At 32.9% G+C, this 57671-nt stretch carries 51 protein-coding genes (2 of these 51 cut by a window edge); 25 read left to right on the top strand and 26 right to left on the bottom strand.

Going from position 1 to position 57671, the window contains the following annotated elements:
- On the top strand, positions 1-555 hold the 3' portion of the coding sequence (locus ABD011_RS10130; RefSeq protein ID WP_343797979.1) for a hypothetical protein. It extends 195 nt beyond the left edge of the window; 555 of the gene's 750 nt are visible here — the last part of the coding sequence; its start codon lies off the left edge, out of view; it ends in the stop codon at positions 553-555.
- Positions 556-564: 9 nt separating this feature from the next.
- Here ABD011_RS10130 and ABD011_RS10125 read toward each other — a convergent pair whose 3' ends face one another.
- From ABD011_RS10125 to ABD011_RS10110, 4 genes are read right to left on the bottom strand one after another with little or no spacing between them, the layout of a single operon-like run.
- Positions 565-1956, bottom strand: a complete 1392-nt coding sequence (locus ABD011_RS10125) for a TolC family protein (RefSeq protein ID WP_343797977.1) — start codon at positions 1954-1956, stop codon at positions 565-567.
- 17 nt (positions 1957-1973) lie between these two features.
- Positions 1974-3314 (bottom strand): HlyD family secretion protein, encoded by a 1341-nt coding sequence (locus tag ABD011_RS10120; RefSeq protein WP_134198954.1) that lies wholly within the window; start codon positions 3312-3314, stop codon positions 1974-1976.
- Between the two features lie 3 nt (positions 3315-3317).
- Positions 3318-4985: a peptidase domain-containing ABC transporter gene (locus ABD011_RS10115; protein WP_343797974.1), complete on the bottom strand. Its 1668-nt coding sequence runs from the start codon at positions 4983-4985 to the stop codon at positions 3318-3320.
- Positions 4975-5655, bottom strand: a complete 681-nt coding sequence (locus ABD011_RS10110) for a TetR/AcrR family transcriptional regulator (RefSeq protein ID WP_343797972.1) — start codon at positions 5653-5655, stop codon at positions 4975-4977. The genes ABD011_RS10115 and ABD011_RS10110 overlap by 11 nt, the downstream gene beginning before the upstream one ends.
- A 289-nt stretch (positions 5656-5944) precedes the next feature.
- On the opposite strand from ABD011_RS10110, the gene ABD011_RS10105 reads away from it, so the two are divergent.
- The 8 genes from ABD011_RS10105 to ABD011_RS10070 all read left to right on the top strand — a co-directional run bounded on the left by ABD011_RS10105 (position 5945) and on the right by ABD011_RS10070 (position 16600).
- A complete protein-coding gene (locus tag ABD011_RS10105) occupies positions 5945-7030 on the top strand; it encodes a sensor histidine kinase (protein WP_343797970.1) in 1086 nt (361 codons plus the stop codon).
- Positions 7017-7739 (top strand): LytR/AlgR family response regulator transcription factor, encoded by a 723-nt coding sequence (locus tag ABD011_RS10100; RefSeq protein WP_343797968.1) that lies wholly within the window; start codon positions 7017-7019, stop codon positions 7737-7739. The genes ABD011_RS10105 and ABD011_RS10100 overlap by 14 nt, the downstream gene beginning before the upstream one ends.
- A gap of 118 nt (positions 7740-7857) precedes the next feature.
- Positions 7858-8469, top strand: a complete 612-nt coding sequence (locus tag ABD011_RS10095) for a hypothetical protein (protein WP_343797966.1) — start codon at positions 7858-7860, stop codon at positions 8467-8469.
- A gap of 15 nt (positions 8470-8484) precedes the next feature.
- Positions 8485-10299: a CocE/NonD family hydrolase gene (locus tag ABD011_RS10090; RefSeq protein WP_343797964.1), complete on the top strand. Its 1815-nt coding sequence runs from the start codon at positions 8485-8487 to the stop codon at positions 10297-10299.
- Positions 10300-10696: 397 nt separating this feature from the next.
- Positions 10697-11239 (top strand): DUF488 domain-containing protein, encoded by a 543-nt coding sequence (locus ABD011_RS10085; protein ID WP_343797962.1) that lies wholly within the window; start codon positions 10697-10699, stop codon positions 11237-11239.
- A gap of 8 nt (positions 11240-11247) precedes the next feature.
- Positions 11248-11727, top strand: a complete 480-nt coding sequence (locus ABD011_RS10080; protein WP_343797960.1) for a DUF488 family protein, N3 subclade — start codon at positions 11248-11250, stop codon at positions 11725-11727.
- Between the two features lie 2 nt (positions 11728-11729).
- On the top strand, positions 11730-12326 hold the full coding sequence (locus ABD011_RS10075) for a dual OB domain-containing protein (protein WP_343797958.1): 597 nt from the start codon (positions 11730-11732) through the stop codon (positions 12324-12326).
- A 434-nt stretch (positions 12327-12760) separates the two neighbouring features.
- Positions 12761-16600: a T9SS type A sorting domain-containing protein gene (locus ABD011_RS10070; protein WP_343797956.1), complete on the top strand. Its 3840-nt coding sequence runs from the start codon at positions 12761-12763 to the stop codon at positions 16598-16600.
- Positions 16601-16693: 93 nt separating this feature from the next.
- On the opposite strand, the gene ABD011_RS10065 is transcribed toward ABD011_RS10070, so the two are convergent.
- From ABD011_RS10065 to ABD011_RS10015, 11 genes are all read right to left on the bottom strand, one after another.
- The gene (locus tag ABD011_RS10065; RefSeq protein ID WP_131506671.1) at positions 16694-17266 is read right to left on the bottom strand and encodes a DUF6515 family protein; all 573 of its coding nucleotides are present in this window, start codon (positions 17264-17266) and stop codon (positions 16694-16696) included.
- Positions 17267-17427: 161 nt separating this feature from the next.
- Complete coding sequence (locus tag ABD011_RS10060; RefSeq protein ID WP_343797953.1) at positions 17428-18168, bottom strand: LytR/AlgR family response regulator transcription factor; 741 nt, start codon at positions 18166-18168, stop codon at positions 17428-17430.
- Between the two features lie 3 nt (positions 18169-18171).
- Positions 18172-19203, bottom strand: coding sequence for a sensor histidine kinase (locus ABD011_RS10055; RefSeq protein WP_343797951.1), 1032 nt, complete (start codon positions 19201-19203; stop codon positions 18172-18174).
- A gap of 15 nt (positions 19204-19218) precedes the next feature.
- Positions 19219-19617 (bottom strand): DoxX family protein, encoded by a 399-nt coding sequence (locus tag ABD011_RS10050; protein WP_343797949.1) that lies wholly within the window; start codon positions 19615-19617, stop codon positions 19219-19221.
- A gap of 125 nt (positions 19618-19742) precedes the next feature.
- Entirely contained in the window at positions 19743-20996 is a 1254-nt protein-coding gene (locus ABD011_RS10045; protein WP_131507211.1) for an arylsulfotransferase family protein, read from the bottom strand.
- Between the two features lie 310 nt (positions 20997-21306).
- Entirely contained in the window at positions 21307-22527 is a 1221-nt protein-coding gene (locus ABD011_RS10040; protein WP_343797947.1) for an ABC transporter permease, read from the bottom strand.
- Positions 22524-23273, bottom strand: coding sequence for an ABC transporter ATP-binding protein (locus ABD011_RS10035; RefSeq protein ID WP_343797945.1), 750 nt, complete (start codon positions 23271-23273; stop codon positions 22524-22526). The genes ABD011_RS10040 and ABD011_RS10035 overlap by 4 nt, the downstream gene beginning before the upstream one ends.
- A gap of 7 nt (positions 23274-23280) precedes the next feature.
- Positions 23281-24516 carry an efflux RND transporter periplasmic adaptor subunit gene (locus ABD011_RS10030; RefSeq protein WP_343797943.1) on the bottom strand — a complete coding sequence of 412 codons (1236 nt, stop codon included), beginning with the start codon at positions 24514-24516 and terminating at the stop codon, positions 23281-23283.
- A gap of 11 nt (positions 24517-24527) precedes the next feature.
- Positions 24528-25856, bottom strand: a complete 1329-nt coding sequence (locus ABD011_RS10025; RefSeq protein WP_343797941.1) for a TolC family protein — start codon at positions 25854-25856, stop codon at positions 24528-24530.
- A gap of 171 nt (positions 25857-26027) precedes the next feature.
- Positions 26028-27083 (bottom strand): NAD(P)-dependent alcohol dehydrogenase, encoded by a 1056-nt coding sequence (locus ABD011_RS10020; RefSeq protein ID WP_343797939.1) that lies wholly within the window; start codon positions 27081-27083, stop codon positions 26028-26030.
- Between the two features lie 98 nt (positions 27084-27181).
- Positions 27182-27823: a hypothetical protein gene (locus ABD011_RS10015; protein ID WP_343797937.1), complete on the bottom strand. Its 642-nt coding sequence runs from the start codon at positions 27821-27823 to the stop codon at positions 27182-27184.
- A 263-nt stretch (positions 27824-28086) separates the two neighbouring features.
- On the opposite strand from ABD011_RS10015, the gene ABD011_RS10010 reads away from it, so the two are divergent.
- From ABD011_RS10010 to ABD011_RS10000, 3 genes are read left to right on the top strand one after another with little or no spacing between them, the layout of a single operon-like run.
- Positions 28087-28671: a YceI family protein gene (locus ABD011_RS10010; protein ID WP_343797936.1), complete on the top strand. Its 585-nt coding sequence runs from the start codon at positions 28087-28089 to the stop codon at positions 28669-28671.
- Between the two features lie 6 nt (positions 28672-28677).
- Positions 28678-30429: a S41 family peptidase gene (locus tag ABD011_RS10005; RefSeq protein ID WP_343797934.1), complete on the top strand. Its 1752-nt coding sequence runs from the start codon at positions 28678-28680 to the stop codon at positions 30427-30429.
- Positions 30426-31001, top strand: coding sequence for a hypothetical protein (locus ABD011_RS10000; protein ID WP_343797932.1), 576 nt, complete (start codon positions 30426-30428; stop codon positions 30999-31001). Before ABD011_RS10005 ends, ABD011_RS10000 begins: the two co-directional genes overlap by 4 nt.
- Here the strand turns inward: ABD011_RS10000 and ABD011_RS09995 are convergent, their stop codons facing one another.
- Genes ABD011_RS09995 through ABD011_RS09985 form a run of 3 tightly spaced genes read right to left on the bottom strand, consistent with a single transcriptional unit; the run spans position 31002 to position 35667 of the window.
- Positions 31002-31928, bottom strand: a complete 927-nt coding sequence (locus tag ABD011_RS09995) for an EamA family transporter (protein ID WP_343797930.1) — start codon at positions 31926-31928, stop codon at positions 31002-31004.
- A gap of 18 nt (positions 31929-31946) precedes the next feature.
- Positions 31947-32372, bottom strand: a complete 426-nt coding sequence (locus ABD011_RS09990) for an SRPBCC family protein (RefSeq protein ID WP_129760054.1) — start codon at positions 32370-32372, stop codon at positions 31947-31949.
- Positions 32373-32385: 13 nt separating this feature from the next.
- Positions 32386-35667, bottom strand: coding sequence for a VPS10 domain-containing protein (locus ABD011_RS09985; protein ID WP_343797927.1), 3282 nt, complete (start codon positions 35665-35667; stop codon positions 32386-32388).
- Positions 35668-35784: 117 nt separating this feature from the next.
- On the opposite strand from ABD011_RS09985, the gene ABD011_RS09980 reads away from it, so the two are divergent.
- Positions 35785-36372, top strand: coding sequence for a pseudouridine synthase (locus ABD011_RS09980; protein WP_343797925.1), 588 nt, complete (start codon positions 35785-35787; stop codon positions 36370-36372).
- Between the two features lie 2 nt (positions 36373-36374).
- Here ABD011_RS09980 and ABD011_RS09975 read toward each other — a convergent pair whose 3' ends face one another.
- Positions 36375-37064 (bottom strand): hypothetical protein, encoded by a 690-nt coding sequence (locus tag ABD011_RS09975; protein ID WP_129760051.1) that lies wholly within the window; start codon positions 37062-37064, stop codon positions 36375-36377.
- Between the two features lie 87 nt (positions 37065-37151).
- Complete coding sequence (locus tag ABD011_RS09970) at positions 37152-38666, bottom strand: DEAD/DEAH box helicase (RefSeq protein WP_129760050.1); 1515 nt, start codon at positions 38664-38666, stop codon at positions 37152-37154.
- 591 nt (positions 38667-39257) lie between these two features.
- Between ABD011_RS09970 and ABD011_RS09965 the strand changes: the two genes are divergently transcribed.
- Complete coding sequence (locus ABD011_RS09965) at positions 39258-39818, top strand: ExbD/TolR family protein (RefSeq protein WP_343797922.1); 561 nt, start codon at positions 39258-39260, stop codon at positions 39816-39818.
- On the opposite strand, the gene ABD011_RS09960 is transcribed toward ABD011_RS09965, so the two are convergent.
- Positions 39790-40230, bottom strand: coding sequence for a 3D domain-containing protein (locus ABD011_RS09960; RefSeq protein WP_425545558.1), 441 nt, complete (start codon positions 40228-40230; stop codon positions 39790-39792). The two genes, ABD011_RS09965 and ABD011_RS09960, sit on opposite strands and share 29 nt — an antisense overlap.
- Before the next feature lie 30 nt (positions 40231-40260).
- Positions 40261-42261: an alpha-ketoacid dehydrogenase subunit alpha/beta gene (locus ABD011_RS09955; protein ID WP_425545557.1), complete on the bottom strand. Its 2001-nt coding sequence runs from the start codon at positions 42259-42261 to the stop codon at positions 40261-40263.
- A gap of 148 nt (positions 42262-42409) precedes the next feature.
- Between ABD011_RS09955 and ABD011_RS09950 the strand changes: the two genes are divergently transcribed.
- From ABD011_RS09950 to ABD011_RS09930, 5 genes are read left to right on the top strand one after another with little or no spacing between them, the layout of a single operon-like run.
- Entirely contained in the window at positions 42410-43360 is a 951-nt protein-coding gene (locus ABD011_RS09950; RefSeq protein WP_131506652.1) for an isopenicillin N synthase family dioxygenase, read from the top strand.
- Positions 43361-43388: 28 nt separating this feature from the next.
- On the top strand, positions 43389-43718 hold the full coding sequence (locus tag ABD011_RS09945) for a translation initiation factor (RefSeq protein ID WP_262732851.1): 330 nt from the start codon (positions 43389-43391) through the stop codon (positions 43716-43718).
- A gap of 2 nt (positions 43719-43720) precedes the next feature.
- A complete protein-coding gene (locus ABD011_RS09940; protein ID WP_238155784.1) occupies positions 43721-44656 on the top strand; it encodes a DUF1835 domain-containing protein in 936 nt (311 codons plus the stop codon).
- Complete coding sequence (locus tag ABD011_RS09935; protein ID WP_343797915.1) at positions 44646-45515, top strand: nucleoside phosphorylase; 870 nt, start codon at positions 44646-44648, stop codon at positions 45513-45515. The genes ABD011_RS09940 and ABD011_RS09935 overlap by 11 nt, the downstream gene beginning before the upstream one ends.
- 2 nt (positions 45516-45517) lie before the next feature.
- Positions 45518-46372 (top strand): substrate-binding domain-containing protein, encoded by an 855-nt coding sequence (locus tag ABD011_RS09930; protein ID WP_129760042.1) that lies wholly within the window; start codon positions 45518-45520, stop codon positions 46370-46372.
- Between the two features lie 303 nt (positions 46373-46675).
- Here the strand turns inward: ABD011_RS09930 and ABD011_RS09925 are convergent, their stop codons facing one another.
- Positions 46676-47341 carry a uracil-DNA glycosylase gene (locus ABD011_RS09925; RefSeq protein WP_343797913.1) on the bottom strand — a complete coding sequence of 222 codons (666 nt, stop codon included), beginning with the start codon at positions 47339-47341 and terminating at the stop codon, positions 46676-46678.
- A gap of 174 nt (positions 47342-47515) precedes the next feature.
- Here ABD011_RS09925 and ABD011_RS09920 point away from each other — a divergent pair, with 174 nt between their 5' ends.
- The 6 genes from ABD011_RS09920 to ABD011_RS09895 all read left to right on the top strand — a co-directional run bounded on the left by ABD011_RS09920 (position 47516) and on the right by ABD011_RS09895 (position 55280).
- A complete protein-coding gene (locus ABD011_RS09920; RefSeq protein WP_343797911.1) occupies positions 47516-47956 on the top strand; it encodes a hypothetical protein in 441 nt (146 codons plus the stop codon).
- A 91-nt stretch (positions 47957-48047) separates the two neighbouring features.
- The gene (locus ABD011_RS09915; RefSeq protein WP_343797909.1) at positions 48048-49094 is read left to right on the top strand and encodes a hypothetical protein; all 1047 of its coding nucleotides are present in this window, start codon (positions 48048-48050) and stop codon (positions 49092-49094) included.
- Between the two features lie 189 nt (positions 49095-49283).
- On the top strand, positions 49284-49916 hold the full coding sequence (locus ABD011_RS09910) for a porin family protein (protein WP_343797907.1): 633 nt from the start codon (positions 49284-49286) through the stop codon (positions 49914-49916).
- A 248-nt stretch (positions 49917-50164) separates the two neighbouring features.
- Positions 50165-52330: an endonuclease MutS2 gene (locus ABD011_RS09905; RefSeq protein WP_343797905.1), complete on the top strand. Its 2166-nt coding sequence runs from the start codon at positions 50165-50167 to the stop codon at positions 52328-52330.
- Positions 52331-52460: 130 nt separating this feature from the next.
- Positions 52461-52880 carry a thiol-disulfide oxidoreductase DCC family protein gene (locus tag ABD011_RS09900; RefSeq protein WP_343797903.1) on the top strand — a complete coding sequence of 140 codons (420 nt, stop codon included), beginning with the start codon at positions 52461-52463 and terminating at the stop codon, positions 52878-52880.
- A gap of 375 nt (positions 52881-53255) precedes the next feature.
- The gene (locus ABD011_RS09895; RefSeq protein WP_343797901.1) at positions 53256-55280 is read left to right on the top strand and encodes a DUF4139 domain-containing protein; all 2025 of its coding nucleotides are present in this window, start codon (positions 53256-53258) and stop codon (positions 55278-55280) included.
- Positions 55281-55422: 142 nt separating this feature from the next.
- On the opposite strand, the gene ABD011_RS09890 is transcribed toward ABD011_RS09895, so the two are convergent.
- The 3 genes in view from ABD011_RS09890 to ABD011_RS09880 are tightly spaced (at most 1 nt apart) and all read right to left on the bottom strand, a layout consistent with a single transcriptional unit that may run on beyond the window.
- The gene (locus tag ABD011_RS09890; RefSeq protein WP_343797899.1) at positions 55423-56583 is read right to left on the bottom strand and encodes a peptidase MATCAP family protein; all 1161 of its coding nucleotides are present in this window, start codon (positions 56581-56583) and stop codon (positions 55423-55425) included.
- Positions 56583-57413 (bottom strand): N-formylglutamate amidohydrolase, encoded by an 831-nt coding sequence (locus ABD011_RS09885; RefSeq protein ID WP_343797897.1) that lies wholly within the window; start codon positions 57411-57413, stop codon positions 56583-56585. The genes ABD011_RS09890 and ABD011_RS09885 overlap by 1 nt, the downstream gene beginning before the upstream one ends.
- Before the next feature lies 1 nt (position 57414).
- Positions 57415-57671, bottom strand: partial view of a sulfurtransferase gene (locus ABD011_RS09880; RefSeq protein WP_343797895.1) — the 3' end only. 574 nt of this gene lie beyond the right edge of the window; only the last 257 of its 831 coding nucleotides appear in the window; its start codon lies beyond the right edge, outside the window — the gene reads right to left on this strand; it ends in the stop codon at positions 57415-57417.

Below are 57671 nucleotides of genomic sequence, written 5' to 3'. Positions count from 1 at the left end.
TTTGGTCCGTTTGAGATTGGAGTTTTTCCTGTGCCAAAATATGACCTTTTAGGAAAAGACAGCTTTAAAGGATTGGGTAGTAAAGGCGAAAACTATCAAATAGGCGATAAAACGGTTATCATGAATAGTTTTTTTGTAGCTGATAACGAAATAAACAAAAAGCGACTAAAAGGTAAAAATAATGAAGTGTTTTTTCAATTGTTGGTACTAACTGATACTTTAGATACCATAAATTATAACCTGAACAAAAATATAGGTATTTCTAGAAACCATCCAGATTATGTTGCGCAGGGTTTTGTGAAAACTAAAGAAAATAGAATAGATTACGTTGCATTTGATACTGTTGAAAGCAATAGCTATGCTATTATAAACACACGATTATTTGACTTAAATTTTGGAAACACCATTCTTATAGCGCCACAAAAAGATGGTACATTGAGGTCATTACAAATTAAAAGTCCTCAATTAACTTCTGAAACTGTAGACGAATATACTAATGTACTTTTGCAAGAAGAGCGCGTAAAAATATTCTTTACTAATACAAGCAATATTTAAGACTTGGTATTAAAACAGTGTATTGATAGTTCTTGATAAATTAGACTTACTACTTAGTAACTGGTATTCGGCATCAATTCGTTTTAATTCATTTTCAATAAGTTTTACCTCTCTGTAATTTACCAAAAACAAAGAGCCTTCACCAATTTCAAATTTGCGTTCTTCACCTTGTATAAGGGCTTTGTAATCTTCAACCAAATCAAGTAGTATGATGTGCTGGTTGTTATAAGATTCTATTTCTTGTAAGTTGGAGTTAATCTTATTTTTTAAAGTTACTTCGGTAGTAGCAAGTTCAAAGTTAATGTCTTGTAGCTTTATTTGTGCTAGTTTTAAATCGCCTCGTTCTTTTCGCAAAAACAAAGGAAAATTAATTTGCAACCCACTTTTGTAATTAGCAGTGTTTAACGAGTTTAAATTGTCATAGTCCGTCGTTAAAAAATTATACTGTAAGTTAACAGTAGGAAGTAGATTGTTTGTTTTTAGTTTTTTATCTATAGTTAAAATATCTTTTTTTACTTGTAGTGCTTTTAGTTTTGGGTGATTAGTAATGTCAATAGCATCACTGTTTAAAAGTGAACTGTTCAAAACCTGATCAATGATGCTAATAGTGTTTAAGTCTGGTATAATGGCTTCTTCAAGCTCTAAAGGTATGTTGTTATCAATCCACAAATAGTTTGAAAGCTCAAGCTTAGATTTGATATAGCCTATTTTAGCTTTCTCTAAATCAACCATTCTGTTTTTTAAATTAATACTTGCTTCTAAGGTGTCAATAGCTGGTTTGTCTCCTGCTAGGTAACTCTTTTTTATAATATCTAATCGTGTTTTAGCATTCTGAGTGTAACCTTCATAGGTTTTTAATGATTGGTAGTTTTTAAGCCAATTGTAATAGGTTACTAAAGCATTATAAATAACATCGTTGACCAACAATTGCTGGTTGGCTTGTGCTTGCTGAGTAAACAGTTTTGCTTGCTTTAACGTTGCCATACGCTCATTCATAAACAGTCCTTTGGCTAAAGATACCGAAACACCTGTGCTGTATAAACCATCATCAGGAGTTTGTAACTCAGGATTGAGATATGTGCCATCGTTGTTTTCAAAGTTAGCTTTTAGTTCTACACCATACCATGTTGGAAGTTTAAACGTAGTGTTGAGCTTATTGTAATAAGTAGTTTCGCTAAACTTTTTTCTGTCAAAATCAACTTCAATTTTAGGGTCAAAAGCACCTCTAGACTTTAACAATTTTGCTTCACCTTCGCTAACCAGTAATTGAGTTTGCTTAACCACAGGATGGTATTTTTTTACGTATCCTAAATACTCTTCAAGGGTTAATGTAGTTAACGATTCTTGCGCAAATCCATTAAAACACATGAGTGCCAACAAATAATTTAATACTGTTTTCATATTACAATAATCTGTTTTTATTTAGTTGTGGCTTGTTCTGGTTGATAGAAGTTAGGAGGGAAGCTGTTAATTTGCCTCCATATTTCAAACCATATTGGCACATTGTCCAGTAACGCAATAGTTCGAGCTCCTGAACCTACTCTAATGTCTTTTGGCCATTCAACATCTTCTTTGTTAGGAGCAAGTAAAACACGATACATTCCATTGTTACTTATAAAGTTTTCAATCGCTATAATTTTTGCACCATAAGTACCATACGATACATTAGGCCAACCGCTAAATACAATTGCAGGCCAACCATCAAACTGTACGCGTACATCTTCGCCCACATGAATAAGTGGCAAATCTATTGGTCTTACATACATCTCAACAGCCAATTCATAATTAGAAGGCATAATGCTTACAAGTTGTTCGCCTTCTTTAAAGGTTTCACCAATACCAGATTTTATAGCTTTGTTAATGTAACCGTCTTGTGGTGCAGTTACATAAAGTAAACTGTTACGTTTGGTGTAGTTTGCCAAATCGGTTTCTAGTTTTGAAACCTGAACTTCGGTATCATAAGCGCTAGATTGTGTAGCGTATAAATCGCTTTGCGCTTTTGAAATCTTATCAGCATAAGTGGCTTGTAATGTTGAAATGTCTAACTGACTATTGATAACTTCATTCTTTGCAACTAAAAACTTATTCTCTGCTGAAACCAACTTAGCACTAGCTTCTTGCAATTTGTTTCTGGCATCTTCAACATCTTTTACAGCCTTTAAACCTTCGGTTTGTAAACTAGATGTTCGCTCAAATTGAGTGTTGGCAATAGCTGCTTTAATTTTTAAGGCTTCAAGGTCAATACTATCTGTCTTTACTTTTAAATAGGCTTGCTTTAACTTGTTTTGTGCTTGCTCAAGTTTTAAGGTACGTTCACGTTGTAATGCAGAAATTTGATTGTTTAACGCATTAATCTTGTTTTTATAAGCGTCTACTGACGATGATTTTGCGTTAAGCTGCACGTTAGTACGTTCAGCAAGTTGTGCATCAAAATACTCACTTTTTACTTCAGATATTCGCAGTATAGTATCACCTGCGGTTACAAAGTCGCCTTCTTGTACAAACCATTGTTCTATACGTCCAGGTATTTGCGATTGAATGGTTTGTGGTCGCTGGTTTGGTTTAAGTGTAGTTACATTACCTGAACTAGTAATGTTTTGTGTCCAAGGTAAAAATAATATCATAATCATTATCACAGTAAATACCATTAAAAAGCTTTTAAATCGCTTGTGGTATTCTTTATGAAAAATCTCTTGGCAAGACTTAAACTTGGTTAGGTCTACATATTCTGAAACACTATTCTTTGAAATGTTTAACATACACTAAGATTTAACGTTTATAATTTCACCTTTTTTAAGGGTAATTTGTTTGTTGCACTTTGAGCTCCAATAATCATTATTGCTAATGACTACAAGACTCCATGTTTGGCTTTCTGATATTAAAAAGTCTATAATTTGTTTAGATTCTGCTTTCTTAAATTGATCTAAAGGATCTTCTAGTATCAATACCTTAGGCTTTTTAACAATAGCTCTAGCTAGTACTATTTTCTTTGCTGTGGTATAAGCTATCTGTTTACCTTCAGGCTTTAGTATAGTATTTAATCCTTTTGGTTGCTGCTGTAAAAATTCGGTAAGACCTATTTGAGCAAAAACATCATAAATGGCATCATCACTAATAGTTGGATTTCCAAAAGTGATGTTTTCTCGAATGGTACCTTCAAAAGGTGTTTCTGTAGATAATGATAAGCCTAACTGAGCTCTATAGTTATTAATATATAAACTTTCCATAGATAGGTCATTCACATAAATATATCCTGATGTTGGCATGATAACACCTGTAATAAGTTGTAGCAAACTAGACTTACCAGCACCACTTTCGCCTTTAATGAGTATTTTGTCTTTTGGTGCGATGGTTAAATTTATATCTTTTAAAATAGGAGTGTTACGCTCTTTTACTTCGTAAAACACATTCTTAAGTTCAATATTTAAGTTGTTTCCAGACTTTACAACTTCTCCTGTTTGCGCTTCAATAGGTTTGTCTATAACTTGTCCTAGTTTTTCTATACTCGTCAAGACATCGTAAAAAGACCCAAGTCCTAATATTAATTTCTCAACTGAGTTAATCACTAGGATGATGATAATTTCGGCAGCTACAAACTGTCCTATATTCATACGTTGATCAAGTACTAAAAATCCACCAATAAGCAACAACCCAGCTGTTACAAGTACTTTAAATCCTATCATTTGTATAAACTGAAGTATCAAAATCTTAAAATGACTTTCTCTAGATTTTAGATAATCATTAACGAGTGCATCACTTTTTTGCATTGCAAGATTCGTATTCCCTGAAAGTTTAAAGCTTATTACAGCTCTCGATACTTCTTGTAACCAGTGTGCAACCCTATACTTGTGCTTAGATTCTTTTAAGCTTGTTTCCAAGCCTTTTTTGGCAGTGTACTTAAACACGATGTACACTAATAGGATGAGTAATAACCCAAATACAATAAAAAACGGATGGTAAAACGATAATAAGATAAGCGCAAAAATAATTTGCAATAATGCCGAAGGCACATCAATTAAAATTTTAGACAGTTCTTTTTGTATCGTAAGCGTATCAAAAAACCTATTGGCTAACTCTGGTAGGTAATACCTACGCAATTCGTTCATTTTTATTTTAGGAAAGCGATAACTTAACTCCAAAGAAGCTCTGGTAAATATACGTTGCTGTATGGTTTCTATAATACGCAATTGCATCAATTTTAAAATACCAGTAAAAGCAACTCCTGTAGTTACTAAAATAATCAAGACCACCCACGATGCCGAAACCTGTGCGCCTTGTAATAAGTTTATAATAACTTGTATACCTAGAGGTAATGATAAAGCAACAATACCTTCAAAAATAGCGTAATACGAAATTTGAAAGATGTCCTTTTTTTCTAACTCTAATAATCCAATAAAGCGTTGCCAAGGCGTTAAACTGTTATTTGCCATATGTTAAAGCGTTTAAAACGAGGTCAGTAAAAAATTGAGTAGGCGTGTGCTGTTTGTTAAAATTGCTAATAGTTTTAAAATGATCTTTAACAAACTGTTGGTGTAATGCGCCTTGTATTACAGTACTTGCTAAACTTAACGGATAGTCGTAGTCTGGTTGATACTCTGAAATGAGTTCAGAAAAACGTTTCACCACACGTTTATAAGGCATAAAAAACCCTTCTTTGTTATCGTCGTCAACATCTTTGGTAAGGTATGATTTTGAGTTTTCGTTAATAACGATAGTGTTTAGCAATACCTCATTAATATGCGTATAGGTATTGTCGTTTTTTGTAGTACGTGTTAAAACTTCAATCGCTTTTTTTAGCTTATCCTCAATAGAAGTAAGGCTATAGGTTTCAATAACCAATTGATACTCTAACCAGCCCCAATACCAAGAGGTTAAATACACTAACAGCTTATGCTTGCTTTCAAAATAGCGGTATATAGAGCTTTCGTTGGACTGTATAGCAGCACCTAACTTTTTAAAGTTGAAACTCTCAAATCCCATCTCATCAATTAAAATAATACTGTGAGTGAGTATTTTTTTACCTAAAGTAGAGGATTCAGGATCCTTTAAATAGGTGCCTGAAGGGACTTCAATTTTAATATTTGATAGTAAGTTATTCATAATTTACAATTATTACTTGCAAATATAACAGTATTACTATCATTTTGTTTCCCAAGTCTAGTTATTTAATTTAAATTTAACATACTACAATAAAGTAATCAAATGTCTATCTTGTCATCTTGTGCTTATGAAAAAGGGTAAACAAGTAAGAGTACAGCGCAACAATATCAATAAACGGAAAGCATGTGTTTTGAATATTTAATTTTCAATGATACGCTTAAACCTTGTAAATTACGTTCCTGTACTTTTATTTTTACTATTTAAAAGTATTTCCTTTTTTTGTTAACAAATGAGTACTAGTCATAAAGTATATAATAAGAGTAAAGCATCCCTTTATTGGACATGTCAATTGTTAGGATGGAGTATTGTTTCTATCTATTGGGCATATACTGTGTATACACGCGATAACTACGGAGCGTTTTACACCTTGTTGAATTATGTGTTAGATATTGCTATTGGTATATTTTTAACGCATTGTTACAGGCGCTTTGCTTTACATAAACAATGGAATCAACTGCCTCTTAAAAAATTACTTTATAGAGTAGTACCAAGCATTATTATATTGTCAGTATTATATGTGTTGCTAAACAATATTAAATGGTATCTTTATTGGACTGTCATTGCAGGAGAGCATAAAGAGTTTTGGACAGCTCTTGTGTATTGGGACCCGATTTTACTTACTGGTTTACGTTTGATGTCAATATGGATTTTAGCATATCACTTATACCATTATTACCAAAAAGAGGTTGCTACTGCTAGAGAAAATGCACAACTGTCTATTCTTTCAAAACAAATTCAATTAGATAATTTATCAGCTCAATTAAATCCACATTTTTTATTTAATTCATTAAACTCAATCAAGTCACTAATAGAAGAAAATCCAAGTAAAGCAAGAAGAGCTATAGACCTATTATCAGATTTGTTACGTTCATCTTTATATGAAAAGGATAAAGATTTAATTTCAATAAAGGATGAGTTAGCCTTAGTAAATGATTATATTGAATTAGAAAAGTTACGATTTGAAGAGCGTTTATCATTACATAGCACTTTAGACGATAGTTTAGAGCAAGTTAAAATACCAACATTAAGTATTCAGTTATTAATAGAAAATGCTATTAAACATGGCATAGATAAGCTAATTAAGGGAGGCGTTATTAATTTAGTGATTGTAAAAAATGAAGAACAGATTATAATTAGCGTACAAAACCCAGGTAAAATAACTTCAAAGCATTCTAAAGGTGTAGGCCTTAAAAATTTAAAAGAACGATTAGAAATTCAATATAAAACCAAAGCTTCATTTCACTTAACAGAAATTGACGCAAATACAGTAGAGGCTAAGATAATTTTACCTTTAACAACCAATGAAGACATTTAAAACCATTATAATAGACGATGAGCGTTTAGCGAGAGAAGAGTTAAAGCGTACTTTAAAGCCACACAAAGAGTTTCAGGTTGTTGGAGAGGCATCGCATGTAGATGAAGCCATCCAAATTATTGAGACTGAAGCACCAGACATTATTTTCTTAGACATTCATATGCCTGAAAAGTCTGGTTTTGATTTATTAGAAGAAATTGGAACTGTGCCAGAGGTTGTGTTTACTACAGCTTATGATCAGTATGCAGTAAAAGCCTTTGAATTGAACGCTTTAGATTATTTGGTGAAACCCTTGCGCGAAGAACGTTTTGCTAAAACTATAGAAAAGGTAAAACAAGAACTTTTTAAGAAAAGAAAGACCACTCCTGAGGTATTCCCAATGCATCGCAAAATTTTTATCAAAGATGGTGAACAGTGTCATTTTATTCCTCTGTCTGATATTCGCTACATTGAATCGCTCGAAAATTACGCACGTTTATATTTTGGAACTCAAAAAGCAATGATTAAACGTTCATTAAATCTTTTAGAAGAAAAATTAGACCCTAACGTATTTTTTAGAGCCAATAGAAGTCAAATTATTAACATACACTATATACAGGAGATTTATCCGCACTTTAATAATAGATTGCAAATTAAATTAACTTCGGGAGAAACAATCGATGTGTCTAGTCGTCAATCTGTTAAGTTTAGGAATTGGAATAGTCTTTAAATATAAATGACGCCAATTTTTGACGTTCAATGCTGTTATGTTACGCTCCTGTACTTTTTGTTTTATAAATGTAAAACCTGCCCTTAATTTGTATTGTAAATCATTAAAAACGAACATTATGAAATCTTTTACAGTTCAAAAATTTTTGGTAAAATTAGTAGTAGCTATAATAGTATTGCTTCTAACATCTTGCAAAAACAATCCAGAAACAACAGTCACTAATCAACCTGTACTATCTGATTATAACTTGGGAGAAAAATGGGTATGGAAATACAAAGGCGTTACTGATGAAGGCGAAGTACGATCTGATGGAACAGATACTAGAGCCATTGTTAATTTTAATGGTGAATTAGGAATGACTATAGATAAGGATACCGTTTTAGTCTCTGATATTGTAAAGCCTGAAGACAGTGAAACACCAAGATATAAATGGCCTTTGGAAGTTGGTAAAACATGGACCTATGAAAAAGACTGGACTAGTCAAGATGGTACTACAGGAAAACAAAGTCAGGATGTAGAAGTATTATCCTTTAAAGAAGAAACAGTGGGAGCAGGAACATTTATGGCTTACACCATAACCTATAAAGGAACCATTTCTAATTCAAGAGGCTATAGTGCCAAAACAGATGAAGTATGGTTGTATGCTCCAAAAATCAAGAACTTTATAAAAATGACCCAAGTACAAGACGGTTTTTCTTATACCGAAGAGTTAATTGAGTATTCAAAATAAAACCAATACAATTAAATGAGAGTATTTAAACTATTAAAGGGCATAATTTTTTTACTGCTATTAGTGTTGGTTGCTTGTAATTCAATAACCGAAGCGCAACAAGAACCTAGAACCGTAAATAGAGAAGGTAAAGCATATTTGGTACAAGACTCTGTACTAATCACCACTAGAGATGGTGCAAAAATATCTGCTATAATTGTTAGGAGTAAAGCAGAAACAAAACCACAACCAACCATACTATTCCATACCATATATACGCGTAAAGATGATATCAATAGAGCTTATGAAGCAGCCGATAAAGGCTATGTAGGTGTGGTGTCATACACTCGAGGAAAACATTTAAGTCCAAATACAATAACACCTTATGTACATGAGGGTAACGATGTTTATGATGTTATTGATTGGATTGCAAAGCAAGAGTGGAGCAATGGCAAAGTGGGTATGTATGGTGGTAGTTATGCTGGCTTTGTACAGTGGGCTTCAATGAAAGAAAAAGTACATCCAGCTTTAAAAACTATTGTACCTTCAGTAGCTGCGGCTCCTGGTATTGCTGAACCTATGGAAAATGGTGTTTATTTTAACTTTCATTATCCTTGGTGGCATTATGTAACCAATAACAAAACCCTCGATACCACTTCGTATTATAATGGTAAACGCTGGAATGAGTTATATTTAAATTGGTATAAAAAAGGTGTTGCTTATAAACGTTTAGATAGTTTAGATGGTCTTCCAAATCCAGGATTCAATGAAAAATTAAAACATCCAACATTTGACAATTACTGGAAAGGTATGACTCTGTATAACAAAACAGATTTTGCTAAAATAGATATACCTATCTTAAGTACTACAGGGTATTATGATGGTGGACAATTTGGAACAATGCACTATTTAAAATCCCATTATCAATACCATACCAATGCTGAGCAGTACCTTTTAATAGGACCTTATTCACATTTTGGAGCGCAAGAACATCCAGAAAAACACATTCTAGGTTATGATATAGACCCAGTAGCTCAAATAGATATTAAAGCCCTCATCTTTCAATGGTTTGATTACATTTTTAAAGGTGCCAATAAACCTGCTTTGTTAAAGGATAAAATCAATTATCAAGTCATGGGCACCAATACTTGGAAACATGCAGCTTCATTAGATAAAATAGCTACAGATACTTTAAAGGTGTATTTAAGTCAGCAACGTTCTGGTGTAGCGTTTAAGTCGACTTATGACACAGGAAATCTAGGTGTCAATGAACACTTTAGTTTAGCTCACACTGCTGATGCCTCAAGTTATATTGAACAAACAATTGATATGTCTGATCGTAGTCAATTCTCTTGGAATTTAAGTGGTAATCGTAACCTTGTATCAAATACCTTAACGGTAGGTCAAGGCTTCTCGTTTGCAACAGAACCCTTTGAAGAAGATACAGAGCTTACAGGAGCGATAAGTGGCGTTTTAAATCTGTCTATCAATAAAAAGGATTTTGATTGTAATGTGTTGCTTTATGAACAAACCGCTGATGGCCACTTTTTTAGTTTAACACTGCCATTTACAACCAGAGCAAGTATGTCTAAAGACATTGAAAACAGAAACTTGTTAGCACCAAATGAAAAGACCGCAATACCTATTAGTAATTTTAGAATGACAAGTAAGATGCTAAAAAAAGGAAGTCGAATAGTTGTTCTTGTTAATGGAGTAAAACATCCTTTTTCACAAATAAACTATGGTACTGGAAAAGACGTAAGCAACGAAACCATTAAAGATGCTAAAGAACCTTTAACAATTAGGTGGTATAATGATAGTTACATTAACATTCCTATACATAAACATTGATTTTAAATAGTCTTGATCAAGCCTTATATCAAATACCTTAAATATAATTTCTATAGCACTTAAAAAAGCTGTTACATAATTATTGTTGATATAAATCACAGAATAGGATTTTAAGTTTCTATCCGCTATATTTCACACATATTACTTTTGTGTTATAATGTTCTCGCGTTATGTAACTTGAGCTTTGGATAAAAGCTAAAGTTTAGACTCAATTTCTTTATAAAATTTTATTTCAAAAGTTTCTTTACGATGTTAATGAAACCCGAAGGGTTTACGAGCACCTATTTATTAAAATAGCGTGTGCGAGTAAACACTCTTTATGCGACGACGTAGGAGGGAAGTACAATATGTGTGGAATGAGTTTTGATATACAAAGTTTAAATCTTAACTTTGAGATATGATGAGTACAATATATTCTATAGGTCATGGAAATAAAAAAATTGATTCATTCATTGATGAATTAATTAAATATGATATTGAATATTTATTTGATGTTAGGTCGTCTCCATTATCAAAATTTAACCCACAATTTAATAGACCTCTCTTACAAGAGGATTTAAAAGAACATTCTATAACTTATATTTATGCAGGTGAGCAATTAGGTGGATTACCAAAAGATCAAACTTGTTATACAAATGGTAAAGTTGATTATTCTAAAATAGCAACAAAAAAATTTTTTCAAGAAGCAATTAAAGTTTTAGTTGAAGCAAATGAAGAAAATATGAAAATTGCTCTAATGTGCAGTGAATCGAATCCTAGTGAATGTCATAGAAGTAAACTAATTGGACAAGAATTGTTAAAGCATAATATTTCTATTAAACACATTGTACCAAATAAAATAAAAGAACAAAAAGTAGTAATAGATGAGCTTACTAAAGGAAAAAATATTGAAAATTTATTTGGTGAAAATGGCTTAACATCTAGAAAAACTTATATTTAAAATACTATATGAACTTTCACACTATTGGCGTCTATAATTCCACTGAAAAAGAATTTTTTGATAAACTACTAAATAATAATATAGATACATTTTGTGATATTCGTCAAAGGCGTGGTGTAAGAGGTTCAAAATATTCTTTTGTTAATAGTAAAAGGCTTCAAAATAAATTAAGCGATTTAGGAATAAAATATTTTCATTTCCTAGATTTAGCACCAACAAAAGAAATTAGAGAGTTACAAAAGTTAGCGGACTTAAATAATCAGGAGCTAAAAAGAGATAGAAAAACATTAGGACAGGTATTTATTAAAGAGTATAAAAAACAGATTCTTAATTATTTTAACTTTAATGATTTTTTATACGAACTAAAAAAATCAAGCTCAAATAATGTAGTATTGTTTTGCGTTGAAGAATCACACAATGCATGTCACAGGTCAATAGTTGCAGACAAATTGAATAATGATTTCAAGTACAATATTAAAAATATCTAATATTGGAAGTACTTATAACATCAAAAACACTTTGGGGAAAAAATTTTTGTATTGGTGGTATAGAAATAGCAACTAATAGGTTTGTTAGACTAATGACTACAATAGGAACCTATCAGCCTTTAAATGCTCCCTATCAAATAGGTCAAATTTGGGATTTGGATTATTACAACAGACCATCTTTACCACCACATGTAGAAGATGTATGGATATATAGAAATAATGGTCTTGTTCGAAATATACCTAACCTTGTTAATTATATTATTCAAAATTGTTTAATTTGGAATGGAGATTTTAATGTGTTATATGGAGGAAGATTAAGTTGGACAAACGGTAGTGGTTATCTTAATAATCCAAACAATTTGCCAAATAATAGTGTCGGTTTCTGGATATGTAATCAAGATTTGCATTGGGATGGAAGTCAATACTACATTTACCAAAGACCTCTATTTAGAACAAACAAAAAAATTAAATACAAAGGAGTTGTTCCACCTATTTCCATAATACCAGCAGGTACTATAATAAGAGTTTCTTTAGCTAAGTGGTGGAATGGACAAGGTGGCGAAAACAGGTGCTATCTACAATTGTCTGGTTGGTATTAGTATAAAGTTCACGAGAATCGCGTAAAACATTTTGAAACGTACATTTTATCAAATACGGGAAAGATAGCTATTCATAATTACTGTAGCTATAAATAATTACTGTAGCTATAAATAATTACTGTAGCTATAAACCAAAATTCAAAGTTCTATTACTACTTTACTCAAATAAATTAAATGTCTTATAATTTATATTATGTAAAATAGAATTTTATATAGTATTAACCTATTCTTTACTTAATCAATACTGCTAACAAACTTCAAACTACAAGCTTTACAGTTTACTAATGCCATTTAATCTATTAGTATTGTGTATTATATACTACACAACAATTATTTAACTCAAAAATCTCTGTAGTTAACCAATACATAATGTTTAGTTACAATTGTAATAATATGTCACGAGTAATTTCAGCATTTAATCCAAAACAAACATTATGTACAAAAAAATTACACTTTTTAGTGCCCTGTTATTGACTTATTTTGCTGGTTTCTCGCAGGTTTCCTTACAGATTACTGAAATATGGCCTGGAAATGGCGATGGTGATAATCTTACTGCCGATTGGTTTGAAATCACCAATGTTGGTGATGTTGCTTGGACACCTGCTATGGGTGACCTCTACTTTGATGATGTTTCTGAAGACCCTTTAGATGCTGCGCTTATTAGCGGAATCACTAGTATTCAACCTGGTGAAGCTGTAATAGCTATTGACGATACAGATACTGCAGAGTTTATCGCAATTTGGGGAGCATACTACAACTTAACAAATGTTCAAATTGGTACCTACTCTGGTGCTGGTCTTGGTGGTGGCGGAGACGCTGTAACACTATTTATGAGCATTGGAGCTCCTGTAGATGCAAGTACTATTGTAGATGTTAAAGCCTATCCTGATACCGAATTTAATCCTGGTCAGTCTTATGACGTTACTAAAGGCGACTTTAGTGTTATTGGTGAGCTACCTTATGAACCTGTAGCTACAGCAGGTAATGATATGTATGAATCGGCTGTTGGGTCTCCTGGTAATATGGGTCCTGCTCTACCAAATTTACAAATCACCGAAATATGGCCTGGGAATGGTGAAGGCGATAACCTTACTGCAGATTGGTTTGAAATCACCAACTTAGGCCCTGGACTATGGACTCCTGCATCTGGAGACCTTTACTTTGATGATGTTTCTGAAGATCCTTTAGATGCTGCGCTTATTAGCGGAATCGCTAGTATTCAACCTGGTGAGGCTGTGATAGCTATTGACGATACAGATACTGCAGAGTTTATCGCAGTTTGGGGAGCGTATTATAACTTAACAAATGTTCAAATTGGTACCTACTCTGGTGCTGGTCTTGGTGGTGGCGGAGACGCTGTAACACTATTTATGAGTGTTGGAGCTCCTGTGGATGCAAGTACTATTGTAGATGTTGAAGCCTATCCTGATACCGAATTTAATCCTGGTCAGTCTTATGACGTTACTAAAGGCGACTTTAGTGTTATTGGTGAGTTACCTTATGAACCTGTGGCTACCTCTGGTAACGATATGAATGAATCGGCTGTTGGGTCTCCTGGTAATATGGGTCCATTAGCACCTTCAAGCCTTACTATTGAAGTAAATACAGCTAGTTTAACATCCTATTTAAACCTTCCGCAAACAAATGCTGGTTATGTAAGTGGTGTAATTAATGACCCTACCGATCCTGCTAGTACAATAGGTATTCCTTTCATAATTGCTGATGCTGAAACTCCACTAGCCGATTTAGTAGTAACAGCAACTAGCAGCGACGAAGCTATAGTGCCTAATACCAATTTAGTATTAACAGGAACTAATGGCGAACGCCAACTTACCATCACTCCTATTGCTTTAGGGTTTACCACTATTACAGTTACTGTTGAAGATACTGATATGAATACAGCAACTTATACCATTAGTTATGCAGCTTCTGAAGCTTCTGTAGTAGCATCTACAAGTCGTTTTCATACAGGAGCGTCTGATGGTTCAACAGGTATTGCTATAGATACTGATTACATTTGGATTGGTGATGACGAAGACCAAACCTTAAGGTTATACAACGGAAATCACTCAGGATTACCAGTTCAAGAAATAGATTTTAATACTGCACTTGGTATTACTGAAGAAGCTGATTTGGAAGGGTCGTTTCAACTAGGAAGCACAATCTATTGGATTGGGTCTACTTCAGAAGAAGATAGATCTCTAATATTCACTACTACTCTATCAGGAACTGGAGCTACTTCTATCCTTACCTATGGCGATAAATACACGAGTTTACATAATGACCTATTAGCTTGGGATGCCAGCAATTCTCATGGCTTAGGCGCTAACTTTTTTGGTTTGAGTACAATATTAGAAATTGAAGCATTAGCTTTAGCTCCAAATAGTACAACAACAGCTTATTTGGGATTGCGTAGTTCAACTTCAGAAGGAAAAGCAATTGTAATTCCTGTTACTAATTTTACCAGTTTACCAGGAATGGCAGATGGTTCTGCTACTTTTGGAGCTCCTATTTTAATTGATTTAAACGGAAGAAGTTTAAGAACCATGGAGTGTAATGCTGATGGATGTATATTAATTGGTGGACCATTTAGTGTGCAAACAGACTTTAAATTATACACATGGACTGGTAATGCAATGGACACGCCAGAATTAAGAAGTGCTGATTTGTCAGCGTTAAATACTGGTGGTTCTTTTGAAGGTTTAGTAGCATTACCAAGCTCAACCTTTATGGGTATTGATGGTGATACTGCTACTGTGAAGCTATTAGTAGATTTAGGAGCTACAGTTATTTATAATGATGGAACTGAAAACAAAGACCATCGTGCTGAATGGAAAAAGTTTAGAAGTGATACAGTAACACTAGGAACTGTAACTGAACCAATGATTAATACACCTGTTATCAATGAATTTGTGGCTGACCACACAGGTGGTGATACTGCTGAATATATTGAAATCTATGGAGATCCTTTCACTGATTACTCAGCATATACTGTCGTAGAAATCGAAGGTGATAGCGGTTCAACAGGATTAATAGATGATGGTACGTTTACTTTGGGAACTACTGACGAAAACGGATTTTGGACTACACCTTTACAAGCAAATATTATTGAAAACGGAACAATAACTTTATTATTAGTTGAAAACTTTACAGGAGTTATTGGTGACGATATTGATACTAATGACGATGGTGTTATTGATGTTGAGTATTGGGATACAATTGTAGATGGTATTGCAAGTTCAGATGGTGGAGCAACTGACTTAGTATATGCTTTAGATTTAGACCCAAACTTTGATGGTGTTGGTTTTCAAGTTGGTGGTGCCTCTCGTATTCCTAATGGTGTAGATACTGATACTACTGCTGATTGGATGAGAAATGACTTTGATGGTGAAGGTCTTATAGGCTTTACTGATGGTACTCCTGTAGAAGGAGAAGCGATCAACACACCTAACGCATACAATAAACCTGTTGGTCCAATCTTAAACATTACTGAGATATGGCCAGGGAATGGTGATGGTAGCAACCTTACAGCAGACTGGTTTGAAATTACTAATAACGGACCAGTAGCTTGGACACCAACTTTGGGAGGATTATATTTTGATGATGATTCACAAGATCCTGCTTCTGCTGTATTAATAAGTGGTATTACTTCAATACAACCAGGAGAGTCTGTTGTAGCTATCGATGCTGCTGATACAGCTAACTTTATCACTATTTGGGGAGGAGTTTATAATCTTACTGATGTGCAAATAGGTACATACGCTGGTGCTGGTCTTTCTGGTGGTGGTGATATGGTAACACTATGGATTGGAAATCCTTTAACTGTAGGAACTATTGTTGATGCCGAAGCATATCCTGATACGGCAGCTTACCCTGGACAGTCTTATGATGTTGAAAAAGGAGGTTTTAGTATTATTGGAGAAGCACCTTACGCTCCAGTTGCTACAGCTGGTAACGATATGGGAGAACCTGCTATTGGTTCACCAGGTAACCAAGGACCTACACTTAGCGTTGAAGACCTTACCGCTAATACAAGTAAAGTGAAAGTATTTCCACTTCCATTTAATAGCGAATTGAATTTAGTAATTAGCTTACCAACTTCGGTTCAATCTACTGTTCAAATAGTAAACCTATTAGGAACTACAGTGTACAGTAAAGAAATGACATTAACTAATGGTAGAACAACCCTAGGAAATATGTCGGCATTAGCATCAGGTATTTATATTTTAAATATCCCAGAGTTAAACATTGCAATGAAGATTGTTAAGAAGTAATAAAAAACTTGAATACATAAAAAGCCAGTTAGAAATTAATAAACTAACTGGCTTTTTTTTAAAAAAACTAACCAATCTTAATAAAAAAATCTTCTAAGAAGCTATATCTATAATACCTACAACTTCATAAGCTCTTGTACCATTGACTTGTATCTTTTCGTATAAAATATTTGCATATTCATAGTATGTAAGACCGTCAATTACTACCTTTTCATAACCAGAAGGTAATTCACTTACAATGGTTCCTACTTCTGGGTCAACCACTTCATATTCATTGTTTAAGTGAACATAAAATATACCGTTAGCATAATAATAATTAAACCCTCTATGGCTGATACGTTTATGGTTAGTAGGTAATACTTTTATTTTAAAACCTACTTTTGGAGCAATTACAATATAACGACCTCTTGAGAGTGTATAATACTTGTTGTTATCATAATAATAGCTTTGTCCATTATGCTTTAAAACAGTTCTATTAGGTATAGTTCTTACCGATTCAACTTTTGTCTTTTCTTTTTTATAAGTCACTCTAGAACTTGAAATTCTTGTACTAGTTGAAGTTCTGCTATTTTCATTAATTGTACTTCTTCGCGTTTGACTATAAGATGTTGATACTGCTATTACCAGTACTAGAGGTAACATGCTTTTTTTAAACAGTGATTTCATAATACATTAGTTTTTAATTAAACGTTGCTCTCGTAGTAAATAGGTATTTACGATTATAGAGTAAATTTAGTTTGAACACAGGTTTAAAACGAATGAAATAGAAGTAATGGTTAGTTGTATCTACAAATGAGGTAATTTTATAGACTTAACAACTAATATGGTTATAAGTTTAATGAGTTGTTATTTATAAACTCTAAGAATTTAGTCTTGTATTGTTCAGATACAGTAATGCGTTGCTTGTTGATAATAATTTGACTACGCTCAATAACATCTATATTACTTAAAGACACAATAAATGAACGATGTACACGCATAAATTGAGTTTCTGGTAATTCTTGTTCTAAAGATTTTAAACTCATTAAGGTTAGAATTGGCTTAGGTTCGTCTTTTAACCAAATTTTAATGTAGTCTTTTAAGCCTTCAAAATACAATACATCCGCAAGTTTAATACGTAGTTGTTTGTATTCTGATTTTACAAATAAAAATTCTTTTTCCTTAGAGACAATTTCAGACTGTTTGGTTTTTCCATTTAACAATTCAAACCATTTTAACGCTTTGTTAGCTGCGGTTAAAAATTCGGCATAATCAAAGGGTTTTAACAAGTAATCTATAGCATCTACTTTAAAACCGTCTAAAGCATAATGATCAAAAGCAGTTGTGAAAATTACTCGTGTATTTTTTGGGAGCATTTTTGAGAACTCTATTCCGGTTAAATCAGGCATTTGTATATCCAAAAACAGTAGGTCTACAGGGTGTTCATTAATGTATTGCATTGCCTCAATAGCGCTACTGCATTTGGTTTTGAGTTCTAAGAATGGTGTTTTTTCAATATAGCTTTCAACTAAATTTAAAGCCATAGGCTCATCATCTACAGCGATACAAGATATTTTTAAGCTACTCATATTTTAAATGGTTTCTAATTCTAAATTTACGATAAAAAGGTTGTTTTCTACCCTAGTGTTAAATTTATATTTACCTGCGTATAAAAGTTGTAAACGTTTTTCTAGATTTTGTAATCCAATGCCAGAACCACTTTTGTCTTGAGTGTTTTTGGGGAAATTATTGTTTTTTGTTTTGAATATAACCTTATCACCTTCTAGAGTCATTAAAATTTCAATTTTACTGTCTTGATTGGCAGATACTCCATGCTTAAACGCATTCTCTATTAATGAAATAAACAGTAAAGGAGCTATTTTAATATGACTTCCATTTTTTGGAAAACTAAAATTTACAAGAGTTTTTTCCGAAACACGTAGCTTCATTAACTCTATATACTTGGTCATAAATTCTATTTCCTTGTTTAGTGCCACTTTTTCCTCTTTAGTTTCGTACAACATATATCTCATTAGCTTACTTAAACTATGAATAGAAGTTTTTGCCTGCTCTGGCGAAATATCTACCAACGCATAGATGTTGTTTAATGAATTAAAAAAGAAATGTGGTTGTAACTGATAGTGTAAATGTTGTAACTCGGATTGTAATTTAAAATTAGCAGCTTCCTTACGCTCAGCTTCGGTTTTTACCCAACGCTTGGTCGTTTTTACCGCTATTGAGAATAATAAAGGTGCTAAATAAGAAAACATTTGCACATAAATCATCATTTTTAAAGGTGGACCTTTACCATCATTGTTTTTTGGACGACCTAAATCTGAAAAAATAGTGCTTTCTATCTGTTCTTTAGCCGTAATACAAACAGCAATTATTAAAACATTAATAAGTATAAAAAGAAGAGTTTCCTTTTTGAACAAATACTTATCAATTAAAATAAAAAAATTAGTATAAAAAATGATGGCATAAAAGAATATTGGAATCCAAAAATGCGCAATTATTCTACTAATGTCTTGCTCTTGCCCATATGAAAGAATATAAGGCATGCTAAATAATACCAGCCAAACTAGTACATGAGCAAATAGTGTTATTTTTTTGTTTTTATCCATAAATAAAGATGGGTATTAGTCCCAATTATTTTTCGAAGATATTGCATATTTTCCAGCTCCAGTAAAAAATAATGCTACCGAACCAAACGTGTAGAAATAAATTAATTCGTTTTGAAGCGCTCCTTTGTCTGAAATCGAAAAAATATCATTAGTATGAGCAAGAAAAATAATAAATAACATTCCAACAAAAAATACTAAAGACGCTAGTCTTGTTCTATAGCCAACTAGTATAATTAATGGTGCAATTATTTCTGTAATGTAAGCGCCATAAGCCATAAGCTCTGGCAAACCATTGGTGCTTAACATCCCTTTTATACCATCTAAATGGCCTAATTTTGCGATACCGTGAAATAGCATTAAACCAGCGACTGTTACTCTAAGGATTAGTAAGCCTAAATTGGTGTTTTTTTTCATTATTTCTATATTTTTTATGAGCTAGTTTCTTATTTTACAATGGAATCTGCTAAGGAAGCAGATTCCATTGTAAAATATACATATTATTGATGTTTTAATACGTATATATTCTAAAGAATCTATATTTATAATCCTAATGCTGTGGTTGCAGGTGAGTCTATATCTATAGGATAGGTTCTCCAAATAGAATTATAGTTACTATTTTTCCATAACACTTCTCCACTTTCATTGACTTCCCAAATTGTTCCTGCTGTACCTTCTCCTATTAAGGTGTTTCCATTACTCATTCTTCCGGCACTACTTGTTGTTAGGCTATAAAGATCAGTGTCAGTAAATTCCCATGTCACAGTTGGTTCATTGTCTTGTCCTGCCACTAATTGATAAGGTGGATTAAGTTCGTATTCGATTACGGCAGATTGACCATTGTAAATATTATTGGAATATACTAGCATATTTCCCGTATCTAATAGGTTTGGGTAGTGTACACGATTTAATGTTATCGTCCCAGTGTTGTCATAAGTGTCTGGATTGCCAAAACGATATACCAAATCGCCACCTAAACCATAGTTTCCACCAGTATCTGAAGCAGCTTCGGTAGTTGTTGTGCTATGATCTATTACCCAAACTTCATTATAATAATTCACTGTAACATATATTAAATCGTTAGTTTCATCTACAGTGATACCATTTGCATGCATTATATCACCATCAGATTGACTACTATTGTAATTGATGTTTATTTTGTTTGGATTATTAGCAACTACGCCATAATTGTCTTTAGTACTATCGTAATCTTGAATTAAATGCTCTTTAGCATGCCATTCCCAAACCACCTCATTGGTTTCTGGATTTAGCTCTACGATTGCTTCTGGATAAATAGCATTATTAGCTGAAAACCCCATTTGCTCAGCTTCGGTTGCTGTAACTTCTTCCCATACAAGAAAAATAATGTTTCCGTTAGATAGATAATCAAAATCATGATGTGCTCTATAGCTAGATCCAGAATATGACACTTCCCAATCTGTACTCTGGTCTGCATTTATTTTTCTAAACTTTCCGCCATAACCACCAAACGAAATGTTAGAGTTGTTTGTTTTTAACTCTACAATTAAGCTTCCATCATCCTGCAGTTCTGCATCATTACCTAATTGTTCTCCTGTAAAATCCCATTCAAATAGCTCGTCACCATCATGATTAATTAAAAAAACACTGTTAAAATTAGTGTCAACAACCATAATGTAGGAGTTAGTGTCAATACCTTCAATCTCACCTGTGCTATCATCATTAGAGATTTCGTTTGTGTCATCATCGCTACATCCCATAATAGTTAAGAGTATGGAACATAGAACTAAAACTTTGCTGTACGTGTTTGTTTTCATTCTCTGTGCTAAATAATTCATATTTTTCTGTGTTTGATTATGAAATAAATTAACTGCAGAAAATAATAACGAGAAATACAAATCTACGTTTAGGCTAATTTTATCTACTAAAAAATATATTTTAGAGATTGAGTGTTTTGTGTTAGCGCAAAAAAGGTAAAACAAAAAAAGAGTCAACCCAATGGAATTGGATGACTCTCTTTAACTAACTCAATTATTTATTATTAAAAATCAGTCCTAATCATAAAAATATATAGCTTGTTTAGGAAAGACATTTTGTTTTCATTCTATTTTGAAGTTTTATAGTTTATTACTCGTAGCGCAATGCTGTTATTGGGTCTAAAGCCGAAGCTTTTCTTGCTGGATACCATCCAAAAAAGATACCAGTTATTGCACAAACTGCAAAGGAAATTATTATTGAATATAGCGCAACACTTGTTGGCCAGTTTAAGAAATTTTCAATAAAAACTGTGGCTCCTAAACCTAAAGCTACACCTAAAACACCACCTGTGATACTTATTAAAATGGCTTCTATTAAAAACTGCATTAAAATGTCTGAACCTTTTCCGCCAACAGCCATACGCAAGCCTATTTCTTTGGTACGTTCTTTTACAGACACGTACATAATATTCATAATACCAATACCACCAATTAATAGTGAAATTCCTGCTACAGCAACCAATAAAACGGTTAGCATTTCACTGGTAGAACTAAAGGTTGAAATTAATTCTTCCATAGAACGTACTGTAAAGTCATCATCTTCAAAGTCTTGTAATTTGTGCTGTTCTCTTAAAATTTCGGTAATGATTTCTACAGCTTCTGGTGCATCATCTTCACTAACTGCAGATGCCATAATTTGATTTAAATAATCGATAGCCAGAATACGTTTTTGAACGGTTGTAAATGGTGCTATTACAATATCGTCTTGATCTTGTCCAAAGGTGTTTTCACCTTTTTCTTCCAAAACGCCAATCACTTTAAACGGAATGTTGTTAAAACGAATCATTTGTCCAACAGGTTCTTCACCATTAGGAAATACATTATCTACAACAGTTTGCCCAATAAGTGCTACTTTCGATGCTGTGTTTACTTCGGCGTCAGTAAACATACTTCCGCTTTGTAAACCGACCACTTTAATGTCTAAGTATTCTGGATACACACCATAAATGCTACTCGGCCAGTTGTTAGAACCGTTAATTACTTGTCCACTACTGTTTACAACTGGTGTACTGTTTGATAGCAAGTCAACCTTTTCTTTAATAACGTTGTAATCTTCTAAAGTAAGGGTTTGCACATTACCTCCACTCCCTCTTGCAGGACCTCTATCATCTGCACCAGGTCTTATGGTTATCATGTTAGAACCCATACTAGAAATAGTAGAGCGAATGCTCTCTTTAGAACCTTCACCAATGGCTAACATAGCAATTACTGAAGCCACACCAATGATAATGCCTAACATAGTAAGCAAGGTTCTCATTTTATTTAGAATAATAGCTTTATAGGCTATTTTTAGTAGATTTAATAGTCTCATGACAAATGATTTTCTAAAGGTAATTTTGCGAGTTGATCTGCAGCAGATTGTACCTTATGATTTTTATAATCTTGCATTATTTCGCCATCTTTTAAAACAATGGTCCTACTACTAAAGGTGGCAATATCAGGTTCATGTGTTACAAAGGTGATGGTAATCCCTTTTTTATTGAGCTCTTGAAACAAGGTCATAATTTCGTACGATGTTCTGGTGTCTAAGTTTCCTGTGGCTTCATCTGCTAATATCATGACAGGATTGTTAACCAAAGACCTTGCAATAGCAACACGTTGTTGTTGTCCTCCTGAAAGTTGCGAAGGAGTATGAAACAATCTGTCGCCCAAACCAACCATCTCTAAGGCGTTAATTGCTCGTTTCCTTCGCTCTTCAGAAGTTACTTTGCTATTATATAATAAGGGTAATTCAACATTTTCTATAGCACTTGTTCGTGCTAATAAATTATACGATTGAAAGATGAATCCTATCTTTTTGTTTCTAATGGTTGCCAATTCGTTTTTAGATAAATCTTTCACCTTTACTCCATCAATTTCATAATTACCAGAAGAGGGTTGATCTAAACAACCTAGAATATTTAACATGGTACTTTTACCAGAGCCACTAGAACCCATTATGGTAACAAATTCGCCTTCCTCAATGGTGAATGAAATGCCTTTTAACGCATGAACCGTTTCTGAGCCCATGGTAAATTGACGCTTTAAGTTTTCTATTTTAATCGTTTCTTTAGCCATGATATTTTTATTTTTTTGCTCCTGGTGGTTTTGGCATAAACGGACTCTCATTAGAACCTTGTGGTGCTCCTGATGTTGCTACGTTTCCGCCTTTTAAGCTATATACTAATTGTTCACCTTTAGAAACACCTTCTAATATCTGTACATTAACACCATCACTTGCGCCTAATTTTACAGATTTTGGTGTTATGGATTTATCACTATTTAATACCCAAAGCATTGTGGTTTCTTCATTTGGTTGTTCTTTGTTGTTTTCTGGACCACCATTTTGAGAACGCTCTGGCATTGTTAAGTTATTTTGCTCTAAATATTGAGCCATTATTGCTGGATCAGGTTTGAAGTTTACTGCTTTAGCTTCAGTTGTTAACACCTCTTTTAACTCTAAAGTATATATAGAAATAGTAGCTGTTAATCCTGGTTTTAATTTTAAATCTGAATTGTGAGCTTTTATTACTACAGTATATGTTACCACATTGGATGTTGTGGTAGGATTAAGACGAACTTGTGTTACTTCGCCTTCAAAGGTTTCACCAATGTATGCATCTACTGTAAAGGTTACGCGCTGTCCTTCTTTTACATTGCCTATATCGGCTTCATCCACATCAGCTTCTACTTGCATTTCCTTTAAATCTTGTGCAATGGTAAACAGTGTTGGTGTACTATAACTTGCTGCAACGGTTTGCCCTTCGTCTATATCTCTAGATAACACCACACCATCAATAGGTGAATAGATATTAGCATAGCCTAAATCTGTTTTTGCTGTTTGAAGCTCAGAATATCGTTGTGTTACAGTACCTTTTGCTGTTTGAAAGCTATACAGCGCGTCGTCATAATCTGCTTTGCTGATTACTTTATTGTAATAGAGTGTTTTCTGTCTGTTGAATATAGACTCGGTATAATTTTTTTGACTCAAAGCGTTGTCATAATTAGCTTGAGCTTGTATAACTTTTGCTTTAAGATTAGTTTTGTCTAGCTCTGCAATTAATTGACCTTCTTTAACCTCACTGTTATAGTCTACATATATTTTTTCTACCACACCAGAAACTTGTGTACCAACATCGACTTGTGTTATTGGCTCAATAGTACCTGTTGCAGTTACTAATGTGGTTACATTGCCAGTAGTAGCTTCGATAGTTTTAGCTTCTACCAAAACAGTTTCGCTTGGTTTAAAAACATTGTAAAGTATCAGTGCAATTATGGCTACTGAGATACCTGCTATGAGTATTTTTTTATTTCTTTTCATTTCTTCTATAATTAAAGTGTGATAGCGTTTCCTTGATAAAATTCTAGTAATTGGTGATATAATATGTTTAAATATTTTGCTTGTAAATAGTCTTGTTGCGCACTCGTGTAGGTGTTTTGACTAATCACCAAATCGGTAGTGCTCAATCCGCCTAATTCGTATTTTTTTTGTGCCAATTCATAAGATTGTTTAGCAGCTTCCATAGAAGATTCTGCTGCTACTAATTGCTCTTGAGCAGATAACGCATTTTGATAGGCAGTTTCTACTTTAAGGTAAATTTCCTTTTCTGTACTTTGCTTTGCTATTTCTGCTTTTTCAATATTGATTTTAGCTGTTTTTACTGCAGCTTTGGTTTTGTTTCTATTGAAAATAGGAATGCTTAACGATAAAACAATTCGTTGATTAAAATTCACATTAAACTGGTCTGAAAAGGTGTTACTATCTATACTAGTATATCCTGTGCCAAGACTAGAAGTTAAAGACAGTGTTGGAAGATAACCGCCTTTTGCAATGTCTAAATCTTTTTCGCTAGCTTCAATAGCAATATTACTAGCATTTACTTCTGGCAAAATACCTAGAGCTTTATTGTATATAACATGTTTGTCTAACAATATGGAAGAGTATTCTGTGTCATTGTCTAGTGGTTCTATTTCAATATCTTGAGTAGGGTTTAGCTCAAGTAATTGTTTTAAAGCAATAACGTATTGTTGATAGGTGTTTTTAGCATTTATTAATGCATACTTATTGGTTGAGGCTTGACTTTGAGCTTCCGTATAATCACTTAGTGCTATAGTTCCTGCATCTAATCTAGCTTTAGCTCGTTTCACTTCTTGCTCAGTAGACTTTAAATTATTTTCCGCAATGGTTATTCCCTCTTTAGCGTGTAAAATTTGAAGATAGTTTTCTAAAACACTTAGTATGATGTTATTTTTGGCTTCTTCTTCTAAAAAATGACTTTGGCTTATCAATAAAGCATTTTGACTTATTTGATTATTAATTTGATTACCTTGAAATAAGGTTACGCTACTGTTTAAACTAACATTTGTGCTGTGAATTTGATCACTTACATAATCACTAGTGATTGGGTCTATAGAGTTACCGTTTGTGAAACTTTGAGATGCTGAACCTGTTAGGTTTGGTAATCTTGAAGATTTAGCTTCAAGATAATTAACATCTGCTTGAGATTTGTTTAAAGTAGCATCTTTAATTGAAATATTGTTCTCTACAGCATAATTAATGCAGTCTTGTAGTGTCCATGTTTTTTTAGTTGTAAGGTCATTAGTTTGCGAAAACCCTACGTGAACTAAAAAGAGCATTAATAGTATTTGAAGTCGTTTCATTTAACGTGTATTTTTAATTTACACATCAAAAGTGAAACAAACAGCTATCTTAATAAAGTGTAATAGACAGTTAAGAGAATTGACTATACGTTTTGGGGTATTTTATAGATGAAGATTTATGAGCAATCATGAAAAAAAGCTCTTAATTTTAGTCAAGAGCTTTTTTTGAAATTAATTTTTAATTGACTTCATATCAATTACAAAGCGATACTTCACATCGCTTTTTAACATACGCTCATAAGCAGTATTTATCTCTTGGATATTTATCACTTCAACATCTGAAGTAATATTGTGCTTACCACAAAAATCCAGTAACTCTTGGGTTTCTGCAATTCCACCAATTAAAGATCCAGCAACCGATTTACGTCCCATAATCATTGGAACGGTTACCAACATTGGGTCTAATGGTCCTAAATAACCAACCACTACTAACGTGCCATTGGTGTTTAGTGTGCCTATATACGGGTTTAAATCATGTACATAAGGAACTGTATCAATAATAACATCAAACGCGCCTGCAACGCTTTGCATTTGAGCGTCATCTGTGGAAATAACAACCTGGTCTGCTCCTAGGCTTTTAGCATCTTCTATTTTATTAGTAGACCTTGAAAATAATGTAACATGTGCACCTAAAGCATGTGCTAGTTTAATAGCCATATGGCCTAAACCACCAAGCCCTACAACAGCTACTTTACTGTCTTTACCAACATTCCAATGTCTTAAAGGTGACCATGTGGTAATACCTGCACACAATACAGGAGCAATGCCTGCTAAATCTAAATTCTCTGGGACTTTGAGTACAAAGTCTTTATCAACAACTATAGTTTCTGAATAGCCTCCATGCGTATTGGTTTGTAAGTGTTTATCAAAACCTCCATAGGTGCCAACCCATTCAGGACAGTATTGTTCTAAGTCGTTTTTGCAATTATTACAGGTTCTGCAAGAATCTACCAAGCAACCTACAGCCACCAAATCGCCTATTTTATAATTGTCAACATTCTGTCCTATTTTGGTAACTTTTCCAACTATTTCATGACCTGGTACTACTGGGTACTGTGTCATTCCCCAATCATTTTTAGCAAAGTGTAGATCAGAATGACAAACACCACAATACAAAATGTCGATTTCAACATCTGTTGGTGTTATTTCTCTTCTATCTATTTTTAAAGGTTTTAAATCAGCTTCAGGAGATTCAGAACCATAAGCCTTAACTTCTGTTGTGTTCATAATACAATGGATTATTAGTGAATACTAAAAATACAAAATATCAGTCAAACAACTTGTCTTTACTATAAGAATACTAAGTTTTGAAAAAGAACAATTTGCTAATAAGCAGCAGCATCTGCTTTTAATATAATATCTTTTGTAGCAACTAGCATATCGCCTTCTTGAGTGGTAGTCAATAAGCAATCAATACCTTTACGTTTTAAGCGTTTACGACAGGTTTTCGTGATTAATGGGTCATTGTCAAACATGAACGCAGATAAGTTATAGGCTTTTTCTCCTGGAACTTTAACAATAGGAAAGATTTGCTTTGGGCTTCGTCTTTCAGGTTGTGTTATAGGAATAATGGCTTCTCCAGGCATAAAAGTGTATAAAGTATATGTTCCGTTTGCATCAGTTTTTACCCAACCTCTATGTTCAATATACTTTTTACCATGTTCTTTTTTAATGTCATACTCTCCTGCTTCATCAGCATGTTCAATATACAACACAACATCTTTTGCAGGTGTAACACCATCACTTAAATAAATGGTTCCTGTAAGTTTAAGTTTGTTGGTTGTAGCGTCAAACCCTGGAATTGTGTCAACATTGTTTAAGTTAACTTCGGTGTAATCGTAAACAGGACTACGCTTTTTATAGTTGGTTGGAATTTCATCTGCAATACTTGCGGTTAATAGTGTACTTTGTGCAAAAGCAGTACTTGCAAATAACGCTAAAAACAAAAGTGTAAATACATTTTTCATGGGACATCATACTTTTAATCCTTTCAAAATTAACGCACTAATACGCTTTAAACATAAAAATCTTATGAACGTAATAATTTTACGATAAAAGGACGTCTAAAACCATTAAAGGAAAAAATCACCGCTATAATGCATTGCCGAATTATTGATAATTGCCCTCTCCATCTACTTTTTGAAACTATTTGCACTTCTTTTACACTTTTTTGACATTTAAAAACACTGCTCCTACTAGTTTTACTGATGAATTTTTAAATCACATCATCATGAAACGAATTGTTATTGCATTATTACTTGTGTCATTAAGTATTTTAACCCTTAACGCACAAAACAACTTTGCCATAGATACTGAACAGAGTATCATACACTGGAATAGTTCCATGCTGTTTAGTTTTGGAGGTCACCATGGAACAGTTAAGTTTAAAGAGGGTTACTTGGAAAGTGATAAAGGCTACATTACTGGTGGACGCTTTACAGTTGATATGAATACCATTATCAATACTGATGGAGAGTTTAGTCAGAACTTAGTTGACCATCTAAAGAATGACGATTTTTTTGATGTTGAAGTGTACCCTACTTCTACTCTAGTAATTACCAAAGCAAAGTATATGGACAATGGTAAAATACATATGGATGGAAATCTTACTATCAAAGGAATTACAGAATCCATACGTTTTGAAGCTTTAGTGGAGAACGAGTTTAGTATGATGGGAAATGACAGAAAGCTGGTTACAAAGTTTAAGATTGACCGTACAAAATGGAATATTATGTATGGTGCCAAAAGCATTATAGATATTAAGGATTATGCTATTTCTGATGCTATTGAGTTTGAAGTTGAACTATTTTACTAAATAATTATGCTAAAATCATTTATCCTTATTTTATTTGGTGTTGCTACTACTCTACTAAGTTGTGGTAATACCAATAAAACTGCAACACCTTCGGTTACAGTTGAAGTTTCAACTAATGCTGATACTGAAAAGCGTTCCATTTCTGCAGAATTAAAAGCTAATGGTCATTTGCCAATTGAAGCACAAGTAGCGCTTTACCTAAAGCTAAAAGAGGAAAATCCAACTGCTTATAATTTTGATAATGAAGATGAGCTAACCATGTATGGTTATGGGTTTTTATGGAATAATCAAACAGATGAAGCCTTAGAGATATTTAAGTTGATTGCATCTCAGTTTCCTAATTCGTCCAATGCGTATGATAGTTTAGGAGAAGCTTATATGAAAAAGGGAAATATGGAGTTGTCACTAAAAAACTACGTGAAGTCTTTAGCTATGAATCCTGATAATTTTAATGCTGAAGACCAAATTGAACGTATCAAGTTTCCAAACAATAAACCAATTACTCCACAAGAAAAGTTTGTTAAGGTGTATTCTGTTGAAGATTACAAAGCAGACTTAGACCAACTAGGACACAAATTAATAGAGATTAATCCTAATGCGCTTAAGTTTATTTCTAAAGAAGACTTTTGGGCTATTATCAATCAAAAAAAGTCACTGATAACACCACAAACTACTTATGGTCAGTTTATATGGCATTGTAGTGAAATTATAGCAAGTATCAATTGTTCACATACTACATTGGGAGGATTTTGGCAAGAGAGTGAAATGCTAAAGGATGTTAGCCTTATTTTTCCATTGCAAACACGTTGGGTAAATGATAAGCTCTATGTGGTAGATGCAATGAGCAATTCTGATATGGTAAAACCAAAAGACGAACTACTGAGTATTAATGGTATAACAGTTTCAAAACTTGTTAACGACATCTGTAAACATATTGAATCACAAGGGTATACAGAGACTACCAAGAAGCATTTCTTTAATAGTTGGTCTACTGAACTTATTCCGTATGCACTTAGTTTTCCTAAAACGTATACGATTACTATTAAAGGCAATGAGAACCCAATTATACTAAACAAAGCAAAAGATTTTAAGGCGCCTTACAGAGATAATTCAATTACACCATGTGAAGCTAATTTGTGTTTAGAGTTTTATGATGATACAGCTACTGCACTTATGACTATTAGTTCGTTTAACTATTACCCATGGAATAACCTTCAGGAGTTTAAGGATTTTATAGATTCTAGTTTTAAAAAGATTGAAACCAGAAACATTGAAAATCTAATTATTGACTTACGTTTAAATGGAGGTGGTTCTGCGGAGTCTAGTATTTACTTATTGAAGCATTTAGCGAAAGCACCATTTAAATACTTTGTAAACTCTATGCATTCTTCAGAACATGAAATCCACCAACCAGTTTCCAATACGTTTAAAGGTAACTTGTATGTTATGATTGACGGAAACGGAAAATCAACAACTGGTCATTTTATGGCTTTAGCAAAAGAATTGAGCTTAGGAACTATAGTAGGAGAAGAATTAGGCTCTAATCAGCTTTGTACAGCAGGACAAACAGTATGTCGATTGAAGAACACAAAACTACAATACTATGTCGCTAATACAGCAAGTAGAGTTGCTGTTAAAACACTACCTGACACAACTGGAGTATTGCCAGATATTACAGTAATACAACCTATTGAAGACTATTTGAATAATATAGATACCGTTAAAAATCATACTCTAAAACTTACCGAAACAAAATGAAACAATTACTAATATGTTTTGCAATTTTAATAACTACACTAGTTAGTGCTCAAGATGAAACGCATCAAAATCTTTTGGTAACAGATAGCACTTGGGCAAAGGAAGTATTTAAGTTTCCTATTGGTTTTGCTCAGGATATTTCATATTCAGGTTTTGAAGAAGCTCAATTTCCAAAAGGTTGGGGAACTAAAGAGAGTCCTAGGTTTTGGTCTTATGCTTTTGTTTGGCATATAGAAGGTGAAATTGACATTGATGAGCATACTTTAGAAAATGATTTACAGCTTTATTTTGATGGTTTAATGGATATGAAAACAAATGGAAATATTGAAAATGACATATTAAAAACTAATGTATTATTAGTTAAAACCAAGACAAGTTATAAAGGAAAACTAAAAACATTTGACCGTTTAAAAACTAAAGAAATAATAACATTAAATGTCACTGTAGAAGAGCATTACTGTAAAGACAAGAATACTACTTTACTCCTTTTTAGGTTTTCACCAAAGTCTTTTGATGATAGCATCTGGAATGAATTGAATACCATAATTCTTAAAAACAATGTGTGCTATTAATTACACTTGCTTTCTATTGAATCTAGAAAATAGAACAAGTTTCTTTTTGGTATTGATAAAGTACACTCCTGTAAGCAATATTACAGCTGCCAATACTGATTGAACTGTGATAGCTTCATCTAAAAAATACCATCCCAAAAACAATGCAACTATTGGGTTGACATAAGTAGATGTCGCTACTTTTTCAGGAGATACTGCTTTTAGTAAATAATTAAATGAGGTAAACGCAACAATACTTCCAAATACAATAAGCAATACCATAGATATTTGAACATCTAAACTCCAGACATTAGGTGTGGACCACCTTTCTCCAAAAGCTAAACTAGCAATGAAAAGCATAATGCCACCAGTAAACATTTGATAACCTGTATTGATAAAATAATTGTTTGGTAAATCGGCTTTACCAACAAATAAACTGCCATAAGCCCAACTTAGCATACAAGCAAAAATCATAATCATGCCTAGTATGGAGTTTTCTTGAGCTATAATTTGTTTTTGACTTACTAAAAGGTAAATACCAACAATACCAAGAGCAACACCTATTAGTGACATAGGTTGTATTTTTTTGCCTTGTAAAATTCTCATTAAAATAAGAATAACCAAAGGTTGTGCTGAAATTTCTAAAGCTGCAAAACCACTATCTACATATTTTAAAGCCCAAACCACTACTCCATTTCCAAAAGTTAGAAACAAAAAGCCAGCAACCATTGTATTAAGCAGTTGCTTTTTGGTTATTTTTATAGAGATACCCATAGTTTTTGCAATCCCAAAAATTAAGATGCCTGCAACTGTAAATCTAATTGACGCTAGCATAAATGGAGGTAACTCCATCACTGCAATTTTGTTAAGTAAATAGGTAGATCCCCAAATGACGTATATAGAAAAGAACGCCAATACAATGAGTAATTTGCTTTTAGGTTGGCTCATTTAATGTGTTAGGTAACTTTATTTAGTTAAATAGTTATATAATGATTCTTTAATAATGTGTTTCCAGCCTCCAGTAAAATTAGATTTGTCAAAATCTGGATGATCAGGAAACGTTTCAATACCTTCATGCGTTACAGTAATAGTAGTAGATTTTGCATTTCCATCTAAATAAAACGTTACAAAGGACTTCCCTACGTAACCTTTATACTCCCAACTATACTGTAGCTTTTTTAGAGGAATAACTTCGGTAATTTCACACAGGTGATTAAATTGCTCACCTGTGTGTCCATAACCTATAAATTCAAATTTAAACCCTTTTTCAGGTAAAAACTCTTCAAGTTCAAAATACCAGTTTTTCATCTGGTCTTTATGTGTTATTGCTTTCCAAACACGTTCAATTGAAGTGTTTACTTTTTGCGAAACAGTAACGATTTTATCTGACATTGAAATTTAAGTTTTAGTCTTCGTTTTCGTAACCACGACCAGGAGTATATGGAGCTCCTGATTTTATGAGTTGCTCTTCAAGTTTTTTAATATCAATATTGTAAATCACTTCTAACTGTTTCTTTATAGCATCAATTTGCTTTTTTGCAATTGCATAACTTGTTTTGTGAGTTTCAGTAGGTGTTGATGTTGAATACTTTTGCTCATAACTTATGGTTCCTAATCGGTTTGCAGGACTTAATAACTGGTCAATATCTAACTTAGATTTTACACTGTCTCCATAAAGGTTAGTGCTAATCGCTTCTAAATTCTTTTCTATAGCATTAATTGAAGCGGTTAATTGTGCAAAAGGTAATTCTGAACGTTTAACAGCTTTCTTCATGTATCTTATTTTGTTATTCATTTCACTCATCATACTTTGGCAAGTTCCTAAGTCAGATTCCAATTGAGAAATCTGCTTTTGAAAAGCAACTTTAGACGCTCGGTCTTCTGCAGGTAAAATAGTATTATTTAAAGGCTTAACCTTAAAAGTTACAGGGTTAACTAAGCTAGTCATTTCTCCTTCTTTATACAGTTGCATGTCAACAGTATAATTACCAGGTTGTACTAAAGTACCTTCGTCTTTATTTGCCCAAGGATTGTAAAAATCGGAACTATTAAAATTAATAGGATCTTGTAGTGTGTATCTCAAATCCCAGTGAAAACGTTGCAATCCTTTGCTTGGAGCTACAAACTCTTTCTTTACTACATTACCCATTTCATCTTTAATAGTGAATACAAGCTGTACTTCCATTTCATCACGTTCAGCTTTTAACTCGCTGTATGTAGGATAAGGTGTGTTGCTTTTTGACTCAATAAGTTTCTTTTCCTTCGCTTTTCTTTGGTCTTCTAAAGATTTGTAATCGTCGTTATAATAATAGGTTATCATAACTTCAGGACCTAAGTTTGGAGCACTAAAAAAGTTATCTCCTTGAAATGCTTTTCCTGGTAAACCTAAAGGTAAACTCTTTTCCCACATATAAGCATCGCGTATTGGGTAAATGGTAGCGGTTTCAGTTGGTGTGCTATTTTTTACTTCTCTAAGTGACGAATAATCATCTAACACATAAAATCCACGACCAAAAGTACCAAGTACCAAATCGTTTTCACGCTCTTGAATTGCTATATCTCTAACAGCAATAGTAGGTAGTCCGTTAGCTAGTTTTTTCCAACGTTTACCACCATCTGGAGAGAAATATGCTGAAAACTCCGTACCACAAAAAATCAAATTGCTGTTAACATGATCTTCTTCAATAGCATACACGCTACCACGTTCTGGTAAGTTATTGCTTATGCTAAACCATGTTTTTCCTTTGTCGTTTGATCTAAATATATAAGGTTTAAAATCGCCATATTTATGATGATTGAATGCTGCATATATAACATTTACATCATGTCTTGATAAATACACATTGTTGACATAAGACTGTTTTGGCGCTCCAGAGATATTAGATACTTTTCGCCATGTGCGACCACCATCTTCAGTGATTTGGATTAGACCATCATCAGTTCCAATAGCAATAAGGTTTTCATCAATTGGAGATTCTGACAAAGCAACAATAGTTCCGTAAGGTGATGTTGAACCATTTTTAGCAACTGCATCAATACTCACTACTCTATCATACACTTTTAATGTATTTCTGTCAATTTGTTGCGTTAAATCATCTCCTAAAACTTCCCAGCTATTTCCATAGTCGTTAGACCTGAACACTTTATTAGCTGCAAAATACACTCGACCTTTAGCATGTTTACTAACTGCTAATGGAGCATCCCAATTCCAACGGTATGCGTTTTCGTTTTCACGTTCTTTAGGTTGAATACCAACAATTTCACCACTCTTTTTATCGTATCGTACTAAAAACCCATATTGTGATTGTGCATATACTAAATCTGGATTGTAAGGGTCTATTTGAGATTCAAAACCATCTCCTCCATTAGTGATAAACCAATCAAAATTTGTAATACCATGATCTGTAACTACTCTTGATGGTCCTCCAAGACTAAAGTTATCTTGGGTTCCACCATACACATTATAAAAAGGTTCAGCATTATCAACTGCTACTTTGTAAAACTGTGTTACAGGAAGATTTTCTTTAAAATCCCAGTTGTTAGCAGCATCAAAGGTTTCGTAAACTCCGCCATCACAACCTACAAGCCAGTGCTTGTTATCGTTAGGGTCAATCCAAATACTATGGTTGTCAACGTGCTTAGTCACTTCACCAACCATATTAAAGGTTTTACCTCCATCTCTTGTTGCACTCATCCAAGTATCCATAGAGTACACTGTGTTCTCATCTATTGGGTCAGCTATAATTTCTTGATAATAGTTTCCGCTTGTAACGTGGTTGGATTGCTTTTCCCAGCTTGCACCTCGATTTGTAGATTTAAAGAATCCGCTTTTTCCTTCAGCAGCTTCAACAATAGCATAAATAATTTCAGGGTTTGCAGGAGAAATAGCTAAACCAATACGTCCTAATTCAGTTTTAGGTAATCCGTTTTCAACTTTTATCCATGTCTTTCCACCATCAGTAGTTTTGTGTAATCCAGATCCTGGACCACCACCAACATAGGTATAAACGTGTCTTCTTCTTTGAAGTGTTGCTGCATAAAGCACATCAGGAAATCTTGGGTCCATTACTAAATCGGTAACACCTGTATGTTCGTCAATAGTAAGCACAGCTTCCCAATTTTCACCACCATCGGTAGACTTGTATAAACCTCTGTCTCCTCCTTTACTCCAAAGCGGACCAATTGCAGCCACGTAAATAATGTTAGAATCGTCTGGATGCACAATAATTTTACCAATGTGTTCAGAGTTTTTTAATCCCATGTGTTTCCAGCTTTGACCTCCATCAATAGACTTGTAAACACCATCACCATAAGATACAGATCTTTGGTTGTTATTCTCTCCAGTACCAACCCAAATCACATTAGTATTGTTAGGATCAATAGTAACGCAACCTATAGAATAAGACCCTTGACCATCAAAAATTGGTGTGTAATGGTTACCAGCATTAGTAGTTTTCCATACACCACCAGAAGATGAAGCTACGTAGTATTCAAAAGGATTATTAGGATTTACAGCAATATCTGATATTCTACCAGAAGTTAATGAAGGTCCTATATTCCTCCATTTTAATCCACTTATAGTAATTTCGTCAAGTGGCTGTTTGTCTTCTTTTTTGTTTTTTTGGGCATGCGTAAATTGTAAGCCTAAACTCAAGCCTACAATCATTAAAATGGTTGATTTTTTCATGAAGAAAATAACTTTAAATTTTTGGTTAGTGAATTTATAAAAAATAAAAGCGAATACCTGTTTTAATCTTATAAATTTATTAATAGATTTCAGCAATAAGTTTTTAAAAAATATTACATGTCTTCGGATACAGTTAAACATTTTCATTATAAGTTATTTAAACCGTATGGTTACCTTAGTCAGTTTATGAGTAATGCAAAACATGAACAGAAGAAAAAGTTTTTAGGAGAATTGTATGATTTTCCTGAAGGCACTATGGCTATTGGTAGATTAGATAAAGATTCAGAAGGGTTGTTACTCTTAACTACTGATGGACAAATTAGCTATACAATAACTAGTACATCTGTTGAAAAAGAATATTATGTGCAAGTTGATGGAGATATTACTAACGACGCGCTAGAGCAACTTAAAAAAGGTGTCGACTTGAGTCACAAAAAAGATACTTATACTACCAAACCCTGTAAGGCTTATAAACTAATTGAAGTGCCTGATTTACCTGAAAGAGGTAAAAATATACGTGATGACAGACATGGCAAAACCTCATGGATTTCAATAACTATAACAGAAGGTAAATTTAGACAAGTAAGAAAGATGACTGCTGCAGTAGGTTTTCCTACGCTGCGATTAGTTAGAGTTAGAATTGGAGCTATAACGCTTAAAGGACTTAACTATGGAGAAGTTAAGGAAATGAATGGTTTGGTATAAGTTTACTCTTCGGCTTCTTTAGTAACAATAATTGTAGCTTTAACGCCTGTAAGTAAGTTCCATTGTTTTGATGACACTAAATTACCTTTATCATCATAAACCTGAAATTCTGCAGTATTTGGACCAGATTCTCCTTGGTTTAGCGCTAAGAACACGACTTTGTTAAACCCTTCAACTAGAGGAATATTAAAAGATTTATAATTAGAAGTCAATACTAAACTTGGAATAATAATGTCGTCGTTAACATAAACTCTTACTCTGTCTCCATCAGGAAACTGGTGGTCTCTACAAATGATGTTTACAAATTTTCCGTTAACCCTAAAATCACCTAAAAAGACATCATCCATTGAAGCTGGTTTTATCGCTTGGTCAACTGCTGTTTTGTTCCAGCGTTTTTCAAAAATGGTTCCAGGATTTAAAAGTTTATTGTCGTCAATCATTGAAAACTCGTTTTTCAACTCTTTAACTTCAACTTTACTTTTATACGGAATTCCACTAATGTGCTTTTCGCCTTTGGTAATGGATGCCTTCTCGTTTGGTTTTATCTTTAAATCAGGAGGTAATGAATCTTTTTTCTTGGTTTCTTCAGCAGGAATAGGTATTGATTTCTTCTCGTTATCAACTTGTGCATTAAGCTGAAACGAGAACAACATACATAAAGCTATTACTAATTTAAGATTCACTTTGGGCATATGATAAATGGGTTTATCTCTAAAAATCAAAAACTATACCTATTTTCGAAAATAACGACTTTTAATAAGATAAATTTTAAAAAAGAGTTAAAACTTACCATTAAAACTTAAGCGTAGCTTACGGTTGTACTCTTCCATAAGCCAATCTTTATAGTTTTGCGTGCTGTTCATTATACAATATGAGTATTGTTTTATGCGGTAAGCAATATCGTCTTGAAGTAGCTTGGTTAATGCTCTAGCTTCAAAAACATCCTCACTGCTTTCAATACACATTTGCGAATGTTGCTCAATAGAACGCTCAATAGCGACAATAGATTTTTGACCTTCTTGAATAACTTCTTTATACACTTGTTTAATGTCAAAGTCAGTCATTTTAGCGCCTTTAAAACGAGCTTTTACTACATCTGGCATGACGTAAACAAAATCTCGCTCGATATCTTCGTCGTTTCTAATATTTTCTAAATATAGGTCTGGATATTTAAAAATGTGTTGCCAATCAACAGGTTGATTCCATGGTCCAAACCTAATGGCATTGTTCCCTAAATCTAAAACCATGAATGTTTTTTTATCTCCAAAAATACGAGAACCACGACCAATCATTTGAAAATAAAGTGTCAACGAACGTGTTGCTCTATTTAAAATTACTGTTTCAACTGAAGGTTCATCAAATCCTGTGGTTAAGATACTTACTGAAGTTAAAATTCCGTCAGGTGTGTTTTTAAACCACTTTAAAATCTCTTTACGTTCTTGCTTAGTATTTGTATTATCTAGGTGTCGAACATTGTAACCAGCTCTTTTAAACACATAATACACTTCTTTGGAAGTATTAATTCCGTTATTAAAGATTAATGTCTTTTTGCCTTTTGACATTTCTTCGTACGCATGCAGCAATTTACTCTGCATGATGGAATTAGTATATAGTGCTTCTGATGATTTTACAGTGTAATCACCATTAATACCAATTTTTAAAGTATTTAAAGCAACATCATAATTATACACTTCAGCATCTGCTAAAAATCCGTTTTTAATAAGTGTCGCAATATCATCACCAACAATAAGTTCTTGATAATTGTCCTTCATTGGCAATTTAATATTAGAACTTAAAGGTGTTGCTGTTACTCCAAGAATAAAGCACTTATCAAAAAACTTAAATAACTTTCTAAAGGAATTGTAATGTGCCTCATCAATAACTACTAAACCTATATCTTCAAGCTTTAGCTTGTCATCATTAAGTCTATTGTTTAAAGTTTCTACCATTGCAACAAAACATTTGTACTGGTCTTGGTCTGGTAAATCTTTTACTTTACTGTTAATGATTTTGTTTTTAACATTAAATCCTGAAAGCATTTTAGAGGTTTGCTTACAAAGCTCAATTCGATGTGTAAGTATTACTACTTTTTTGTTGTGATTTTTAATGTAGCGACGCACAATTTCAGAAAATACTACTGTTTTTCCTCCACCAGTTGGCAGTTGATACAATAAATTATAGTTATCTGGCGACTTATCCATCACATCAAAAATGCGATTTAAGTCATTTAACTGATAATCGTATAACCGTTTTTTACTCTCTTGTTCTTTTGCTGCTTGTAGCGTCTCAGACATAAATAAATCTCCCTCTTAAAAAATTCGTACAAAACTAAGGTTTTATAAGGTTATAACGCAGTAATCTTTCAACATTTATTAAAAAGATTTTCACAAAATTGGTTTTCATTAAGTTAATCACCACTACTCTATTCGTTTGATAGTTATTTGTTTAAACGTTAAAATTTGTTAATTTATTACTTTGTTATACATAGTACTGTAACAAAAATTAAAAATGCTCGTCTATTAGGTATAAACATCAATCATTTAAAACAAAATATTATGAGAACTTTAAACACAAATCAATTAACAGGAACATTAGAGAACACAAGAAGTAATTCTTGGAACAGTAAAAGACGTTTTAGAAGCTAATTCAAACAGTCTTAATTTCATCAATCAAAACCATCAATCAATCATGAAAACTTTATCAAAAATTATCGACACAACACACAGTAGCGACGACGACTTGGAGACGTTACGATAAAAGAAATCATCAATCAATTAGCGAGTTAGAAAAACCAGTATGAATCTTGATCATGCTGGTTTTTCTTTTTAACAAAATTTTATGGTATTGTTTTTGAGAGGACTAGTAAAACTTCTAATCCTTTTATTATGAGAACTTCAAGACACAATTCGCCACAAGTAAATGCTGGTTCTATGGCAGACATTGCATTTTTATTATTAATTTTCTTTTTGGTAACCACAACCATATCAATGGATAAAGGTATTAACCGAAAATTGCCCAAACCTTGTCCGCCAAACACTGAATGCAGCGAACCCATTAACGAACGAAACATTTTAAGGATTGTTTTAAACAGTAAAGACGAAATCTTTATTGAAGATGAGTTAGTTACTTTACCAGAACTAAAAGATATTGCTAAATCATTTTTAGATAATAATGGAGATGATAGTTGTACGTATTGCAACGGAAAAGGACTATCGTTTTTATCTGACAACCCTAAAAAAGCTGTAATTTCTTTGCAGAATGATAAGCTTACCTCCTATAACTTTTACATTTCAGTACAAGATGAACTTACTAAAGCTTATTATGAATTAAGAGAAGTATACACAAAAGATGTATTAGGTAAAACTGCAATAACAGTAACTGATGAAGATATTGCAGCAGTAAAAAAAGCGTATCCTTTTATTCTTTCAGAGGCTGTGACGAAATAGAATCTTTTTCTATTTCAACCTGATAGTTTATAGTTACTTTTTTTCGTCCCCATTCTTTGGCAGCTTTTACATCTGTTCCCATGTAAATATCTATCCTGTTGCGCCAACGACGGTTCATTTTGTCTTTTACAAGATACAATCCGTCAAGACCTTCGATGGCAACAGGTGTATTGTGCTCCAACCCTAAAGCTAACAAATCTCTTGAAACAGCAATGTATTTATAACCTGGTTTTAGGCTATCTCCAAATGCGGTAATATGTGGATTGGTATTGGTTTGATACTCAAAAGAATTATAAGCTGTAGCTGTTACTTTGAGTGCTTTCCATTCGTGAGTAGCAACTTCCTTTTCGTTGCAAGACAAACAGAAAATCACACAAAAAACACAGAATAACTTAAAAGTATTTTGTTGCATCATAATGACTAAGATACAACAAAAAGGATGTTAATACTCAAGCAACTCTTTTAAAACCGTTTCGAATCTACCTTTAGCTAAGTACTGATCTTCCAATTGCTTTACAAAAGGTATTGGTGTTTCTAAGCTCGCAACTCGTTTAACAGGAGCATCTAAAGCCTCAAAACACTCTTCCATTATCAGTGCTGAAATATCACTTGCTATTCCACCAAATAGCGAATCTTCTTGTAAGATAATGGCTTTTCCTGTTTTTCTAACCGAATTAAATATAGCTTCAGTATCTAAAGGCTGTAAAGTTCTTAAATCTAATAAATCTGCTTGTATATCAGGATTTTTATCTAGAGTTTCTAAAGCCCAATGTACTCCTGCTCCATAAGTAATTATGGTTACCGCATTTCCTTCTTTTAGCAATGACGCTTTACCAAATGGTAGTGTGTAGTAATCTTTAGGAACATCTTGTCGTATGCTTCTGTACAAAGCTTTGTGCTCAAAATACAATACGGGATTTGGGTCGTTAATTGCTGTAGTTAATAAACCTTTGGCATCATAAGGAAACGCTGGATATACTACTTTTAAACCTGGTGTTTTTGTAAACCAAGCTTCATTGGTTTGCGAGTGGAAAGGACCAGCCGCAACACCAGCACCACAAGGCATTCTTACAACAACATCGGCATTTTGGTTCCAACGGTAATACGATTTAGCTAAATAATTAACTATTGGGTTAAATCCAGAACTAACAAAATCAGCAAACTGCATCTCTACAACTGCTTTCATACCTGCAATAGACAGTCCCATTCCTGCTTCAACAATTGCCGATTCACAAATAGGCGTATTTCTTACTCTGTCGTTTCCAAACTCTTCTACGAAGCCTTCAGTAATTTTAAAAACACCACCATATTCAGCAATGTCCTGACCCATAATTACTAAATCTTTATGGCGTTGCATAGACTGTTTTAAGCCTTCAGAAATAGCATCAATAAATCGTAATTCGTTAGTTTTACTTTTTGGACTAACTTCTTGATAATTAAAAGGTTTAAATAAATCATTTAACTCATTAGTTACGCTTGGAGCAATCTCTTCTTCATCGTAAGCCAATTGTAAGTTTTCGTTTATTTCGTTAAGAATATTATCACGTAAAATAGTATCCTCTTTTTCAGTAAGTATTTTTTGTTCCTTTAAGTAAACTTCAAAATTTCGTACAGGATCTTTTTTAGCCCATTCATTCATTAATTGCTCAGGAACATACTTTGTACCACTTGCTTCTTCATGACCACGCATTCTAAAGGTTTTAAATTCCACTAAAATTGGTCTTGGTCGTTTTCTTATGCTTTCAGCTAGCTTTGAAATTTTACTATAAACATCAACAACATTGTTTCCATCTATAATAAACGATTCCATTCCGTAGCCTTTACCTCTATCTGCTAAATCTTTACAGTTGTATTGCTCGTCTGTTGGAGTTGAAAGTCCGTAACCATTATTTTCAATACAAAAAATAACAGGCAAGTGCCACACAGAAGCTACATTTAAAGCTTCATGAAAATCACCTTCGCTAGTTCCGCCTTCACCAGTAAATACTGCTGTTACTTGGTTTTTGTGTTTCAGTACGCTTGCAAGTGCAATACCATCTGCAACTCCTAGTTGAGGACCTAAATGCGAAATCATCCCTACAATATTATACTCTTGCGTTCCAAAGTGAAACGACCTATCTCTTCCTTTAGTAAAACCATTGGCTTTACCTTGCCATTGGCTAAACAATCTGTTTAAAGGTACTTTTCGGGTTGTAAATACACCTAAATTTCTATGCATTGGTAAAATATACTCTTCTTTGTTAAGAGCCATTGTAACACCAACAGAAATAGCTTCTTGTCCAATTCCTGAAAACCACTTTGAAATTTTACCTTGTCGTAAAAGGATAAGCATTTTTTCTTCTACCATGCGTGGTTTTAGCATGTTAGCGTAAAGTTGTAAAAGTATTTTAGAGTCTAAATTCTTTTTGTCGTAAGTAATATTGCTTTTTGATGAAGTTAGCATTTTGTCATTTTTCATTCGTATTTCAAAAGTAACTAAAAATTGAAAGATTTATATCTAAGCAGGATTTTTTTTAACAACCAATCAAAGAAGTGAAATTTTAGCGATGTTTTCGTTATTTTTGTATTATTACTACTTAAAAATACAAACAATGAATTCAATACCTAGTGTAAATCTCGAAGATTTTATTTCTGGAGATCCTGATAGAAAACAAAAATTTATTAAAGAAATTGGTAAGGCTTATGAAGAAATAGGCTTTGTAGCATTGAAAGGTCATTTTTTAGATGATAAACTAGTTGACAACCTATATAAAGAAGTAAAAAACTTTTTTGACTTACCAGTTGACACTAAACAGAAATATGAAATTCCTGGAATTGGAGGTCAAAGAGGTTACGTATCTTTTGGTAAAGAAAGTGCTAAAGGAAAAAAAGAAGGTGACTTAAAAGAGTTTTGGCATTTTGGACAATATGTTGAAGACAATCCGAAACTTGAAGAAGAATATCCAAGCAATGTGACTGTAGAAGAATTACCTAAATTCAATGAAATAGGTAAAGAAACTTACAGAATGCTTGAAAAAACAGCTAGATATGTTTTAAGAGCGCTTGCACTTCATTTAGATTTAGAAGAAACCTATTTTGACCAATACATTCACAACGGAAATTCTATTTTAAGACCTATCCACTATCCTCCTATTAAAGAAGAGCCAAAAGAAGCTGTTAGAGCTGCTGCTCATGGTGATATTAACCTTATTACGTTATTAATGGGAGCTCAAGGACGAGGACTACAAGTACAAAATCATAAAGGTGAATGGATTGACGCCATTGCAGAACCTGATGAATTAATGATTAATGTTGGAGATATGTTGTCGCGTCACACTAACAACAAATTAAAATCTACTATCCATAGAGTTATCAATCCACCAAAAGAACTTTGGGGAACATCACGTTATTCTATTCCATTTTTTATGCATCCTGTAAGTGAAATGCGATTAGACGTATTGGAGAGTTGTATTGACGAAGACCATCCAAAACTGTATGATGATATCTCAGCTGGAGAATTCCTTCATGAGCGTTTAGTTGAACTAGGTTTAATTAAAAAATAACCAACAACTGCGTACTGAAAATTAATAAATGGACTTACAAGACCAACTTAAAAACCTTTTTCCAGACCATGTCCCAGAAGCGTCTGATGACACCAATGACGACGCTGATGGATTATGGATGCAGGACGATCCTATTATTTGTAAATACGAAAAGCGAAAAGGTAAACCTATTACTATCTTAGAAGGTTATACTGGAGCTACCGAAGATTTTAAAGCACTTGCAAAAGAACTTAAAACCAAATTGAGTGTTGGTGGAAGTTTTAAAGATGATAAAATCATTATTCAAGGCGACTATAGAGATAAAATAATGCAAATACTTAAAGACAAAGGATTTGCTGTAAAACGTGTAGGCGGATAATTATGGAAACATTGCATATTACAAATGGAGATAGCCTAACCGAAAGGTTATTAGAACTCTCAATACAAGGTGATATTTTAACTTGGGATGAAATGCTTTGCGAAGGTCCAACTACTGAGCGTATTGATGCTAAAGAGTATTTAAAAATTAGAAAAGACTTTTTTAACGATGTGTATAATCTAGATTTTCATGATGAAAAATTCTTTGAAGACATCAACAAGCTTAATAATGCTGATACCTACAAAGAAATTGTCCTTTGGTTTGAATACGATTTATTCTGCCATATCAACCTTGTTGCTGTAATAAGCTTAATCAAACAAAAACAAATTAATCTTCCTGTGTATTTAGTGTGTTCTGGTAGAATTGAAGGCGAAAAAAGCCTCAAAGGATTGCCAGAACTTACACAAAGCCAGCTTTTAAACCACTATAAAAATAAAATAAAGCTTTCTGAAGAGGATTTAGATTTGGCTACAACTGTATGGAAAACCTATTGTGGTAAAGACCACAACCTATTAAAGCCTTATATCACCAAAAAATCATCGTTTAAATATTTAAGCAATTGCTTAAAAGCGCATTTAGAACGTTTTCCTGATTCAAAAAGTGGCCTGAGTGTTTTAGAGCATAATATTTTAGCTATTGTTAGAGATAACGATATAAAATCGAGACATCATCTTTTAGGTTATACCCTAAATTATCAAGGCTATTTTGGGTTTGGAGATATTCAAATTAACCGATTAATTGATAAACTTTCCATATTCTTCAACGAAGAAGAGCAACATATTTCTTTAAACAGAAAAGGTCATGAAGCCTTATTAAATACTACTAATTATTCATCTGAAATAAACAATAACATTTACTATGGTGGAGTAAATAGATTGGATTTTCAGTTTAGTAAACAACAAAACAAACTTATTAAAACACCAATAAATGCCTATTAAAGCGTCTGAACTTATCTTAAATCCTGATGGTAGTATTTACCATTTAAATTTACGACCAGAACATATTTCTGATACTATTATTACAGTTGGTGATCCTGATAGAGTTGATAGTGTTACCAAACATTTTGACACTATTGAATTTCAAACTAAAAAACGAGAGTTTCACACTCAAACAGGAACTTATAAAAACAAACGTATTACAGTAATTTCAACAGGAATTGGTACTGATAATATTGATATTGTATTTAACGAGCTAGATGCTTTGGTAAATATCGATTTTGATAAACGCGAAGTAAAACAAGACCTTACTTCGTTAAATATTGTTAGAATAGGAACTTCTGGTTCTATCCAAAAAGAAATTCCTACCGATTCGTTTTTAATAAGCGAATATGCAGCAGGTTTTGACAGTTTATTACATTTTTACGAAAGCGAACATGTGCAATATCCTGAAATTTCTGAAGCATTAATACAACATTTAGATTGGTTTAAACATAAATCAAGACCTTACATTGTGTCTTGTGACCAAGCACTTTACAACAAACTAAGCTCATCACAAACAGCACAAGGGTTTACAGCAACCAATGTTGGATTTTATGGACCACAAGGACGTGTGCTAAGGCTGCCTGTTCAAGACCCAAAATTAAATGATAAATTAGCATCGTTTAATTATCAAGGAAAAGCCATTACTAACCTTGAAATGGAAACCGCAGGAATTTACGGTTTAGCAAAATTATTAGGTCATAAAGCATTATCCATGAATGCTATAATAGCAAACAGAGTATCAGGAACGTTTAGTGAAGACCCAAAAGCAATTGTAGACGATTTAATTCTTTACACGCTTAACAAACTTACAGATTGAATATGAAGAACGTAAAAATTGGAGGTGTACCAGAGCATTTTAACCTTGCTTGGTATTTAACTTTAAAAAATGGTGAATACAAAGACGAAGGGATTAACCTACGTTGGAAAGACTATTATGGTGGAACAGGTTCAATGTGTAAAGCACTTCGTAATGGTGATATTGACATGGCAGTTATTTTAACTGAAGGTATTGTTAAAGATATTGTTGAAGGCAATCCAAGTAAAATAGTTCAAGTGTTTGTGCAATCGCCTTTAATTTGGGGAATCCACGTAGCAAATGATTCTAAATACACATCTATAAACGATTTAAAAGGCACAAAAGCAGCAATTAGCAGATATGGTTCTGGGTCGCACTTAATGGCTTATATTAACGCACAAAACAACGATTGGAATTTAGAAGAAGATCTAAATTTTGAGGTTGTTAAAAATCTTGATGGTGCTGTTGAAGGTTTGGTAGACGGTAAAGCAGATTACTTTATGTGGGAAAAATTTACCACTAAACCCATAGTTGATAAAGGTGTGTTTAGACGTGTAGATAATTGCCCAACACCTTGGCCTTGTTTTGTTATAGCAGTAAGAGATGAATTTATTGAGAATAATCTAGAGGAGTTAAATACCATCTTGGACATTATAAACAACACAACTTCTGATTTTAAGAGCATTCCTAGTATTGATAAAACCATTTCTAACAGATACGACCAAAAACTTGAAGACGTACAAGAATGGTTAAATTTAACTGAATGGTCTCAAGAAAACATAGACAAATCAACAATAACTAATGTTCAAAACAAGCTGTTTGAATTGAATATTATCGATAAAAAACTTCAATATCCAGAAATAGTTTACAAATTGTAGTAGGGAAATCGCTACTAAACTTGTTATATAGTTAAAGGTTAAACTTATATTACTTAAGTGTTATTTTTTGGCATTTTTTGTACGTAACTTTCTATATATTAAAATTTTACTTACATTTGCCCATACCCAAACCAAGTTAAATGCTTGACTAAACCGTTGATTCTATGATTATGAAAATTACTTTATTGCTATTTTTTCTAGTTGCTGTTAACTTCTTATTGCTATTCTTTAGCTGCAACAAAACGACTAAAAAAGCACAATCCAAAAGAAAAGTTGTTAGAGACTTTAGAGAGCCAAAAGTGGTTACCAAACAATTGGAACAAACCCAACTTGCTCCAACAGGGAGTTAGTTTTACTAAAGTGTTTGTTACCAAACCAATACCCTCTATTTGCGCTTAATGGCGAAGGATGTCCTGATGTAAGTATATGATGCTTGGTCTTATCAATTAGCGACGCTTTCTTTTTAGCAAATCCTCCCCAAAGTAAAAAAACCACATTCTCTTTTTCTTTACTTATGCTTTGTATTACAGCATCAGTAAACGTTTCCCAACCTTTTTTTTGATGACTTCCTGCTGTATGTGCTTTAACTGTTAAAGTCGCATTTAAAAGCAGCACACCTTGTTTTGCCCAACGTTCAAGATTACCACTTTTAGGATAAGGCGTATTGACATCAGTTTCAATTTCTTTAAAAATATTAATTAATGATGGTGGATGCGGAATACCATCGTTAACCGAAAAACACAATCCGTTAGCTTGTCCTGGACCATGATAAGGGTCTTGACCTATTATAACTACTTTCACTTCGTTAAAAGTACAATGCTCAAATGCAGAAAATATTTGCTTAGCAGGAGGATAACACGTACTTGTAGCGTAAGCATCTTTTACAAAACTAGCCAACTCTGTAAAATACGGTTGGCTAAATTCTTCTTGTAAATAAGGTTTCCAGCTTGGGTGTATATTAACGTCCATAATGTATTGCGTGTACCACAAAAATAAAGCTATCCTACTACTCTACTAAATTTATTTACAGGAAATATAACTACGTTTAGAAGCCAAACCGAAAGAATTTAAGATATTTTGAAGCAACCTTTTAAGGTTTATAGAGACTATTAAGAAAACACATTAATTAAAAAATAAAATATTATGAATAAACAAACTATCTATTCAGTATTACTTGTTCTTGTCGTAATTGCAACATCTTGTTCAAATGATGATGATACCGAACCTACAATTGGAAACTTAAAAGATGTAACCGATTGTGAAATAACAATAGAAACAAACACATTAGCATCAATATGTGTAGATGGAACTGATTTTGCTCTACCTAATGAAATCATAAAATTTGTAACAACTTTTTACTCAAAAAACGACAACCCTATTGACACCGAATTTATATGGACTATAGAATCTGGTAATATGGAAATTTTGAACATTGAAAATTCAACTAATGGCTTAATTGCCAAATCGATTGCTATAATTAAATTTAATACTGACTTTTCAGGAAATGGTGTAATAAAAGGAATGGCTGAAAATAATACTGGAAGCGGATTTGCCACACATAGTATTGAACTGGAGTCTAATTAAAAATAAAGCTATTCTACTACTCTATTAAAAAAACAACTATTAGTCACTAACAGTTATTTTACAAACGTGTGTAATACCTTGATTACTAACATTGAAAACTTTAACTTCGCTTATCGGTAGATATAGATTATTAAAACAACCCATATCTTATAAAGTTAGCACCAATTTGAAAAAAATCCTGCGAAAATTTATATCGTATTTTATAATAAGTGGTTTAGTTTACTACTTGTTTTTAGTTGTTGAGACCATCAGCTTATATTTTAGCGAATTTGGATTTGACCTAACGAATGGAATACTTTTTAGTTTTAGTCAAATACCAGCAGTAATTAATTTTGGTGTTTTCATTGGCTTAATCTTGGTTACAGCGGAATTAATAAAAGATAAAGTTCCTGTCTCAAAATTTTTCCAATTCGGACTTATCGCATCACTAATCTTTGGCGGACTAATATTCTTACTATCCAATAGTGTGGTGCCAAAGCTACGAATGACATCATTCTTGGATAGATATGAAAACGCAAGAAAAGAACCATTTACGTCACAAGAAAGAATTGAAAAAGCTACCGAATACAAAAAAACAAATGTTGATATGATGAGTATTGGACTTATAAACCAATATTCTGACTCTTTAGAAACTGAAAACAATTCTCAAAAGAAAATTATCTCTGACTTATTTAAAAAAATTCCTGATAGTATAATTCAAAATGATTTTTCTAAAACGGAAATTAACGAATACGGAATCTCAAAAAACGAGTTGACAACAGAATTTAATCGCAGAGATTTATTTCAATTAAAAAACGAAATAAGAAAGAATACGCTATTGACAAAGCAATTAAGAAAATCTAATTGGACAAAAAACACTCGATATTTAAACAGTTTTCTGACTCTATTTCTGGTTTGCTTTGCCATAGTTATTGGAGCGAATTTTAAAAATCAATTAATATTTTCATTGGTCTGTATCGGAATTGTGATTTATTCACAGACCTTAACTTTATTGACGACATCATCGGACTACTTTATAAACGGAGAGAACTTATTGGGACTGATTTTTAAGTTTACGATAATTCTGGTTATATTTTTATATTTAGTCTATCGAATGAAAACGAAAAAAAATACTGGTGTTAACAATGGCTATAAGTAATTGCTTGATTTCACTTACTTTTAAAAACACAACTATTAGTTACTAACAATTTGTGCATTAAATAGTTTTATAAACGCATGTAATACCTTGATTACTAAAATTGAAAACTTTAACTTCGCTTAACGGTAGATATAGATAATTAAAACAATATCTTATAAAGTTACAAACAATTAGAGCAAAAACTATTAAATGAACAAACAAGTTATCTTACTCATTTTTATTTTTTCATTTTCGACAATGTTTAGTCAAGATAGAAATGGAAATTTTGGAGTTAAAGGTGGTGTGAACTATGGAAAATATACACCAAATCAAAATTCATCAGAATTTAGCTATCAACTTGGATTTTATGTTGGCGGATTATACAAAACAGAAATAACGAGTAAATTAAAATTTCAACCAGAACTTTTATTTGCTTTACAAGGAAGCAACATTAAAGCAAAGGATAACCCTTTGACAGATATTAATGGAAATCCACTTCCAAACACAAGTACATTCGACTTTGAATATGAAATTTACGAATTAACCATCTCAATTCCTTTGCCTATAAAACTGTATTTTTCAGAGAATTTTTATATGGAAAGTGGACCTCAATTCGGAATCATCGTTGATAGAAATATTACTTCATCCCAATTTCTATTAGATGGAAATGACAATAGTTTTATTAGAGAAGGTAATGACAATTTTGATTTTGGTGTTTGTTTAGGAACTGGATATGATGTGTCGGAATCCTTATCTCTTAATATTAGGGCATTTACTGGATTAATAAAAAGAGATAATATTAAATCCTTTGTTTTTAACTTTGGACTTGAATATAACTTATAATAACTGTTTGTAACAATGGCTATAAACAATTGCTATTACAGGTTTATCCTGAAAATTCCGCAGGAATTTTCAGCTTGGTGTGTACTTGCAAAGTTAAGTACTAAACCACGCAACTACTCATAGCCGAGACCGTTAAGCGCAACTCCAAAAAATTCCATAGTTCAATTGTATTATGTAAGTTTGTGCTCCTTTTAAAAAATTAGGTTTCACTACATATAAATAAGCTTCTTGCTGTTGCAGGAAATAGTATGGTTAATATTCATAAAAAGACATTACAAGATTTAGAGTTTCATGTTGTGCTGCAACAGGTTTCAGAGTATTGCATTACCAACTTGGGTAAAACCCAATGTCTTGCGATTACTCCTGTTAGCAATCGTAACACATTAATGCAAGAGCTACACATGACCAATGAATATCTGGCGTCTTTTGAAAACGAAAACAGAATTCCTAATCATGGATTTGAACCTATCACTAGAGAATTACAATTCTTAAACATTGAAGGTTCGGTTTTGGAAACTCTTAGCTTTAAAAAAATTGTATCCATTTCAACCGTTTGTAATGAGATTATCACGTTTTTAAAGAAGTTTGAAGAGTATTACCCTACTTTATCTGCTCATGCATCACACATTGAAGTTACTAAGGAGCTAATCAATCAAATTAATGTAATTGTTGATCGATTTGGTGATGTAAAAGATAAAGCATCACAAGAGCTCTATACCATTAGGCAATCTATAAACAATGTAAGAGGAAAAATAAACCAAAGTTTTACTAGTGCGCTTAACAGTTACAGTGCTTTGGATTATCTAGATGATATTAGGGAAACCGTTATTGAAAACAAGCGTGTGCTTGCTGTTAAAGCTATGTACCGACGCAAAGTAAAAGGTAGTATTCTTGGTAACAGCAAAACAGGAAGCATTATTTATATGCAACCTGAAGCGACGTTTCAACACACCAGAGAGCTCAACAACCTTGAGTTTGAAGAACAAGAAGAAGTTGAAAAAATACTAAAAGCACTTACCGAAGCTACACGACCTTACATCCAGCTTTTGGAGCAACACCAAACCTTTTTAACCAAAATAGATGTGGTTGCTGCAAAAGCAAAATATGCACAAAGTACCAATGCGTTGTTGCCAAATATCAATACCAACAAAACCTATATAGCTAAAAACGCGTACCATCCACTACTCTATTTATCTAATAAAAAGGAAGGTTTAAAGACTTTTCCGCAATCTATAGAACTTCAACCTGAAAACAGGATTATTGTTATTTCAGGACCAAATGCTGGTGGAAAAAGTATCACTTTAAAAACCATAGGACTGCTTCAGGTTATGCTGCAAAGTGGTATGCTTATTCCTGTTCATGAAAAAAGTGATGTGTGTTTGTTTGATAGAATTCTTACTGATATTGGTGACAATCAATCTATTGAAAACCATTTGAGTACCTACAGCTATCGCTTAAAACAAATGAATTACTTTTTAAGAAAGTGCAATAAAAACACCTTATTTTTAATTGATGAGTTTGGTACTGGAAGTGATCCTGAACTTGGTGGCGCTTTGGCTGAAACCTTTTTGGAAGAGTTTTACCATAGAGAAGCCTACGGAATTATTACAACGCACTACTCTAACCTAAAAATTTTGGCAAACGAATTACCGTTTATGCAAAATGCCAATATGCTGTTTGATGAAAAAACCTTGGAACCGATGTTTAAACTGGTTTTAGGTCAAGCAGGAAGTAGTTTTACGTTTGAAGTAGCGCAAAAAAATGGAATTCCGTATAGTTTAATCAACAGAGCAAAAAAGAAAATTGAACGTGGTAAAGTTCGTTTTGACCGAACTATTGCTAAGCTTCAAAAAGAGCGTAGTAAACTTGAAAAGACAGAGCGTTCATTAAAAGAGAATGAACAGAAAAAGCAAAATGAAGCTGATAAGCTAGAAGAAATCAATGCTAGAGTTCAAAAGAAACTAGAGAACTATCAAGAGTTATATGATAGTAACCAACGCTTGATTTATTTAGGACAAAAGGTAAACGAACTTGCCGAAGGTTATTTTGAAAACAAGCGCAAACGTCAACTTATGGACGAACTTTTTAAGCTTGTACAGATAGAAAATTCTAAGCGCAAGAAGATTTCAGCAAAGCAAAAACGTGCTGAAAAGAACAAAGAACAGCAAGTTAAAAAGGAAGTTGAAAAGAAAGTAAATGTTATACGACAAAAGAAAAAAGCAGCTAAGAAAAAGGAAGTTGTAGTTGAAAAACCAAAACCTATTTTAAAAGTTGGTGATAGAGTTCGTATGGAAGATGGTCGTGCTATTGGTAGTATTGATACTATTGAAAAAGGGAAAGCAACCGTTAACTATGGTATGTTTACTACCAATGTAAGTCTAGACTTACTGGAGTTGGTTGAAGCTAAGAAATAGTAAAATACTGTCAATTCGAGTATGCCAACACTTAGTGTTGGTATGTATCGAGAATAAGGATTTCGCGTTTAAAGAAGTTCTCGATACAATTTTTTAAATTCGCTACTGTAAGATATTGTACTTTTGTATTGTGAAATACAACTTACCAAAACATAAACAATTAATTCTTTTTGATGGTGTTTGCAACCTTTGCAATAGTTCCGTTCAATATGTTATTAAACATGATAAACATAATTCGTTTATGTTTACTGCATTGCAAAACAATACAGGACAAGAAATCATAAAGGATTTTAATATAGATACCTCTAAAATAGATTCTATTTTATTGTTTTCACACGAAAAAGGACTGTATTACAAATCTACTGCTGCTTTAAAAATAGCATCTCAATTGGGTTTTCCTAGAAACTTGATGGCTGTGTTTTTAATCGTTCCTGCGTTTATTCGTAATTGGGTTTACGATTTTATTGCCAAAAACCGTTACAAATGGTATGGTAAACAAGAAGCTTGCATGATACCTACTCCAGAGTTACAATCTAAATTTTTAAAATAAAAAAAAGCCCACTTAATCAAGTGGGCTTTTTCTAACAATTAACAACTAATTAAAAACTAATTTAACTCTAAAAATTACTTTAATAATTAAAGGGAATCAATTATAAAAGTTTGATTTATAGCACATTATTTTAATGTTGTAAATGTATATGTTACGCGTTAGGGAGCACAAAAATATCGATATAAAGCCTAAAAAATTTGTTCAAAAAGGCATAATTGTAAATAATGTCTATGAACTGCATAACTTTAATTATGTGTTTGTTAACTAACTCAAAATAGGATTATACCCAAAGAAAGAAGCCTTAAACTCAATAGAGGTTTTAATTTTTGTAGTGTGGTAATAGTTTTACTTAACAAAACTAAATCATCTACAATTATGAAAAACATTCTACTATTATTCTTTATAGTTTCAACTCTTGGCTATGCTAACAAGAAAAATACGTCTTCCACTATTAAAGAAGTCACAGTGTACTTAAATGGAGCACAAATAACACGAACAACTACTGTTAGTGTTCCTGTTGGTACAACCGAATTTGTTTTGGATAATCTCTCTCCTAATATTCAAGAGAGTAGCATTCAAGTTTCTGGACTAAAGCAAGCCTCTGTACTTTCTATTAATTATGGCATCAATTATTTAACCAAAAAAAATTATACCAAAACAATAGATTCATTACAAACCCAAAAAGATGTATTGTATGATAAAATTCAAATAGAAGACCAATTGATTTCTGGGTATAACGAAGAACTTTTTATAATTCAAAATAACCGAAAATTAAGTAGTGATACTGAAACAGTAAGTTTGGAAAAAGTTAAGGCTTTTGCTAATTACTACAGAACTCGTATTACAGAGATTAATGCGCTTGTTTATAAATCTGAAAAACAAAAAAAAGAATACAATGCGTCAATTTTATTAATTCAAAAGCAATTACAAGAGCTTAATGTAGATGATAAAGTACAAACAGGTGAAATTAGTTTAAAGCTTAACTCAGCAGTAACAGAAAAACTAAATTTGATAATCAAATACAATGTAACAAACGCAGGATGGTTTCCTATTTACGACTTAAAAGCTGAGAAGATTGATGCGCCAATTAACCTACAATATAAGGCTCATGTATACCAAACAACTGGTATTGATTGGGATGATGTAAAACTTACACTTTCTACTAGCGACCCAACAACAAACAATTTAAAACCAGATGTAAACACTAAATTTTTAAATTTTATAAGTCCTTATAGTAATTATCAAAATCAACGTGCCACAAAAAGTTATAATTACAAGTACAACCCAATGGTAAAGACTATTTCAGGTACCATAACTTCTTCTTCAGATGGTTTACCACTTCCAGGAGTTAATGTTATTGAACAAGGTACTACAAATGGTACCCAAACTGATTTTGACGGAAACTACACGTTGAGAGTTACAGGAGAAAGCAATACTATTGAATATTCATATGTAGGTATGCAGAGCGAAGTCTTACCAATACATTCAAGCACGATTAATGTTTCAATGCAAGAAGACCATGAACAGCTTCAGGAAGTTGTTATTACTGGTTATGCAAGTACAAGGATACGAGGTAATAATTCGGTTAAAAAAGATAAAGATCCTCTATATATTGTCGATGGAGTTCCAATGGACGCAAAAGACTTTAATCAACTAGACCAAAATAGTATTTCAAACATTAGTGTTTTAAAAGATGCAAGTGCTACAGGTATTTACGGTTCTAGAGCTGTAAATGGTGTTATACTAGTTACCACAAAAAGAACAACTAGTAATGGTGATTTTATTGATGAAGGTATTACAAATACACGATTTGAAATTCAAAAAAATTATAGCATTACTTCAAATGGAGATATAACAGTTATTGAGATTGACACGTATTCAATTGATGCAACATATTCTTATTTTGCTGCTCCTGTGATAAACGAAAACGTATTTTTAACTGCAAAAATTGGCAATTGGGAACAGTATAATCTTTTACCTGCTGAAGCCAATGTGTATTTTGAAGGTAGCTATTCAGGAACAACCAACATTAACCCTTACGCTACAACTGACAGTCTTACAGTATCTTTGGGAGTTGATCCTAATGTTGCAATAAAACGTTCTCAAAATAAAGACTTTAAAAAGAACGCTTTTATAGGCAGTAACAAGATTATCACTAAAAATTATGATATTGAATTAAAGAATAACAAACCTACTTCAATTGATATTGTTGTACTTGATAGAATTCCAATAAGTCAAAACAAAGACATTAAAGTAGATGATATTGAAACAGGCACTTCAAATTATGATAAGGACAAAGGAATTATGGAATGGAAGCTTAAACTGTCTTCAAACGAATCTAAAAAGCTGAATTTTGGATATATATTAAAATATCCTAAATATAAACGCATTAATATGTGACAAAAAAAATAAGCCTCAAAACGAAGCGACATCAGTTTGAGCCTAACTTCAGTTAGTTGGGAACTGCTCAAATTCTTTTGTAAGGCATGTCTAACCTTACACAAGTGTTAGGAAAACTAATAGATGTTTTTGTTTTGAGGCTTTACTTTAAACTTTTTAAAATAAAATCTAGGTTTTTATTAGCAACATCATCGTTAAGATAAGCATCAGTAAAGTGTTTTGACGTATTGGCTAAACCTAATTCTTGAAGTTTTTTTATGGTATCAATATATTCTAAAGACACTTTTCCTGTTAATAATACATCCAAGTCTTTACCAGCTTTAGCGTATTTATATACTTTTTCTAAACCTGTTAAATATAAATGGTCTTTGGTAAAACCTCCTCCTCTATGCACTCGCAAGGTTATTGAAAAGGCTTTGTTTTTGTTGAGTTTATACTGACTATAAAGTAAATCGAACGTATCAGCAAACGAATAGCCTTTTATTAAGCTATCTACAGCAATAATCCTGTATGCTAATTCTTTGAGTCGTGTCAAGGTTAAACATCCTGATTTGTATTCAGAAAACACTGCTAAACCTTCTTGGGTTTCAACATTGTTTGGCAATCCGTTAGAAAACACTTTTAAAGGTTGGTTTAACCCATTAAAAGTGGTTACCATGTGTACTCCAATTTCGTGGTTTGCCAATACTTTTAATTGATTTTTGCTGAACTTATGGTTTTTACGCAACACTAACGTTTGTGTATTGTTAATCACCATTGCTGCTGCTGAAATGTTAGTTGACAGCTTTAAGTTGTATTTAAAATCATAACGCTTTGCAAAGTCTTCAAAATACGCTTTTGCTTCATTAGCATCGTACATAGGAAGCATGTCTTCTTCAAAGTCGGTATCATCAAAACGCAGAATAAATTTAGCGTTGTCAATATCCTTTTCAGTTGGTGTTCCAAAACTTTTTAAGCTGTTGAAATAGAATTTTCTACCTTGGTTAATGGTTTCAATACATTCAATCAAACCAGAATATTCATAAATTATATCTTCATATAATTGACGAATATCATCATCTTCAATACGCTCTAAACGCTGTGAGTAAAATAAACGATGTAGCTTGTAACCGTTAAACTTTAATTTTGGGTACTTAAAGTTAGGTTCATACTTGTATTTAGAAGCAAAAAACTGTTTTTTTTCACTTTCAATATTCAACGGATTAATATAATTGAGCAACTCTATTTTTTTAACCAAGCGGTTTAGGTTTGCATCAATATCAAAAAGGCTTTGGTATTCTTCAATTAAGGTATAGTCAAGCATCATTTAGAATAAGTATTATAAAACTCAGCAGCATGTTTTGGTAATCTGGTTTTAAGCTCTTGTGCTACTGTCGAAACAACTTCAGGATAAATAATTTGGTCATACTCATCACAATACACTTTAGCTATTTCGGTTGCCAAAACTAAGGTATTTTTAAAGTTATTGGTAATATATTTTAAGAAATATCCATTGCCTTGAAACGTGTCGTTGATTTTAGATGTAGATGGGATATTCTTAGGGAATTTAATTTCTGAAAGACTTTGTCTCCAAGCTTCAATAGATGGTCCAAAACGATTATTATCCACATTACTTGTACCCAAATTCCAAGTAGGGACTTCCCTATCCCAACGTTGCCAGTTGTAACTGTGCATGTCGTACACAACACAAACACCAAATTTTTCTTCGAGCTTATTGATAAGCGCATGTACTACTTTGTAAAAAGCAGCATGCTTTTTCAGGCTTTTGGTTTTCATAGCTTCAGGAAGTGGTGTGTTCCAAAGTTGTTTTCCCCAAGCAGTTTCAAAAACAGCGTCTTCTGGAGTTCTATTCAAATCATATTCAAATCTAGAGTCGCAACCAGTAATAACAATTGGATGTGAAGCAATCATATTTTTAGTTTCAGGATCTTCTTCATACCATCGTTCATATTCGGTATGTAAACAATTGTCCCAAAGTTCTTTTCTAAACTGATGTCCATCGTGTACAGCTCCACAAGCGTAATGTACATATTCATCAATTTTTATGGTGAAAGAATAATCTTCGGCTACAGCATGAAAACACTTTTCAAGATTGATATTATCAATGATTTTTTCTACAGATAAACGTTCCATATTATTCGTCTTCGGTTAAACTTCCCCATTCAGTCCAAGAACCATCATAAATTGATAGGTTTTTATATCCTGATAATTCTGCTCCAAGAGCCAAAACACAAGCTGTAATACCAGAGCCACAAGTAAAAGTAGTTTGCTTATGTTCGCTTAAAACAGCCTTGAAAATAGCCTGTAATTGTTCAACATCTTTAAAACAACCGTTTTCAAGTAAAGACGTATAAGGTATGTTGAAAGAACCAGGAATATTACCACTTCTTA

The organism is Gaetbulibacter jejuensis (assembly GCF_039524015.1).
Taxonomy (GTDB): domain Bacteria; phylum Bacteroidota; class Bacteroidia; order Flavobacteriales; family Flavobacteriaceae; genus Gaetbulibacter_B; species Gaetbulibacter_B jejuensis.
Note: the sequence above shows the minus strand (reverse complement) of the source record. Positions and strands in the feature narration are given on the sequence as shown.

Coding starts and splice junctions, on each gene's coding strand:
- ABD011_RS10070 (WP_343797956.1), top strand. CDS start 12,761: ATGTACAAAAAAATTACACTTTTTAGTGCCCTGTTATTGACTTATTTT.
- ABD011_RS10060 (WP_343797953.1), bottom strand. CDS start 18,168: ATGAGTAGCTTAAAAATATCTTGTATCGCTGTAGATGATGAGCCTATG.
- ABD011_RS09985 (WP_343797927.1), bottom strand. CDS start 35,667: ATGAAAAAATCAACCATTTTAATGATTGTAGGCTTGAGTTTAGGCTTA.
- ABD011_RS09950 (WP_131506652.1), top strand. CDS start 42,410: ATGAATTCAATACCTAGTGTAAATCTCGAAGATTTTATTTCTGGAGAT.
- ABD011_RS10120 (WP_134198954.1), bottom strand. CDS start 3,314: ATGTTAAACATTTCAAAGAATAGTGTTTCAGAATATGTAGACCTAACC.
- ABD011_RS09955 (WP_425545557.1), bottom strand. CDS start 42,261: ATGCTAACTTCATCAAAAAGCAATATTACTTACGACAAAAAGAATTTA.
- ABD011_RS09925 (WP_343797913.1), bottom strand. CDS start 47,341: ATGGACGTTAATATACACCCAAGCTGGAAACCTTATTTACAAGAAGAA.
- ABD011_RS10055 (WP_343797951.1), bottom strand. CDS start 19,203: ATGGATAAAAACAAAAAAATAACACTATTTGCTCATGTACTAGTTTGG.
- ABD011_RS09905 (WP_343797905.1), top strand. CDS start 50,165: ATGGTTAATATTCATAAAAAGACATTACAAGATTTAGAGTTTCATGTT.
- ABD011_RS10025 (WP_343797941.1), bottom strand. CDS start 25,856: ATGAAACGACTTCAAATACTATTAATGCTCTTTTTAGTTCACGTAGGG.
- ABD011_RS09990 (WP_129760054.1), bottom strand. CDS start 32,372: ATGTCAGATAAAATCGTTACTGTTTCGCAAAAAGTAAACACTTCAATT.
- ABD011_RS09910 (WP_343797907.1), top strand. CDS start 49,284: ATGAACAAACAAGTTATCTTACTCATTTTTATTTTTTCATTTTCGACA.
- ABD011_RS10065 (WP_131506671.1), bottom strand. CDS start 17,266: ATGAAATCACTGTTTAAAAAAAGCATGTTACCTCTAGTACTGGTAATA.
- ABD011_RS10080 (WP_343797960.1), top strand. CDS start 11,248: ATGAACTTTCACACTATTGGCGTCTATAATTCCACTGAAAAAGAATTT.
- ABD011_RS09935 (WP_343797915.1), top strand. CDS start 44,646: ATGCCTATTAAAGCGTCTGAACTTATCTTAAATCCTGATGGTAGTATT.
- ABD011_RS10015 (WP_343797937.1), bottom strand. CDS start 27,823: ATGAAAAATGTATTTACACTTTTGTTTTTAGCGTTATTTGCAAGTACT.
- ABD011_RS10115 (WP_343797974.1), bottom strand. CDS start 4,985: ATGGCAAATAACAGTTTAACGCCTTGGCAACGCTTTATTGGATTATTA.
- ABD011_RS10035 (WP_343797945.1), bottom strand. CDS start 23,273: ATGGCTAAAGAAACGATTAAAATAGAAAACTTAAAGCGTCAATTTACC.
- ABD011_RS09960 (WP_425545558.1), bottom strand. CDS start 40,230: ATGCAACAAAATACTTTTAAGTTATTCTGTGTTTTTTGTGTGATTTTC.
- ABD011_RS10100 (WP_343797968.1), top strand. CDS start 7,017: ATGAAGACATTTAAAACCATTATAATAGACGATGAGCGTTTAGCGAGA.
- ABD011_RS10045 (WP_131507211.1), bottom strand. CDS start 20,996: ATGAAAACAAACACGTACAGCAAAGTTTTAGTTCTATGTTCCATACTC.
- ABD011_RS10095 (WP_343797966.1), top strand. CDS start 7,858: ATGAAATCTTTTACAGTTCAAAAATTTTTGGTAAAATTAGTAGTAGCT.
- ABD011_RS09890 (WP_343797899.1), bottom strand. CDS start 56,583: ATGCTTGACTATACCTTAATTGAAGAATACCAAAGCCTTTTTGATATT.
- ABD011_RS10090 (WP_343797964.1), top strand. CDS start 8,485: ATGAGAGTATTTAAACTATTAAAGGGCATAATTTTTTTACTGCTATTA.
- ABD011_RS10050 (WP_343797949.1), bottom strand. CDS start 19,617: ATGAAAAAAAACACCAATTTAGGCTTACTAATCCTTAGAGTAACAGTC.
- ABD011_RS09965 (WP_343797922.1), top strand. CDS start 39,258: ATGAGAACTTCAAGACACAATTCGCCACAAGTAAATGCTGGTTCTATG.
- ABD011_RS09920 (WP_343797911.1), top strand. CDS start 47,516: ATGAATAAACAAACTATCTATTCAGTATTACTTGTTCTTGTCGTAATT.
- ABD011_RS09980 (WP_343797925.1), top strand. CDS start 35,785: ATGTCTTCGGATACAGTTAAACATTTTCATTATAAGTTATTTAAACCG.
- ABD011_RS10125 (WP_343797977.1), bottom strand. CDS start 1,956: ATGAAAACAGTATTAAATTATTTGTTGGCACTCATGTGTTTTAATGGA.
- ABD011_RS09995 (WP_343797930.1), bottom strand. CDS start 31,928: ATGAGCCAACCTAAAAGCAAATTACTCATTGTATTGGCGTTCTTTTCT.
- ABD011_RS10085 (WP_343797962.1), top strand. CDS start 10,697: ATGATGAGTACAATATATTCTATAGGTCATGGAAATAAAAAAATTGAT.
- ABD011_RS10040 (WP_343797947.1), bottom strand. CDS start 22,527: ATGAGACTATTAAATCTACTAAAAATAGCCTATAAAGCTATTATTCTA.
- ABD011_RS10030 (WP_343797943.1), bottom strand. CDS start 24,516: ATGAAAAGAAATAAAAAAATACTCATAGCAGGTATCTCAGTAGCCATA.
- ABD011_RS10000 (WP_343797932.1), top strand. CDS start 30,426: ATGAAACAATTACTAATATGTTTTGCAATTTTAATAACTACACTAGTT.
- ABD011_RS09970 (WP_129760050.1), bottom strand. CDS start 38,666: ATGTCTGAGACGCTACAAGCAGCAAAAGAACAAGAGAGTAAAAAACGG.
- ABD011_RS09895 (WP_343797901.1), top strand. CDS start 53,256: ATGAAAAACATTCTACTATTATTCTTTATAGTTTCAACTCTTGGCTAT.
- ABD011_RS10020 (WP_343797939.1), bottom strand. CDS start 27,083: ATGAACACAACAGAAGTTAAGGCTTATGGTTCTGAATCTCCTGAAGCT.
- ABD011_RS09975 (WP_129760051.1), bottom strand. CDS start 37,064: ATGCCCAAAGTGAATCTTAAATTAGTAATAGCTTTATGTATGTTGTTC.
- ABD011_RS10010 (WP_343797936.1), top strand. CDS start 28,087: ATGAAACGAATTGTTATTGCATTATTACTTGTGTCATTAAGTATTTTA.
- ABD011_RS10110 (WP_343797972.1), bottom strand. CDS start 5,655: ATGAATAACTTACTATCAAATATTAAAATTGAAGTCCCTTCAGGCACC.
- ABD011_RS10005 (WP_343797934.1), top strand. CDS start 28,678: ATGCTAAAATCATTTATCCTTATTTTATTTGGTGTTGCTACTACTCTA.
- ABD011_RS09885 (WP_343797897.1), bottom strand. CDS start 57,413: ATGGAACGTTTATCTGTAGAAAAAATCATTGATAATATCAATCTTGAA.
- ABD011_RS10105 (WP_343797970.1), top strand. CDS start 5,945: ATGAGTACTAGTCATAAAGTATATAATAAGAGTAAAGCATCCCTTTAT.
- ABD011_RS09940 (WP_238155784.1), top strand. CDS start 43,721: ATGGAAACATTGCATATTACAAATGGAGATAGCCTAACCGAAAGGTTA.
- ABD011_RS09945 (WP_262732851.1), top strand. CDS start 43,389: ATGGACTTACAAGACCAACTTAAAAACCTTTTTCCAGACCATGTCCCA.
- ABD011_RS09930 (WP_129760042.1), top strand. CDS start 45,518: ATGAAGAACGTAAAAATTGGAGGTGTACCAGAGCATTTTAACCTTGCT.